A 57,671-nucleotide genomic window follows, 5' to 3' on the forward strand; every position below is an offset into this window, starting at 1 on the left:
AGTAGCCGAGCATGATCGATGGCAGTCCGGTGATGAGCCAGGGGAAGAAGGCCATCAGCACACAGGCCAGCAGGATCAGGGCGACGAACGGCACCACCGCCTTGTAGAGATCGACGATCTCGACCCCCTTGGGTGACACCCCTTTCATGTAAAAAAGCGCGTAACCGAACGGTGGCGTGAGGAAGGAGGTCTGCAGCACGACCGCCACCATCACCACGAACCACAGCACGTCGATACCCATCTGGTTGATGATCGGCAGCATGATCGGGAAGCTCAGCAGCACGATACCGGTCCAGTCGAGGAACATTCCCAGCACGAACACCAGCGCGAACATGAAAATCAGGGCGCCAATCGTGCCGCCCGGCATGGCCATGACCAGATCGTTGATCACGGTCATGCCGCCGCCACGGGAGAAGACCCCGGTGAAGGCGGTGGCGCCGACCAGTACCAGCATCACCATGGTGGTGGTCTTGCTGGCGTCGATCATCGTGCGAAAGCAGGTGCCGATCCTGCGATCACCGAAGATCATGAACAGGAGGAAGGCGATCAGCACGCCGATGGCCGAGGCCTCGGTGGCGGTGGCGATGCCGGTGAACAGTGCGCCGAGCACGCCGAGAATCAGCGACATGGGCGGCAGCACGTACTTCACCAGCATCATCATCAGTTGGCCGGTAGAGTACTCGGCGCGCTCTTCGACCGCCACCGGCGGTCCGTAGGAGGGCTTGAGGTGGCAGATCACCAGGACGTAGAGCGCATACATGGCCCCCAGCAGCAGGCCCGGCACCAACGCGCCGGCAAACAGCGCGCCCACCGACACCGGCGAGTAGCTGGCCATCAGGATCAGCATGATACTTGGCGGAATCAGGATACCCAGGCAGCCGCTGGCCATGATCACCCCGGTGCTGAGCTCCTTGTTGTAGCCATACTTGAGCATCGGCACCAGCGCGATCATGCCCATCACGGCAATGGAGGCGCCGACGATGCCGGTGGTGGCGGCCAGCAGCACCGAGACGATGACCACGGTCAGTGCCAGGCCGCCGCGCAGTTGCGCCAGCAGCAGGCGCATCACCTCGAACATCTTCTCGGTGACCCCGGAATCATTGAGGAATCTCGCCATCAACACGAAGAGCGGAATGGCCACCAGCACATAGTTGTCCATGGCGTTGCCATAGATATTGTTGATGATGGTGCCGAGCACCCGCGGGCCGGGGCCGAGGTAGGCACCCATCACCGCGACGCCGCCGAGCACGAAGGCCAGCGGATGGCCCATGAACAGGCCGACCAGCAGGCCGCCGAACATGAACAGGGTAAGCAGTTCCGGACTCAGGCTCATGCTGGTTTCTCCTCACGCAGCACCTGGATGGCGCGGATGACGATGGCGATGGCCTGTAGCAGGAGGGTCACGGCAGCGACGACGATCACGCCCTTGATGGGTGCGACCGGGATCGACACCATCCCGTAGGTGGTCTCGCCGCGGGTGAAGGCGCGCATGAAGAAGCTCCAGCCGAAGGTCAGCAGCATCCAGATGAACGGCACGAAGAAGATCAGATAGGCGAGGATTTCGATGACGGCCTGCTTCTTGCGCGACAGCAGGCGCTTGAGCACGTCGACCTCGACGTGGGCGTGGTGGCGTAGCCCGTAGGCGGCCATCAGCATGAAATGGGCACCGAAGAGCATCTTGGTGATATCGAAGGCCCAATCGCTGGGACGGCCGACGAAGAAACGCAGTGCAATATCGTACAACACCACGAGGGTGATCACGGCAATCAGGGGGGCAATGAGACGGCCGAATCCCTCGTTGAGGGCATCAATTGCCTTGGCAATGGCATTCATGGATCAGTCTCCGACGTCGGAACGAAGCCACCCCGGACAGAGCCGGGGCGGCTTGGATGTGCCTTACAGGCAGGCTTCAATCTCTTCCAACGAGGGGAGGTCATCTGTGACACGACTCATGTTATAGGGTACAGAGACATCGCGCCAAACCGCATACTCTTCGACGTACGCGATCATGGAATGGATAACCTTGGCATAGGTGGGGTCTTCACAGGCGCCACGCAAGAACACCTCATTGGCGACCTTCTGGATATTCTCGAGATCTTCATCTGAATACCGGTTAATGACTACGCCAGACTCTATGAACTTAGCGGTTGCTTCGGTGGACTCCATCTCTGAGCGAGACAGCGACCAGGCCAAGTTGGCCTCGGCAGCGATCTTCAGCTTCTCCTGGGTCTCTTCGGAGAGGGCATCCCAGGCGTCTTTGTTGATCATCACGCCCACCACGCTGGCAGACTGGTGCCAGCCCGGCACGGTCCAGTGCTCCACCACCTCGTCAAAGCCAGCGCTGTAGTTGACCCCGGGGGTAGAGAACTCAGCAGCATCGACCACGCCGCGCTCGATCGCCTGGTAAACTTCGCCACCGGCTAGCGTGACTTGCGAGCCGCCCAATTGCTCCAGTACCCGACCTTGGTCCCGCCCGGAGATGCGCAGTCGCTTGCCGTCCAGGTCTGTCAGGCTCTTGATCTCGGTACGCCCCATGAAGCCCGCCTCGTTATTGACGACGCCATGGGGCAAATACACCATGCCAAATCGTCCATAGACTTCCTGGTAGAGCTCGAACCCACCACGCTCCTGAATCCAGTTGAGGTAATCGACCGCAGTGAACAGGCTCAGGGTGGTCCCCAGTAGAGAAAATGCGGAGCTGTTGCCGGCCCAGTAGACTGGGGAGTCACCGGCAGCCTCGATGCCGCCAGTTTCAATAGCGTCGAACACCTCGGTGCTGGGCATTAACGTACCACCAGCACGGAAGTTGATTTGCAGCTCATCCTTGGTCAGCTTATTGACGGTCTCTGCCCAGCGGCGATCGATTTCGACGAGGGAGATGTTATCAGGCCAGGTAGAGGTCATGGTCCAGGTCTCTTGGGCCATGGCTGGCGAGCTGATGCCTCCCAGGGCGGCAAGAGAAATGGCGATTCCACCAGAAAGCATTTTTAAGTTGTAAGACATGGCGATGACTCCTATTGCAGCTGTTCTAGTAATTAAGCGGGTGTAATCTTTCTTGTAAGCACCCACGCACGCAGATCGGTCACTACCAGTGCGTGGGATGACGCACCATCTGGCAACGCTATATGGCACCAAATCGTTGCAGATTCTCTTCGAATCTCTCGTAGGAGATGGTCTTGTTAATCAAGCCTTCATCAAAGCAGAACTCATGTAGCTTGGTCGCGTCCTGATGCTGATAAAACTCTTCACACACCTTCTTGACCGCCTTGAAAGCAGCGAAAATAGTCAGGGGCCAATATATGGACATGTTCGCGCCTGCGGTCGCTTCATCGGCCACTGAATCCTGAAAGTCGACGCTGGTTACAATCAATGGGCCGTTAATCTTCTTCCTGAATTCAGCCAATGAAGCGACCGAGCCCTTGAAAGGAATAAAGCCCGCATCGGCACCTGCCTCTAAATAGGCATTGATGCGAGAAATCGCTTCTTCGGGATCGTTCTTGAGATAGATGGCATCAGTGCGTGCAAAGATAAGAAAGTTGGGATCTTTGCGCGCGTCGACGCACGCCTTGATGCGTTGGCACATGACGGGCGTGTCGAGGAGTACAGGCGTGTGTTCGGTATGCTTGCCAAACACGGTATCTTCGATATGTATGGCTGAAACACCGGCTGACTCAAACTCGTGCACGGTGCGCCAGATATTGGCCGCGTGATACCACCCCGTGTCGGCGTCACAAACCAGGGGAAGGTTCGTCTCCTTGGCGATCTCCCGAGCCAGACCAAGAAGATCATGCATTTGCACAAGCCCTACATCGGGAAGCCCATAAGCACTCGCGCCTGTCACGAAACTACCGGTATAGAGCACAGGGAAGCCCGTCTGCTCAATTATCTTCGCACTAAGCAGGTCATAGGCACCCATCAGCGGCGTACAGCCTGTCTCATCCAGCAGTTCGCGCAAGCGAACCCGCTTTTCGTACATATCCATACTTGTTCTCTTTGCTTTTGTGTCAGCGCATAGCTATGCCGCCATTGACATCGAGGGTGGAGCCCGTCACGTAGCGAGCATCATCGCTCGCCAGGTAAAGGGCAGCTGCAGCGATATCTGAGACATCGCCGTAACGTTCAAGGGGAATGCTTTTCTTGACCTCAGGCGAGTACTGCAAAATCTCGGTCATGTTCGTTTGAATCGCCCCTGGCGCGATCGCGTTGACCGTGACATTAAATGCCCCGAGTTGGCGTGCAACCGCCTTGGTCAAACACAAGACGCCTGCCTTGGCCACCGAATAGGTTACCTCCGAGGCAACGCCGCCTACCTGTCCCGCTACCGAGGCCATGTAAATAATGCGTCCGCTACGATTGGCTTTTGCATGGGGAATAAACGCCGTCGTGGCGTGAATACAGCTCATCAAGTTGATATCAATGACTTGTTGCCACTGGTCGGGGAAGATATCCTCAATCGGACAGGCGGGTCTGACGATTCCTGCATTGCAAACCAGAATATCGAGCCGGCCAAACGTCGCAATGGCCTCGTTGACCATGCGGGTATTATCTTCGGCTGAAGCGATATCGACGTGGGTGGGAAGTGTGGTTACACCGAAGCGTGTCGAAATGTCGGTCGCTACCCGCTTGACTCCTTCTACATCGATGTCTGCCAGGACGACATTGGCACCTTCTTTTGCAAAACGCTCAGCGATCGCAAAGCCGATGCCCTTAGCAGAGCCCGTTACGACTGCTGTTTGACCGTCCAGTTTTCGTATTGGCTTATTCATGGAACTGCCATCCTTTAATGTGCTGAAGCAAAACGCTTGGAGGTCCATCCCTCATTTTGTCTCGATACCCCGATGACTAATAACGATCGCTAGTATTTATCGCATTATTCTTATATTCATGCCTTTCACATCGCTTCATTCCTTACTATATCCGGTTAAGCGTGCTCGCAGATGGTACAATTGCGGACAATTTTTTAGATACTGTACCCGTATCGAATATGGTACGATCAAGAAAGTGCTCATCTACGACAGCCAGGCCATGCGCGACTTCATCGGTATCGACCTGGCCATCGAAAGCGTGCCGGACGCCACCACCCTGCTGGCAGTCGGGTTACCGGCTGCCAGGGGAGATAGCCGACCTGAGGTGACCAGAAAGCAACCGCTGACGCGACGAATATGCAGCGCTGTCGCTTCAGCCACTCAGAAACGAATTGATCAACGATTCCTTAATGCATGCAAAGTTCCGATTCGAAGATTGAACGTATTATTGACGGGGTGCTGGCGCGAATGAGCAACGGCACCCTGCGTGCCGGCGACCGTTTGCGCTCGATCCGTGAAGAAGCGACGGTCATGAACGTGTCCAAGAACACGGTGGTCGAAGCGTATCTTCGCCTCGTGGCTCGAGGTGTGCTAATTGCCCGTCCGGGGTCGGGGTACTACGTGTCTCGCACGTCGGCACGAAAGAAAGGTCCCGCGCTTCCTGCGATCCTTGGTGCCAGGCCCGTTGAACTGCTCACCGAGCAGCTCGAGCGACGCTTACCTATCCGACCCGGTGATGGCCGGCTACCCCCCGACTGGTTGGAGTCCCCCGAGATGCGGCGCCCCCTTTCGGTGATGCGGATGAGTGCCGATGATACGTACAACACGGCCTGGGGTTTTTTGCCGCTACGCGAGCGTCTGTGCGGCACCCTCGCCGAACGTGGCATTCAGTGCCAGCCCGGCCAGGTGCTCACAACGTACGGCGGGAACCACGGCATGGATCTGGTGATACGCTGCTATATCAGACCTGGAGACGCTGTGCTGGTTGATGATCCCGGTTATTACCCGCTTTTCTGGAAACTCGGTGGGGCGGGGGCACGTATCGTGGGTATCCGTCGCCATCATGACGGACCGGATCTTGAGGATCTTAGCGAAAAAGCGCGTCTTACCGGCGCCCGGCTTTTCTTCACTCAATCTCTTGCGCATAACCCCACCGGTGGCTCAATCACGCAGGGCACTGCGTATGGCGTCATGAAAGTTGCTGAAGAGCATGACATGCTCATCGTTGAAGACGATCCCTTTGCTGACATCCTTCCTTACACCGCACCCCGACTGGCGGCTTTGGATCAGCTCAATCGGGTCATTTATATCGGCTCCTTCTCGAAAACACTGCCGGGTAGTGTCAGAATCGGATACATCGCCGCGGCACCAGAGCTGGCGCAGGAGCTGAATGAAATGAAGGTGATCTCCATCATTTCCACATCAGCCCAAAACGAGCGTCTGGTTCACTCCCTGATTGAGGGAGCCCACTACCTAAAATACCTTCGCCGCTTGCATGACCGCATCCATGAAGCAACGGCCCAGACCGTGCACGGACTTGAAAACGTCGGCTTCAGCGTGCCGCGCCCACTGAGTGGGGGATTCTATGTCTGGATACCCCTCACCCCTACGATGCAAGAAAGGGATCTTGTCACCGAGGCCGCTCAGGAAGGTATTTTCATCGCGCCGTCTGTCGCCTTTTCCACTTCAGACTCGCCAGCATTAGGAATGCGAGTAAATATCGCACACGGTAGCGATCCTCGCTTTCTCGAATGGTTAGCAAGGATCGCTCATTGATTCTGCATGAGATGCGTCAATTTTTTCGGAGACATTTTGACCTTCCCTCTGGTTTAGGGAAACACTGCATAAGAACTCCTTTCAAAACCCTTGAAGTAGTACGTCATAACCGCCAGCCTGATGGATATGGCAAAGAAGATCGTATCCGATGAGTTCTGGGCAATCGTCGAACCGCCATTGCCACTGGAGCCCCTCAAGCCCAAGGGAGGGCACGGGTTTCCAACCGTGCTGCCTTGACCGGTATCCTGTTCGTCCTTAAGTCTGGTATCCCATGGGAGATGCTGCTCCAGGAGATGGGCTGTGGCTCCGGTGTCACCTACTGGAGACGGCTACAGAATATCCCTGATCGATCACCAGGCTCACCGCATCCGCCTTGAAGTCATCGGAAAACCGACGTCGAGTCTTCTTGGTCATGAACACCTCCATTGCCTCCATTATGAGGCTTATCGGGATGTCCGCTCCAATTGGACCACTTCATAGCATGACAATCACGGTGTGGCCCGCACCGTTTTGGCCAGTGCTCTACCGATAGTGGCTATTGCCTCATTGCGCTGTTCCATCGATGCCTCGGTCTGTGTGATGTAAATCGCAGCAATAAGTGGGGCTCGCTCCGGAGGCCAGACGATCGCAACGACTCCTCGTGAACCATGGCCCCCAGCTCCTGTCCTGTCGCCTATGTGCCAATCGTCAGGAATACCTGCTCGCAGCAGCGGCTCCCCGACCTCATTACCCACCAACCATTCCGTCAATGTCGCTTTCGCAGACGGCGACAGCGCGTCGCCCAGGAGCAGCCTCTGCAACGAATTCGCCATTGCCGCAGGCGTGGTGGTGTCACGCAGATCACCGGGTGTGGCTTCGTTGAGTTCAGTCTCCCAGCGATCCAGTCGCGTCACCTCATCGCCGATGGAGCGTAGGAACGCTGTGACCGCGTCGGGCCCGCCAAGCGCCTCCAGCACCTTGTTGGCAGCGGTGTTGTCGCTGGTCCGCATGGTAGCCGCGCAAAGCGCGTCAAGGCTTACCTCCTGGCCCAGCCATCCTTCGGTGACCGGAGAATAGGTGACAAGATCTGACTGGACGATCGGCACCAGCCGATTTCTATTCTCGTAGCCGGCATCACTCCGCGCAAGAAGCGCCCCACATGCCAGAACCTTGAACGTGCTGGCCATGGGGAACCGTTCATCGGCGTTGTATAGCCAGCTCGCACCGCTTCCAGTATCGTAGATTGCCAGACCAACACGAGCATCGAGCCGCGCCTCAGTCTGTCGAGCCGCATCAAAAATCAGATTTTCTGCGGCTCCGGCCAACTGTGATTGGGTGGCACAGAGAAGAGAAAACAGCGCCGCAAGCATATGCGCCACCCTGATTTCCTTTCGCCGCCAGGCAATGCTGCCTGGTTTTCGGATCCAGAACCATGTTGTCATCAGACACACCTTGCGCATTTCGATGAAAGTAAGGCGATTCTGCAAGCAATATAAAAGGCAAGCAACATGCGTAATTCTCACCCTCTGTTGTGCTAGTAGCTGGCCCGGCACCGGGCACTGCGATCGCCGCCTGATAAGCGCGAGCCAGACAGCCGATGCCTAGCGATCGACATCAACGCTATCGCCATGATGGCGCCTCCCACCCGGTATCCCGGTTGGCATCACGTCACAATCCCGACTACGCCTACGTTATTCCATCGCCTAGCCAGCCAGTATCTCATTGAACTCCAGCACATTCATGTCGGGATCGCGGATGAAGCAGACGTTGCGGCGTCCGTGGCCCATCATGACCGGCCCCTCGGTGATCTCGACCCCTTCGCGCGCCAGCCAATCCACCAGTTCGTCCATGCTCTCGACGATGAAGGCGGCGTGGGTGAAGCCGGGCCGCTTGATCGGCGCGTCCAGCAGCACATTGCCTTCTCTGTCAGGCACGCCGTTGTAGATCAGGTGGATGCGCAGACCGGCAGGGTGCACGAGCCCGCAGGCCTTGGCCTCGGGGGCAAACTCATCGGGGTCGCGCAAGAAGCCGAACTTGGCGTAGAAGGCTTCCGCTATGGCGAGATCGGTGACGCGGATGCCGATATGATCGAGACGCAGCGTGTCAAAGCGCATGTTGATGACTCCTGAGGGAAATAGGGCGATTCAGGCTTCGAGGCCGGCCCGGGTCCGCTGGAACGTGGTGAAACCGGGAAGGCCCTCGATCTGGCGCAGCCAGGCCCGGACTCTGGGGTAGCCGGACAGGTCCACGTTGCCCTCGGGGGCCCGTTCGATATAGCTGTAGAGCGCGATGTCGGCGATGCTGGGCTCTGCCGTTGTGGCGATCCAGCGCTGGCCTTCCAGCGTCTGCTCCATGACGGCGAGCGTGGCGTGGGCGCGCTCGATCACTTCGTCGGTGCGGAAGGGCGCGCCGAATACGGTGATGAGCCGGGCGGCGCAGGCGCCATAAGCGATCTTGCCGGCCGCGACCGAGAGCCACCGCTGTACCCGCGCCTCGTCGGCGGGATCGGTCGGCAACCAGTGGGAAGGACCGATCTTCCTTGCGACATAGACGAGTATCGCCAGCGAGTCCGCGATGATGATGCCGCCATCGTCGAGCACCGGTACCTCACCGAAGGCGTTGAGCGCGAGAAATTCCGGTTGCTTGTGGGCGCCGGCCGCCAGATCGACCTCGATCAGTTCGTGGTCTAGCCCGGTGAGGGAGAGAAACAGGGCGGCGCGATGTGCGTGTCCGGAGAGGGCGTAGTGGTAGAGCTTCATGGCGACGATCCTCTGCAGTTGATGGTGTCCTTGTCTCTTTTACATTCTGTCCCTCGGATCAAAGTGGGAGAATCCGTCAAAATCGCATTTCATCATTGCGAATTATGATAATAATGCTCAGTGACGGGCGAACGATGGGCAGGAGGCGCTATGGACAGGTTGCGAACGCTAAGGACCTTCATCTGCGTCGCGGAGCAGGCGAGCTTCGCCGAAGCGGGGCGGCGACTGGGGATGTCGCCCACCACCGTGACGCGGACCATCGCGGCGCTGGAGGCGAGCCTTGGGGTTCAGCTTCTGATGCGTACGACTCGCAGCGTCCGGCTGACCGACGAGGGCGCACTGTTTCTGGAGCGATGCCGGGCGGGGCTCGCCGAGATCGACGCGGCGGTCGATAGCGTGCGCGGTGGCCGTTCGACGCCGCGCGGCACCCTGACGGTAACGGCGCCGGTCATGTTCGGCCGGCTGCATGTCCAGCCTGTGGTCGTCGAGTTGCTGCGGCGGTATCCCGACCTTCAGGTCAGGCTGCTGCTACTGGATCGGGTGGTGAGCCTGGTCGAAGAGGGCGTTGATGTCGCCGTTCGCATCGCCGAGCTGCCGGATAGCTCGCTGCATATGCTGAATGTCGGCCAGGTGCGGCGCGTGCTGAGCGCGAGCCCGGCTTATCTCGCGGCGCGGGGCAGACCGACGTCGCTGGTCGATCTTCGCGATCATGATCTGATCTGGATCGAGGATGAGGCCGGGCCGCACCGCGGGTGGGGCCTCGATGAGGTTCGGCGTTCCGGGCGTCCTGCCAGGCTGACGGTCAACCACATGGACGCGGCCATTGCCGCTGCGGTCGCGGGGCTCGGCGTGGTGCGAACGCTCTCCTACCAGGTCACCGACGATGTCGCGGCTGGGCGGCTCGAGCACATACTTAGCGACGCTGCCGCCCCGGCGCTGCCGATTTCCTTGTTGTTCCAAAGTGGTCGTCGAGATCACCCCAACGTGCGCGCCTTTATCGACGCCGCGGAGCAACACCTGCAGGGAGTGCCGCTGTAGCGATGCGGTGGCGATGAAGCGCGGGAATGCTCATGTGGGGGCATGGTAAGTGCAGAGGATCAGCCTCAAGGTTGACGCCGACGGTGTCGGCTCAACGGCGCGACAAGGCCTTGCGAAATCCACGCCAGGCACCACCAAACAGCTTGGCAAAGAATTTGGCGCGCAACCGGGCATTGCGCTGCTCGATTTCACGCATTTTCGGATCCGGGTTATGGAAGGCCATGACTGTCACCCCACTGCTGTAGCAAGCACACTGGAGGCATATCACAGGGGCCAGCGCCTGTCGAGACACTCCGCTCACAGGATACAAAGGCAGGCCCCATCAAGCCGAACCGAGACGCACCAGGGCAACCAGCCGGATGAATGCTAGCGGCCCCCGGACGGCCACTCCCGTTCACACGGTTACCTCCCTGATCCGCTGGGTCATGCCTCGTTGGCTTGGTAGCATCTGTTCTAGACGGACTCGCTTACTCTGACCCTCGCATCCTCTTCGATGGGGCTCGACGACTTGCCCAGCAGGCGCAGTGCGTCTCGCTTCGGCGGCCTTTGGAACAGGCGGCCGTATTCGCGCGTGAACTGCGATACGCTCTCGTAGCCCACTTCGAAGGCGGCATTGCTGGCTGAGAAACCTTCGTCGAGCATCAGGCGGCGCGCTTCGATCAGACGAAGCCGCTTCTGGTATTGCCCCGGCGTCAGCGAGGTCATGTGCTTGAAGTGCTTGTGAAACGAGGTGAGGCTCATGCTGGCTTCCGCGGCAAGTCGCTCCACGGCCACGCGCGACCGGTACTCGGCTCTGAGGATGGCAATGGCGGTGGCGAGGCGGCTTGCGTGACTGTCCGGGTCTGCAAGCGACCACAGAGCCTTGCCGTGAGGCCCCGTCAGCAGCCAATAATGCAACTCCCGCATGATGCCAGGATGCAGGAGCGGTATCGCTTCGGGCTGATCCAACAGGCGCATCAGTCGCATTGCGCAATCCAATACTGCCGCTCCAGTATCTTCGGTGAATAACGTGCGCATTTCGGATGGGCGTTGCGGATGGAAATTACCGATGTGAGCGGTGAGTTCGCGCAAGATCGCCATCTCCAGCTCGACCGCGATTGCCAGATAGGGCTCGCTTCGGCTGGCTTGCACGATCCGTCCGACAACCGGCATGTCAGCGCTCACGATGACGGATTGGCCGGCAGGGAACACCGCCTCCTCCCGCCCGACGATCATACGCTTTGCGCCTTGCAGAATCAGGCATATCAGCGGCCTGTAAACCGAGTGCAGGTCGCCGGCAGGTGCCTCGACACACATCATTCGTAAGCCCGGCACCGGCGTTAGCGCCAGGCCGCTGCTGTTGGCGTGGCGGCTGGTATAAGCCCGGACAGCCTGTTTGAGCGAATCCATATGCTTCCTCCCGCATTTTGCGCTCGAACGTAGCATGACGGTGAAGAAGATATCACCAACCCTGCAGGATCAGGCAAGTTTTGCGTAGGCGTCGGCAAGCCTTGGTTTCGTCGAGTGGTTAAAAATCAATGCAACGCAGCCATGGTCTCACCGCCTTTGGCTACCACCCGATAGAGGACGAAATCGTGAAAACAGCGGGAAGCACCATTCTCATCACTGGGGGCGGCTCCGGGATTGGCCGGGAGCTCGCCCTGCGCTTCAATCAACTTGGTAACAGCGTGATCGTCGCTGGGCGGCGCAAGGAGACGCTCGAGGAAACCATCGCCGGTCGGCGCGACATGCACGCGATGGTCGTCGATATCGAGGACCCGGAGGCCATCGCTGCCTTTGCCGACCGTGTCGTCGCCGAGCATCCCGGCCTCAACGTGTTGTTCAACAACGCCGGCATCATGCGACGCGAGGACCTGTCCAGGACCCGCGACCTACGCGATGCCGAGCAGATGGTCATCACCAATCTGCTTGGGCCTATCCGGCTGACGAATGCGTTGACCGACCATCTGGTACGCCAGCCGGACGCGGCGATCGTGAACGTATCGTCCGGTTTGGCGTTTGTCCCGATGAGTGGCACGCCAACCTACAGCGCCACCAAGGCGGCCATCCATTCCTATACGATCTCCCTGCGCGAACAGCTCAAGGGCAAGGTCGAACTCATCGAGCTTGCTCCCCCCGCGGTGCAGACCGAGCTCACTCCAGGCCAGTCGACCCGCGAAGGCTATATGCCTCTCGATGACTTTATCGAGGAAGTCATGATGCTGTTTCGCGAACGGCCAACGCCTAAGGAAATCCTGGTGGAGAACGTGAACTTCCTGCGCTGGGCGGAGCGTGGCGGACGCTTCGATCAAGCGGTCGAGATACTCAGCAAATATTGAGCACCCCCATCCCATAGCGAAAAGGAGGCCTCATGACGGCATTCACGATCAACGGGCGCTCGGTAGACATCGACGCTGCACAAGATACACCGCTGCTCTGGGTGCTCCGGGAGCAGTTGAAGCTCACCGGCACCAAGTTCGGTTGCGGCGTCGCGCAGTGCGGTGCATGCACGGTCCATGTCGATGGCGAGCCGGTGCGTTCCTGCGTCTTTCCGTTAGCCGGTGCCGAGGGCAGGGCCGTCACGACCATCGAGGGATTGTCCGAGGATGGCTCGCATCCCGTCCAGCGCGCCTGGGTTGAATTGGACGTGCCACAGTGCGGTTATTGCCAGAGTGGACAGATCATGAGCGCAGTGGCGCTCCTGGGACGTAACCCGAGCCCCTCCGATGCGGAGATCGATGAGGCGATGAATGGCAATCTGTGCCGCTGCGGTACCTATGTACGCATCCGGGCGGCCATTCACCGTGCCGCCGAAGTCTGACGCGATTCGCCTCAATCCACACTTACCCAAGGCGCAGGTAGAAAAATGAAACTACAAGATTTTCCCCTCACCCGTCGATCCTTTCTGGCTGGCGCCGCAGTCGCGGCCGGCGCCGCCCTCGTCATTCCCCTTCGGCTGCCGGCCTGGGTACGGCAGAGCGAGGCAGCGGGTCTTTCGCAAGCCTTCATTCGCATCGACACGAGCGGCCAGGTGACCTTCGTGCTGCCCACCAGCGAGATGGGCCAGGGAACCCACACCGGACAGGCCCAGATACTCGCCGAGGAGTTGGGCGCCGACTGGTCGGGCATCGTCGTCGAAATGCCGAAGCAGCCGACGCCTGACTACAGGGTTCCTTTCCTCGGCCAGATGCGCTCCGTGGGCTCGCTCGGCATTCGCTTCTGGCACGATCCGCTGCGCCGCGCCGCCGCCCAGGCGCGGGAGATGCTGACGCAAGCAGCGGCCGAGCGCCTCGGGGTCGCGCCTGGAGCCTTGCATGCCGAGAATGGCTTCATCGTTCATACCGGCAGTGACCGGAGGATTCCCTTCGGTGAACTGGTGGAGGATGCCATGGCGTTGCCGGTGCCGGAGGAACCGACCCTGCGCCCCGACGGTGAGCGAACGCTGACCGGGCGCACGGTGTCGCGCCTCGATATACCGGCGAAAGTGACCGGCAGGGCCGTGTACGGGGTGGATGTCGAGCGCGAAGGCATGCTATACGGCGCCGCCCGGCTCGCCCCGGTCTTTTCCGCCGACGTCGAGTCGTTCGACGAGAGCAGTGTCGCCGGCATGCCGGGTGTGGTCGCGGTGGCTCGCGTGCCGCGCGGCGCGGTTGTGGTGGCGGAGTCCTGGTGGCAGGCCAGGCAGGCTGCTGATGCACTCGACATCACCTTCACCCGGACACCGGCGGACAACCTTTCCACGGACGAGATAGAGGGCATGCTTCGCGAGGCGCTGGACTGGTCCGATGTGCCGATTTCCACCTTGCGCGGTGACGCAGAGGCAACCTTGTCTAGCGAGGGTCAGGTCGTCGAGGCCGAGTACTCGGCACCGCTGCTCGCTCATGCGTGCATGGAGCCGATCAACTGTGTGGCTGAATCCAGCGCGGAGCGCACGGAACTGTGGATCGGTACACAGGGCCAGGACGTCGTCCGCATGACGCTGGAGAGCGCTTTGCAGTTGCCGGCTGAACGGCTATTCATCAACACCACCCATCTGGGCGGCGGCTTCGGTCGCAAGACGCATGGCGAGATCGCTCTTCAAGCGGCGCTCGCCAGCCGCGCCGTCGGCGGGCGGCCGGTCAAGGTGCTCTGGACGCGCGAGAACGACATTCAGCAGGGCCAGTACCGCCAGACGATGAGGTGCCGCTTCCGGGCGGTCCTGGACGAAGCCGGCGACATCACCGGCATGCGTATCCGCATCGCCGGGCCGCAGATGGGCCGCGAATACGGCATGGATCCCGAGCAGCGGGCGCAGGCAACGGGCAACCTGGCGAACTTCGATCCCTTCTCGCTCAACGGGCTGTCGGATATGTACTACGACATTCCGAACTTCGTCGTGGAACACGCCGTGGTCGATCTGCCGATACCGCTTTGCCCCTGGCGTGCGATTGCCCACTCCTTCAACGGCTTTTTCTTCGAAAGCTTCATGGACGAATGCGCCGCGGCGGCGGAGCGCGATCCGCTGGAGTTTCGCAGAAGCCATTGTGAGGGGCAGGAAAGGATGCTCGCCGTGCTCGACCGGGTGGCCGAGATGTCACGGTGGGACGAGCCGGCTCCGGAAGGAATCGCTCGCGGCCTGGCGGTAGCCGAGAGCTACGGCTCCTTTGTCGCACAGGTGGTCGAGGCGCGGGCCGGTGGTGGTGAGGGGATCCATGTCGAACGGGTCCATGCGGCCATCGACTGCGGGCGCGCGATCAACCCGGGCCAGGTGGAAACACAGATTCAGGGATCGGTCATCGATGCGCTTGGTGTAGCGCTGAGGCAGAAGGTCACGCTCCGCGACGGCCGTGCCGAACAGTCGAACTTTTATGACTATCCCCTTCTGCGCATCGGAGAGGCGCCAGAGGTCACGGTTGGCATTGTCGAGATTGGCTCTCCCCTGGGAGGAGCCGGTGAACCTGGCGTTCCCCCTCTCGCGCCCGCGCTGGCCAATGCGCTGTTCGCCGCCACACGACAGCGGGTTCGTAGTTTGCCGTTCTCCGATCACATCTAGATACCGTTCGGACAGGACGTCCATGAAGCCCTCGATGAGCGCTAGCGCAATGAATATAGACCTGCCGAGGTCCACGATGTATCTGGAACATGCACAAGATGTCCTTGGACAATGGCTTGCCTGGCGCAGGGTGGGGGAGGTCGCGCTCGTCGTCGTGACGGCGACGGAAGGCGGTGCCGTGCGCCAGCCGGGCGCCCTGATGGCCGTGTCCGCAGATGGCGGACGCTGCGGCTATATCTCGGGCGGATGTATCGATGCGGATGTCGCGCATCATGCCCGGCAAGCGCTGCGCATGGGGCGGATCGAACGCTTGAGATACGGCAGTGGCTCGCCTTTCATGGATCTGCCACTTCCCTGCGGTGGTGCGATTGAGGTTTGTGTACTGCCAGATGCAAAGGCCGATGTCCTGCGTGCGTGCCATGATCGGCTCGCCTCGCGCAAGACAGCGACGCTCAACCTCTCGGAAACCGGCGATCTACGGCTGGGGCGCCCGGTGGTGGCAGGCGCATTGTCCTTCCAATACACGCCCAGGCTCCGCCTGCGCATCGCGGGGCGCGGGGCCGACAGCCTGGCGCTTGCCCGGCTCGCGGCGGCGAGTGGTATCCAGACCGAGCTGCAGCTCCGCGACAGCGCCGAAATTCAAGACGCTCAGCGTCTGGGAATCGATAGCATCACGACGCTGACGGTCCCATCGACGCTTCCGGATCTGGGCGACGATCCATGGACGGCATTTCTTCTCGCTTTCCACGATATCGATTGGGAGGAAAGGTTGCTTGCCCAAGTCCTCCAAGGCCCAGCCTTTTATATCGGTGCCGTTGGCAGCAAGACGACTCATGCCCGGCGTTGTGAGAGGCTTCGTGCCGCCGGCATTGCCGAAAGCCAGATCGGACGAATCCACGGCCCCGTCGGCTTGGTCCCATCAATGCGCGAGGCATCGGCACTTGCTATCTCCGTACTCGCGGAGATCATTGAAGCCTATCAGCGCAAGGTGCGATTCCCCTTCGCCTCGACAGCGCTTGTACTGCTGGCCGCGGGGCAGTCTCGTCGCTTCGCAGGGGACGACAAGCTCCTGGCGCGGCTTCGGGGGCAGCGCGTCATCCATCATGCCGGGTCGGCACTTCGGGAACATGACCTTGCCGCCCGTATTGCGGTCGTCGGCCCCGATCAGGCCGGGCGAGCGGCGGAGCTGCGCGCCGCTGGCTGGACCATTGCGATCAATACGGATCTGGAGCAGGGCTTGTCGACCTCGCTGGCGGCAGGCATTCGCCAGGCAGGACAGTGGCAGAACGTCGATGCGGCGCTGGTGCTGCTCGCCGATATGCCTAACGTCCCGGATGCGCATCTCTTCGATCTTCGTCGCGCCCTGACACCGGAGCGCACTGCGGTCATGTCGATGGCGGGAACGGTGCCTATGCCACCCGCTCTATTCGATCGATCGGTCTTCGACAGGTTGCTTGGCCAGGAAGGCGATGCTGGCGCCGGCCGGATATTCCAGTCGTTGGAGCGTACTGCAACCGTTCCAATCCTCGCCGAGTGGGCGCTCGACATCGATACGCGCGAGGACCTGGCGCGGGCACGGGCCGAATCGGATCGGCTGGCCGAAACGACTCAAACCGGCCACTCATCATACAGGGATGTCTTCTAAGACTGGACGATACCACTGCCGGTAAGGCGTGTTGCGAACCACTAAGGCCGAGGCAGACATCCCGCGCGGGGCAGGAGTCGATTATCCATCCACATGGATAGTCATGGCCGATTTCGCGTCTTCTGCTCCCGGTTTCGGCGTTCTAGCATCGGTAGCCATCAACCACCCAAGAGGCGAATCGATGAGTAGACCTGAGTTTTTCGTGACTCCCGGCTACGGGGAGAAGGCGCTGGATCTGCTGTATTACTCGCAGGCAGTGAAGGTCGACAATCGTGTGGAGATTTCCGGCCAGGGCGGCTGGAACGACGACTTTGAAATACCGGCGTCGCTGGTGGAGGAGATCGAGCAGGCGTTTTGCAACGTGACGCGGACGCTCGAGACCGCCGCTGCCGCCTGGGAGCATGTCATCCACGTCAACTCCTATCACGTCGGCGGCTTTCCGCCGGAAGTGAACGAGACGATGACACGGCTTTACCGGCACTACATGCCGAACCATGCGCCGATCTGGACGCAGACGGGCGTCGAGGCGTTGGGCCTGCCGGCGATGCGGGTCGAGATCCGGGTGACGGCAGTCATCGCTTGAGGATCGACTGGTTAGTCCTCGAAAGCGGCCCGTAGCCACTCGATGAAGACCTTCAGCCGGGCACTCTGGTGCCGGTTGGGCGGATAGAGAATGTGAAACGGCATGCCCGGCCGGGACCAGTCGGTCAGGACCGGCACCAGTTCGCCCGAGTCGAGATACGGCTGCACGCAACGCCGAAAATGCTGCCCGACGCCAAGCCCGGCGAGCAGCATCGCCATCAGGCCGTTGCCATCGTTGGCGGCATAGTCGCTATCGGCCATCTCGAAGCGTTCGTTGCCCTTTTCGAAGTGCAGCGGAATTGGCCTGCCCGTCGCCGCGATGAAATAACCGAGTCGCGTGTGACCGGTGCCGAGCTCGTTGGAGTGCGAGGGCGCTCCCCGGCGTTCGAGATAGCCCGGGGCCGCGCAGGTCACGTAATCCAGCTCGATGAGGTGGCGTCCGACCATCGAAAGCGCGTCGAGGCGGCCGGCGCGGATCACGCAATCCACGCCTTCACCGACGAGGTTCACCGCCCGGTCGCTGACCCCCAGCGCCACGCTGATGCCGGGGTATTCGCGCTGAAAGTCCGCCAGGGCCGGTATCAACAGGCTGGTGGCGAAGGTGGCGGGGGCGTCGACGCGCAGGTGGCCGCTGGGCTTGAGCCCGTTGCCGCGCATGTCGCCGTCCAGCGCATCCACCTCGGCCACCAGCCGCGCCGCGTGTCGATAGTATTCCAGCCCGTCGGAGGTCGCCGTCACCGCGCGCGTGGTGCGGTTCAACAACTTGATGCCGAGATGGATTTCGAGATCGGAAACCAGCTTGCTCAATGATGAGCGTGGCAGCGCCAGATGATTCGCCGTTTGGCTGAAGGAGCCCGTTTCGACGACGCGAACGAAGGCCCGCATGGCGAGTAGTTGGTTCAATGTGTCGATCCTGTCGAGGTCTATATCCTCACGGCGAGAGTGCCGCTTCGGCATATCGTACCGCCGGCGGCCCGGTATCGCGATTGAACGCCATGCTGAACCTGCCCGTCGAGCCATGGTCGTCACCGTTCGGCGGCTTTTCAGACAAGACTAGAAGGAGTAAGTCAGCGCCGCCGTGGCATTGAGCGGTTCGCCGTAGACACCGTAGCCGTCGAAGTGGCTGTAGTACTTCTCGTCGAACAGGTTGTTGATGTTGATCTGCAAGGCAAGCTGCTGCGTGAACCGGTAACGGCCGAACAGGTGCGCCAGCGTGTAGCTGCCCTGCTCGAATCGTCGAGGGCCGTTCGGGCCGGCGATATCATTCACGAAGGTGTGGCTCTGCCAGTTGAGGCCGCCGCCTACCGTCAGTTTCTGCCATTGCGGGATGCGATAGCTGGAAAACAGGTTGACCTGCGTTCGCGGTCGGTCGGTATTGTGGGGGCCCTCGGCATCGGTCGCCGTATAGTGCGTTGCGCCGAACGCCAGGTCCAGATTGTCGGTGAGCGCGCCGCTCACCTCGAAGTCGATGCCCTTGCTGACCACGCCCTTCGCCGCGTGATAGGTGGTCTCGGTCGCCCCGGGAGCGAGCGGGTCGGCCTGGGCGACATTGTCCTGCTCGATGCGGAACACCGAGAGCGAGGCGTTCAGCAGGCCGTCGAACCATGCCGCCTTGAGACCCGTCTCGTAGTTCTTGCCGACGATGGGGTCGAGGAAACGGCCATCGGCGTCTCGATAGTTCTGCGGCTGGAATATCTCGGTGTAGCTGGCGAAGACCGACCAGGTATCGTCGATGTCGTAGATCAGTCCGCCGTAGGGGGTGAGCTCATTCTGCCCCTGGGAGTCGGTGCCTCCCGCGGTGCTCCAGTTTCGGCCACTCCAGTCGGTGTATCGCGCGCCGACGATCAGCGTCAGCGGGCCGGCCGGGGAGAAGCGCGCGGCGCCGTAGAAAGCCTTCTGGCGCACGCTCGCGCTTTCCGATGGTGCGAAACCCGGCCATTCCTGATCGGGTGTCGAGCCGTCCCAGCGGTTGAAGTCCCCCGCGTCGAACCCCGCCGTGAAGGCGTTTTCGTAGTCGTTGGACTGCTCGCTGTAGCTGCCTCCGACGACCAGTTCGTGGCGACGGCCGAAGAGGGCGAAGGGGCCGCTGGCATAGGCGTCAACCGAGTCCACCGCCCGCTCGCCGCGATTCCAGCCGGTATAGTAGTACACGCCCTGGCCGGTCTCCCGGTCGGGGAACCCGTAGGGATACGCCAGCTTGCCATCCAGGGCGGTCTCTTCGTGGGTGCCCACGACGCGAATGCGCCAATCGTCGGCCAGGCGGTGATCGATTTCGGCGAAGATCTTCTCCGATTCGAAGTCGTAGTAGGACCACTCCGGCGCCACGCTGAACGAGCGCGAGTAGTCGGTGCGCGTGCCATCGCCGTACCACAGCGGCAAGCCGCCCCAGGTCGGGGCGGAGGCGTGGGTATCCTGATAATCGTAACCGATGGAGAGCGTCGTATTGTCGGTGACGTTCGCATCGACCACGCCGTAACCGAACTTCTTGCGTTGGCCGTAACGGTCGAGGAAACCGTCGCCTTCGTCGTAACCGCCGATGAAACGCGCGCGCACGTCGCCGGATTGGGTCAGCGGCATGGTGACGTCGACAAGCGTGCCGCGTTGATCCCAACTGCCCAGCGAGCCCGACACCGAGCCAGTGAGCTCCCGGCTGTCGGCGTGCTTGCGGACGAAATTCACCGACGCGCCGGGATTCCCGGCTCCGGTCAGCAGGCCGTTGGCCCCGCGAACCACTTCGACGCGATCGTAAATCGCCGTATTCAATGCGCCTTCCCCGAAATACCAGCGGTCGTCGGTATTGAGCGTGGGAATGCCGTCGTACTGATAGCTGTCGATCATGAACCCACGGGAGAAGAACGTGACGCGGTTGCTGTCCAGGCGACGAGCAGAGATGCCCGTCGTGTTGGACAGCACCTCCTCGACGGTCCGCAAGTTGTGATCCCGGATGCGCTGTTCGGTGACGATGCTGACCGCTTGCGGGATATCCTTCGGGCTCAGTTCCAGCCGGGTGCCGGCGCCAGTGCTGCGGCGGGTGTAGCCCACGTTTTCGTAAAGATTCTGGGCGGTGATAGACACGGGCTCCAGGGCGATGGCGTCATCGGCTTGGGCCAGCGCAGCGTTCGAGGCGAGGAGCGTGGCCGAGACAAGGGCGCCGAGCGAGGCATTTCGCCAGCAGAGGAGCGGGTCCGCCATCGGAGGGCAGGGCACCCGCGACGGGCTCATGATCCAGACATGGCGCAATGGCGTTTTCATTGGAAATCCCTTAAGTCACGCCTTTGGAGGCGTCTGCTTGGCGCCGATTCGAGTGTCGCAAGGTTCGGGAATATGGAGAAATGCTTCTATTTTGTCAATGTGTTTGATAATCGTTTTCAATTGAGAGTGCTGTCACGCTGTGTCTTGCATCGCAGGGCGGTCGAGCATGTCTCGGTCCGTTTAAAGGTCATGATGCCCAGGTAGAACTGGGAAACGAGAAGGCCGGTGTTGCCGAGTGTTCGATATTGCTGCGGTGCTCCTGTGCTTGCGTGACGGTGTGGGCGGGGGGCGCTAGGAGGGGGCAACGGTCCGCTCGTATGGCCACTCGTTGAGGAGGAGTCCTGGTACCGCCGGTGACGTTGTCATCGACGAACTGGCTGGTAATGAAGTCGTGTGGAAAGCCCAGCTCGACTTGGCTGAGTCGGTCGAGGCGCGCCAATTGCTCGTGGACTGGGAGGTGCATGCCCGGGACTGTGTCGCCAAGTTGCGTCTGACCCAGGCCAACTATCTCGACGATCCCTGGTTCAATGAACTCGTCGAATGGTTGCTGTCACGCAGCCCTGAGTTCACCAAGTGGTGGGACGAACACGATGTTCGTTTGCCACATAGAGGATGTGAAGGTTTACACGAGCACCCTGGAGTGGGCCGGTTGTCCTTCGACTACGCCATCCTTCAAGTAGCAGGTAGCAGGTAGCAGGTAGCAGGTAGCATGTGGCAGGCGGCAATGGCGTCCAACTGCATCTGATCACCTATGTGCCTACCGACGAGACGGATACCCAAGAAAAAATGGAGGCTTTGATGGATCGTCCCGAGGTGGCGTTTCGGATGTGATTCGAAGTTTATAACGCGGCGTCTTCCGCTACCTCCTCCTTACCGGTATCCACGACCACCGCTTGGCGGCGTCCATTCCTCCCGCACGTGAACGAGGCGACGGCCTCGATGTCGGCGAGCGCGTCCTGTTCCATGAAGTGGCCGAGCCCTACCCTCGATGACCGCACCTCTAGCCAGGGTCGCTTCGTCGAGCGCGATCGGGCCATGTATCTCGACCTGCGCGGCCTCGCCAGCGATGGAGAACACGGCACCTGAATCAGCCCACCGTTCTACAGGGTGGACCTCAATTATCGTTGACCAGGTGAACGCCTTGACTTGGTCTAAAGTCGATATTGACGACCATCTGGGCAACTAGTTAACTAGTTTTGTGCTTTCGCTTTATAGAGATGAAATGTGAAAAAGAATTTCGATACCTACACCGAAATCAAGGAGAGGATACTGTCGCTGGATTACCGCCCCGGAAGCCGCCTTTCTGAAGCACGGCTAGCCGTGGAGCTGGGAGTCGGGAGATCGCCAATCCGTACCGCATTGAAGCGGCTAGAAGTGGAGGGGTGGGTCAACGTCCTACCCCAAAGCGGCACAATCGTTGCCGAATTTGGCGTTGATGATGTGGTGGAGCTCTGCGAACTCCGAATGCTGCTCGAGGCGCACGTGGCCAGGATTGCCACTGAGCGGCTGGACAACCCGACACTGCAAAGCCTTCGCGCCATGTTTGATGCATTGGCTGGCGAGGAAACTAAAAATATTACATCGATAGAAGTCTTTGATGACATTTTTCACAAAACACTCTATGAGCATGCCGAGAATGGTTTGATCCAAACGACCTTAATGAATCTCAGGGATCAGATACGCTGGATTCGGCGTGCGAATTCGCTACGAAGCTGTCGTGTAGCCGAGTCACTGGCCGAGATGGGAGCGGTGTTGGCTGCCCTTGAAGCACGCGACAGTACCGCTGCCGCCAACCTGATGGAGACACACATACGCAACATCGGCGTTGCTTATCGCCAAGAACACGAAAAGGAGAAAAATCCTTGAAGATAAAAAAGATAGAGGCGTTTCCCGTATCGTTCCGTCTTCCCGAGGAAAATGGTGTCACGCTAGGTATTGGCCGTGCTGTAAAACGTGATGCCGTACTGGTAAAGATCACGACTGACGAGGGCCTTGTAGGTTGGGGGGAGGCGCATCATGGACGCGCTCCCGGGGCTGTTGCTCACTTGGTCAACTCCACCCTCAGCGAGCTTGTTGAAGGAATGGATGCACTTGCCACCGTACAGGTTTGGGACCGCATTTATGCTCTGCAGCTTGCCAGCCACGGCATGGGAGCGGCAGCGGCCATTGCGCTCAGTGGCATCGATATGGCGCTTTGGGATTTACGTGGTAAAGCCGCAGGATTGCCACTTTATCGGCTTCTTGGCGGTGGGCAGGTGTCCGTAAAAGCATACGCGGGGGGGATTGCACTCGGCTACCAGACTCCCGAATCGTTGGCGAGTGAATCATTGGGAATGATCGAGAAAGGGTACCGTGCCATCAAATTGCGCATTGGTGATACGGCTGCCAATGACCGTGCACGGATTGAGGCGGTACGGGAAGCTGTCGGTGAGGAGATCGATATACTGACCGACGCCAATGCCAATGCGGATTTTGATCATGTCCGTCGGCTAATGCCGTGTCTTGATGAGATGCGCGTCGGTTGGCTTGAGGAGCCCTTCTCACCCCATGACCAGGATCTGTACGCACGTGCGGCACGCCTGGGCCACACCCCTCTGGCAGCGGGTGAGAACCACTATACCCGCTTTGAATTTCGCGACGCGATATTGGCTGGGTCGATTCGGATTCTCCAACCGGATCTTTCCAAAGTCGGCGGTATAACAGAAGGCTTGCGTGTTGCTGCACTTGGATCCGCATGGAAGCTGGGAATAAATCCCCACACCTCAGCCACTGGGCTGAACATGGCGGCAAGTATCCATTTTCTCGCTTCAATAGATAATCCAGGCTACTTCGAGGCCGATACGGCGAAGATCAATCCGTTTCGCGACGAGCTCTGCTCGTCCCCCATTGTGCTTCGGCCCGATGGCACAGTGCACCCACCTGAAGGGCCCGGTTTAGGGGTCGAGGTGGATGAATCATTCATTATAAAAAACCCACTGATCGATGGGCCGGGCTACGTTAAGTAGTCGCTGGTCGATCTTTAAATAAAAATTAGGAGTATTGGCATGCCGCGCACATTCTTTAAAACTATTGTGACTGTAAGTTTTGCTGTTCTTTTTACTTCCTCAATCGCTCTTGCCCAGGACGATTTTCCGAGCCAGGAAATACGAATTATCGTGCCATGGAACCCGGGTGGGTCAACCGATATCATGGCGCGCAAGATTCTACCGAGTTTGGAAGAACAAGGGGTCAGGGCTGTGGTCGAGAACATGCCTGGTGGAGGTAGCGCTGTAGGCATGGCACAGGTGGCTTCTGCCGCACCCGACGGCTACACGGTCGGACTCGGCTCCAGTTCGATCCTGTCGTTGATTGCACAAGGAAATGTGCCATTCACTTATGACTCTTTTACGGATATTGCGCTTTTTTCAGAGGATCCCTTGGTTCTTCTGGTTTCCCCTAATAGTGAATGGGACTCGCTGAATGCCTTCATGGAGTATATGAAGGAGAATCCTGGCAGCGTTACCATTGGTACACCAGGTACCAATAATGTGAACCACGCGATGGCAGGTCTGACTGGCCAGGCGGCGGGGGTAGAGTTTCGCCATATTCCCTACCCCGGTGGGTCGCGTGTAATTGCCGAGATCATGGGCGGGCAAATCGACGCAGGGGTGCTGAAGCCCAGTGAGACGCTACCGCAGATTGAGGCCGATGATCTGCAGGCTATTGGAGTCTATAGGCAAGAGCGTATAGAAGCTCTTCCTGAAACAGAAACTTTCCAAGAGGCGGGATACGATGTCTTCAGCAGTGGTGAGTTGGCGCAGATTACTTATCTGACTGCACCTGCAGGGCTGGATGCGGAGATTCGTGAAAGGCTGGTGGAAATCTTCAATACGGCAATTCTTAGCGAAGCATTTCAGGAATTTGCGGAAGAGAACGGATTTATCGCAGGTGGCCTCAGTGGTGAAGAATTGCAGGAATACAATGCCGGGCTAATTGATACGTTGGAGTCCGCAGCACAAGAGATATTCACCGGAGACTAATGTATGTCAGACAGGCAACCCTCATCGCACAATTACGGCTGGGTGTTGGGAGCTACCTTGGTCTTCTTGGTCGGCAGTATTGGCGCCGCACTTTTCCTATTGCCTCCGACGCTTGAGATGAGTTTTGGAGGGATGGGCAGGCCGGTCGGACCAGGCACCGTTCCTATTATCGTGCTGACACTAACGATTTTGATGGTTTTGATCGTTGCGTTGCAGGAGGTATTGTATTTCTGCAAAAGGCGCGGGGGGAAGCTTGTCCCGATTGAAACAACATCGGACGAGAGTTCCGAGCTTGAGGCAAGTGCGTTGCGTAAGGTGATTTATGCGGTGGCTACGCTGGCGTTACTGGTCGCCTTCCTGTTGCTCTGGCGCAACACCGCTTTTCCCGTCGCAGCATCCGCCTTCTCCGTGATTCTGTCATTCTGCCTGCTCCCAGCGGGGTGGCGCCGACCCAAGCATAGCCTATCGGCGGCAGTGATAGCGATAATTGGTGTTCTGGTCATATGGCTTCTCTTCGAATTTATTCTCAATATCCGTCTGCACTGATGATGGAATAGCAATGGAAACGATAAGTCTTCTTGCCGGTGGTTTTCAGACCCTAGCTGCGAATCCAGTAGGAATTTTGTGGATTGCATTAGGCGTTTTTGTTGGAATCACCTGCGGGGCGATTCCAGGGTTGACAGCAACAATGGGAGTTGCTGTCTTTATTCCGATTACTTTCTCGTTAGAGCCAGAAATTGCTCTGGCAACGTTGATAGGCGTCTATTGTGGCGGACTGAGTGGCGGTGCCGTACCTGCAATTCTACTCAATATTCCTGGCACACCCTCGGCGATGGTTACCACACTTGATGGCCATCCAATGGCAAGACAGGGCCTGGCGACGCGCGCGCTCGGTTGGGCCTTGGTCGCTTCCGTGGTGGGTAGCTTCGTGGGTTGGGTCGCACTTGTCACGATGGCTCCGGTCCTTGCGAGACTGGCGCTCAACCTTGGTTCTGCTGAATACGCGGCACTGGCACTGTTTGGGTTGACGATCGTGGTTAGCCTGTCGGGAAGTGCGCTTGCCAAAGGACTCCTCTGCGCATTGATCGGCATCGCACTTTCGATGGTTGGACTAGACCCCACCACAGGCGAGGATCGCTGGACTTTTGGAACGATCAATCTCTTCCAAGGGATTAGCATTATGCCAGCGTTGATCGGGCTCTTCGCGATTCCCGAAATTCTCATGGCCATTGCCGCTCCTGGTGTGCAAAAGCGACTCAATCTGGAAAGGAGCAGGATGATTCCGACACTGGGGGAAATGATGATGCAGAAGTGGAACTTACTTCGCTCATCCATAATAGGTGTCGGTGCGGGGATCATTCCAGCGCTCGGTGGCAATATTGGCTCCATTCTAGCGTACGATCAGAGCCGCCGCTTTGAAAAGGATGGGGCGAAGTATGGCACTGGACGTCCCGGCGGTATCGTCGCGTCTGAAGCCGCAAACAATGGTGTAACTGGTGGAGCACTCATTCCGTTGCTTACCGTAGGCATCCCTGGCGATAGCGTTACTGCAATGCTGATAGGTGGTCTGATGATACATGGACTACAGCCAGGCCCACGTCTCTTCGAGGCGAACGGCGACATTGTTTATGCCATATTGGCGGCGTTTCTGTTGGCTACCATAATGATGTATTTGCTGTCAGTCGTGGGTTATCGCTATGTGGTGCGTGTGCTGAACTTGCCACGCCACGTACTCTATCCTGCATTGTTGTTGCTGACTGTGGTGGGCACTTATGCTCTCAATCGTCAGATTTTTGATGTAGGGCTCATGTTGGCACTTGGCGCCCTGGGTTTCATTGCCACCTTGGCGCGTTTCCCGGTTTACCCGATTGTGCTGGGGTTGGTGCTGGGTCCGATCTTGGAAAGCGAGATGCGGCGTGCATTGCTTGTCAGTGGAGGAGAGTGGAGCATATTTTTGACACGGCCGGTATCGGCAGTGCTTTTGCTGTTGTCTGTAATGGCAATAGTTGGTCCTATCGTGGTGCGCTATATGCAAAAATCTCGTGCAAGTCGAAATGCTTCATCTTGAAAATAAACGATACTCACCATGCTTGAAAAATCTGAAGTGTTAATTATGCAGAACATCGTAGAGCCGGAAATGGTCTTGCTTGAAAAGCATTGCGGGACTGGCGCCGGCGTGGGATTGACCGCGAGCGTCCTGCCCGGACGACATCGGACCGCTCGGGCAGGACTCTCGACGCAGGAGCCTACAGCGAACGCTGGATGGCCCGCTCCAGCAGCTCAAGGCCCAGGCCGATCTCCTCCTCGCTGACGGTCAGCGGCGGCGCGAGGCGGAAGACGCCGCCCATGCCGGGCAACTGCACGATGTTCATGCTCAGTCCCAGGTTCATGCACTCGCGGGTGATGCGGGCGCCCAGTTCGTCCGCCGGCTCCTTGGTGCGGCGATCCTTGACGATCTCCATGCCCAGCAGCAGGCCTCGGCCGCGCACGTCGCCGACGCACTCGAAGCGCTCCATCAGCCCTAGCAGACCATGCCTGAGCCGCTTTCCCATCAGGTTGGCGCGCTCGACCAGTCCCTCGCGCCGGACCACGTCGAGTACCCGCAGGCCGACCGCGGCGGGCAGCGGGTCGGAGACATGGGTGGTGTAGAACAGGTAGCCCAGTTCGTGGGCGCGCTCCTCGATCCGCGCGGAGGTGACCACCGCCGCGAGCGGCAGGCCGGCGCCCAGCGTCTTCGACAGAGTGAGGATGTCCGGCGTGACGCCGTCGCGCTGGCAGGCGAACAGCGTGCCGGTGCGTCCGACCCCGGTCTGCGCCTCGTCGAGGATCAGCAGCATGCCGCGCTCCTCGCACTTGCGCTTGAGGGCGGCCATGTAGCCATCGGGGAGTTCGATGATCCCGCCGGAACTGAGGATCGGCTCGGCGATGAAGGCGGCGAGATTGCCGCTGGACTGGCGGTCGACGAGGTCGAAGGCATAGTCCAGTTCGGCCAGGCAGTCGTATGCGCCGTTGCGCTCGAAGCGCGGTCGATAGGGAAAGGGCGCGGGGATCGCGAAGGAGCCGACGGCGGCGGGCCCGATGCCGCGGCGTCCGGCACTGTAGGTGGCGGAGGCCGCCGCTCCCGTCATGCCGTGCCAGGACTGCGCAAAGCCGACGATCTCGTACTTGCCGGTGACCAGCTTGGCCATGCGAATGGCCGCCTCGTTCGACTCCGCGCCGGTGCTGAGCAGCAGCGCCCGGTCGAGGCCGTCTGGGGTGACCTCGGCCAGCCGGCTCGCCAGATCGACCACCGGCCGCGACAGCATCCCGCTGAAGAGATGATCCAACCTGCCGGCGTATTCGGTGATGACCGACACGATCTCCGGGTGACAGTGACCGAGTACCGCGCTCATCTGTCCCGAGGTGAAGTCGAGGATCGCGCGGCCGTCCGCGTCGTAGACGAAGCTGCCCTGGGCGCGCTCGACGATCATCGGCGTGAAGGTGCCGCCATAGCGGATCAGGTGGCGCTCGGCGTTGCGCCAAAAGGCGGTGTCGTTGTTGTTGGACATGTGACGTTTCCTGACTGGTGGGGAGCGACTTGCAGACTAGAGTGTCGCCTGGCCTCGGCAGAAGCGAAAGCGCCTTGTCCCTGCCGCGTTCGACTCATCCGGTGGCCGCTCGACGTGGCGATAGGCGAGCACGCTGACGAAAGCCGCTTCCATATCGCCTTCTTTCGATCTATGCTTCGATGTATCGCGATATACCGCAATACGGTCATTCCCATGTCTTGCGATCTGGACGCCATCATCAAGGCCCTTGCCCATCCCGTGCGCCGGCAGATCCTGCTGTGGCTGAAGGCGCCGCGGGAGCACTTTCCCGATCAGGAGCATTCGCTGGATCTCGGCGTCTGCGCCGGGCAGATCGACCAGCGCTGCGGTCTGTCGCAGTCCACCGTTTCCGCCCATCTGGCGACCCTGCAACGCGCGGGACTGATCACCAGCCAGCGGGTCGGACAATGGCATTTCTTCAAACGCAACGAAGCCGTGATCCAGGATTTCCTGCGCCGCATCGACGCGGAGCTGTGATCCGTTCGTGACAACCAGGGAGAACATCCGTGCCTACACTGCTCGATCCCATCAAGCTCGGCGAACTGGAACTGTCCAATCGAGTCGTCATGGCGCCGCTCACCCGCTGCCGTGCCGAGACGGGGCGCGTCCCCGGCGAGTTGATGGTGGAGTATTACCGTCAGCGCGCCTCGGCGGGCATGATCATCAGCGAGGCCACCTCGGTGACGCCCATGGGTATCGGTTATCCGAACACGCCGGGCATCTGGTCGGAGGAGCAGGTCGCCGGCTGGAAGAAGGTGACCGACGCCGTGCATGCCGCAGGAGGATGCATCCTGCTGCAGCTCTGGCATGTCGGGCGCATCTCCGATCCGCTCTACCTCGACGGGCAATTGCCGGTGGCGCCCAGCGCCATCCAGCCCGAGGGGCATGTCAGTCTGGTTCGGCCGAAGAAGCCTTACGTCACGCCCCGGGCGTTGGAAACCGAGGAGATATCCGGGATCGTCGAGGCGTATCGCAAGGGCGCCGAGAACGCCCGTGAAGCGGGCTTCGACGGCGTCGAGCTCCACGGCGCCAACGGCTACCTGCTCGACCAGTTCCTGCAGGATTCCACCAACCGGCGCAGCGACCGCTACGGCGGCTCGCGGGAGAATCGCGCCCGGCTGATGCTCGAGGTCACCGATGCCGTGCTCGGCGTCTGGTCGCCCGGCCGCGTCGGCATGCACCTCGCGCCGCGCTGCGACTCCCACGACATGGGCGACAGCGACCCGGCGGGCACCTTCGGCTATGTAGCCGAGGCGCTCGGCAAGCGCGGCATCGCCTTCATCTGCACCCGCGAGCATGCCGGCGAGGACAGCCTCGGGCCGCAGCTCAAGCGGCGTTTCGGCGGCGCCTACATCGCCAATGAAGCGTTCACCCGCGACCAGGCCAACGCATGGCTCGAAGAGGACAAGGCGGATGCGGTGGCCTTCGGAAAGGCGTTCATCGCCAACCCCGACCTGCCGAAGCGCTTCGCCGACAACGCTCCGCTCAACGAGCCGCAACCGGAGACCTTCTACACTTCCGGGCCCCAGGGCTACACCGACTACCCGGCGTTGGGCGAGTCGGGATGCCCATTCGGTATGGCTCTCAAGCTAGGGCAGAGGGGCCAGCGAGGGCCTTTCGCGGCCGGTCGTTCCTAGCTTGGCCCGAGCCTTTCCAACTCTTCGGCGAGGCTCGCCGGGTCGACCTTGGGAGGGGCTTCAAGTAGTGCCTCCACGCTGGCCGCAAACGCCAGCAGGCGGTCGTCGTCGCCAATCTGAGCGCAGAGTTCGAGCCCCACGGGTAGGCCGGCATCGGTGGTGCCCGCAGGTAGCGACAGGGCGGGAAGCCCGGCACTGCTCAGCGGCGTGGTGTTGCGAATATAGGCCTCGAAGCGGCTCGTTTGGCAACCGTCGATCATCAGCCGTTCGCCGTCCGGAGTCACCAGCGGGCGTGCCGCCAGCAGGGTGGTCGGCAGGCATAGGGCATCCAGCCGGTGCGACGCGATGCAGTGTTGAAGGTAGGCCGTCAGTGTCTCCCCATGGCGCAAGGCGGCGGGGTAGGAATCGGTTCGTTCGCGAGCCAGGGTTCTCTCGAATAATGCTCTGATATCGTCGCAGGCGACCTGAGCGACGATCTCCTCGAGGCGCATCCGTCGCTGCTCCTCGTGTGCACCATACGCTTGCAGGAAGCGTGGAATGGCCGTCAGTGGTTCATGCAGATTGATGACCGGTGAAACGCGGATATTCAACTCACCGAGCCGATGAAGATCGATGTCGACCAGTTCGACGCCGGCATCGGCCAGCCGCGCCAGTGCCCGGTGCAGTGGCGGGCGGGCTTCGTCGAGCAGCGCGGACCAGAACCAGTCGGCGATGCCTAGTCGTACCTCACGTAACGGCGGCGGAGCGTGGCGCGGCGTACCGCCGAGTACGCCGTCCAGCAGGCGGATGTCGGCGACTGTCCTGGCCATAGGGCCGACGGTATCGTGGCGGAGGCTAATCGGCAGGACATCGCGGCTGTCGTAGCGGCAGTTGCGGCTGGGCGGATGGTGCGAAGGGCGGAATCCGACGATACCGGTCAAGGTGGCAGGAATGCGCAGTGAACCGCCGGTGTCCGTACCCAGGCCGCAGGCGACGATGCCCGCGGCGATCGCTGCAGCATTGCCGCCGGATGAGCCGCTGGCGATGTGTGTCGGGGCGTGCGGATTGTGCACGCTGCCAGGAGGCGCAAGCGAATGCACGCAGGTGGCGCCCGAGGCCAGCTCGTGCAAGTTGGCTTTGCCGAGCGGGATGGCGCCGGCGTCAATGAGGCGCTGTAGCGACGGGGCATTGCCGAAACCCTGGGCCGAATCGGCACGCCTCAGGATATTGCGGACGTTGCGGTGTGGCTCTGCACGGACGAGGCGAGATTCATCACCGGACAATCGATCCTGGTCGATGGCGGTTTCACGATACTCGGCCCGCGTTAACGTCCGGAGGCGCGGGCAAGGTCCTGCCCCCGATAAACCTGGTGACCCATTGTACGCCGTCGTCTTTCAGAATCCTTACCGGTGAACCGGAACGATCAAGGGCATCCGGTAAGTTTTCAGTAAGAAGGCGGCTGCGAAAGTATAGCGATTACCGCTCTTTCAACACCAGGTGAGAAACTCACATGTTACTATCGCCCCCGCTTGCCTTGATTCGCCATGGTTCCGCCCCGCGTATGGCGGCTGTTTCAGTACTTGCCGTTGTCCTCTGCGCCTCGGTAACGTCCATGGCCGGAGAGCCAACCGACGCCAGGTCGTCCTCCACCTCCTGGGGGCTGGGCCTCGGCGTAATGAGTAGACAGGAGCCTTACACCGGTATCGGCCGGGATAACACGCCAGTACCGTTGCTTCAGTTCGAGAACCAGTACATTCACCTCTTTGGCCCCCAGATCGAATTCAAGCTGCCGAGTCTCGATATCAGCAACTCTCAACAGTTCAACTTCGGTATCGTCGGCAAGTACGACGGAAGGGGCTACGAGGAAGACGACGCACCGATTCTCAACGGCATGAGCAAGCGCAAGGGTGGCTTCTGGGCAGGCGGCAAGCTGGAATGGAGCAGCGACCTGGTTGACGTCAGCGCCGAATGGCTTGCCGACGCCTCAGGTAACAGCAATGGCCAAGTCGTCAATCTTGGCTTGGAGAGAACGTGGCGCTTCGGCAATCATGTTCTGCTCACCCCGCATGTGGGGGCGAGCTGGCAGGACGAGAAGACCGTCGATTACTATTTCGGCGTTCGCGACAGCGAGGCGCGCATGGACCGTCCCGCCTATACAGGGGAATCCGCTACCAACATCGAGGCGGGGGTGCGTGGCGTCTACATGTTCAACAAGCACCATTCCGTACTCATGGGTGTCGAAGTGACGAGCCTGGCGGACGAGATCAAGGATAGCCCTCTGGTGGATCGCTCGACCGCCAATAGTGTGTTCCTTGGCTACATCTACCGCTTCTGATGAGCCGAATACTCCTGGTCGAGGACCACGACCGGCTGGCCCGGCTGATGTGCAAGGGGCTCGAAGCCGCCGGCATCGCCGTCGATGTGGCCGGCCGCATCGACGGCGCATGGGCTGCCGTCCAGCAGATGCCCTACCAGGCCCTGGTTCTCGATAGGGGGCTGCCGGACGGAGATGGCCTCACCCTGCTGCAGAAGCTGCGCAGCGCGGGCCTCGGTGTGCCTTGCCTCGTGCTGACGGCACGCGATGCGCTGCATGACCGGGTGCAGGGGCTCGAAGCCGGCGCCGACGACTACCTGCCCAAGCCCTTCGCCATGGACGAGATGGTGGCGCGTGTCCGAGCACTGCTGCGCCGCCCCGTGGCGTTCCACCCGCTCGACCCCAACCATGGTGATCTCACCCTGCGCCCCCAAGCCGGGGTGCTGTGCAGCGGCGACGAAAGCGTCACTCTGGCCCCGGCGGAGCTGCACATCATGCAGCTGCTCTTGCACAAGCCCAAAGAGGTCGTGCGCCGCAGCGCGCTGGAAGCGGCGGCCTGGGGGCTGAGCGAGGCGGTCACGCCGAATGCCCTGGATGTGGCCCTGCACCGTCTGCGTCGCAAGCTGCTCACCATCGGTTCGCGCCAGCGGATCGTCAATGTCAGGGGGCTGGGCTATGCGCTTCGCGAAGCTGATGCCGCTGAATAGCATTAGCCTGAAGGTTCTGCTGGCCTATGTGGCGGGGATGGTGCTCAGCATCACGCTGCTCGTAATCGCTGCGGTGGTGGTGGTTAAGAGCGATGTACTGGCCCGGATGGAACTGGCCAACGCCGCGGAGGGACTGTCGGACAACGTCGCATTCGACAGCAGTGGCAGACCCGTCGGCTTCGACTCGAGCCTGGACGACCGCGCCTGGCTGTACGAAGGTCCTCAGCGCGAAACGGCCTATCGGATCCTGGATGATGCCGGGAACGTGGTCGCCTTCTCGAGTGCTGGAGAGGCGTTCTGGCCGGCCGACGGCGACCTCCTTCGATTGGCGCGCGGCAATTTCACCTTCGAGCACGAGGGAAACACCTTTTACGGCGCCACCGAGCCCCTCGTTCACGATGGGCGAACGTGGTACCTGCAGTTCGCCGCCAGCGCGAGATTCATGGATATCCTCCATAAAGTTGCCTTGCCGCGTATGGTTGCTGGCATCATGGTGTTCGGCATCGTTCTGTTCTTCGCCTTCGGCTTGTGTGCCTACGTCACCTTGCGCTATACCCTCAAGCCGCTGCGCGATGTGTCGGAGTCCGCGGCGGCCATCTCGCTGCGCTCCATTGACGCCCGGCTGCAGACGGAAGCGGTTCCCGCGGAAATAGCCCCTCTCGTGGATAGTTTCAATCGTGCACTGGAGCGCCTCGAGCGGGGCTATCGCGTGCAACAGGAGTTTCTCGGCAACGCGGCGCACGAGTTGAAGACACCACTGGCGCTGATCCGTGCCCAGATCGAGTTGATAGAAGATGGCCAAAGTGACCGCGCCTCGCTATTGAGCGACGTCGAATACATGACGCGCCAGGTGCAGCAGCTTCTGCTCCTGGCGGAAGCCAGCGAGGCGCACAACTACCACTTCACTACCGTCCGGGTGCAAGAGATCGCCCACGATGCCGCTTCCTACTTGCAGCGCATGGCGGAATCCGCCGACGTGCACTTGGCGGTGCGTGCTATCGGTGACGTGAAGTGGAAGGCCGACCGCGCGGCCTGTTTCACCTTGCTGAAAAACTTGCTGGAGAACGCCATCCAGCATGCGCCCGCACAAACCTCCGTCAGCGTGGAAATCCAGGGCGATACGGTAACCGTGCGGGACAGAGGCCCCGGCGTCGATACAGCGCAACTGTCCCTGTTGTTCGAACGCTTCTGGCGTGCCGCGCATCGGCGAGACCACGGAGCAGGCCTCGGCCTGGCAATCTGCCAGGAGATCGCCCTGGCGCACGGCTGGCGCCTCACGGCCGAGCAGGCCGAACCGGGGCTGCGGTTCCGGCTGTCGAATGGGGAGGGGGAGTGAGAGCGGTCCGGCCATGCCTGGCCGGACCGCCCCCCGGAAGAGCTTCGCTCTGACTACCGGTGCCCGAGAGGCACCGATCTCTATGCACGATCTGGTCACGCGCCTATGCTGTGCGTAGCAGTGCTGCTGAGGATAGCGAAATGCAGAAAGAAGTGATCGACGTCATCCGGGAGAAAGAACAGCTGCCGGACAGCATGACTGACAGCGAGATAGCTGAGCAGTACAAGGGCACCTATACCGCCGCCCGGGCCGCGCTGAGCTTGGAGCACAAGCCCCTCGATCAGGTGCTGGCCGATACAATGGCCAAGGTCTTTCCGTGGATGAGGAAAAAGTGAGTGCTAGCCCATGCTGTGCCACTGCAGGATTTGATGCAGGAGGATCCCGTCGACGAAGCCTCCCATGCCGACCCCCGGAATCACGCCGCCGATTCGAGCGCGGCGCAGCTCATCCGCATCGTTCATGCGCCAACCTCATCATGATCGCCCTGTGTCGAACAAAAAGCCCGGCCCTCTCGGGCCGGGCTGATCCTTGCTTCCCATCATGCTCTCCACGAACATCCTGTTCGTGCATCCTTGGCATATAGAGCCGTCCATGCTCGGTCTTCCCTGATATCGCTTCCTTGCTCTACTCCCACAGTGACAGCAATCGCACGAGATTCAACTAACTTGGGCTATGAACTCGTGTAGGTGATTGACGTTAGATTTTGTAGGCAATTTCCTACAAGACTGTCAGGGAACCGTTGCATCGCAGCGCCTGCGCGGCGGGTTCGAAATGGGCCACTGACATTATTGGCGCATCAATCAACACCGCCGCTTCGCAGAACGCCGATATGGCTTCATTGGGGGTGCTTCAGAGATGCTATCGTTCTGAAAGAGGTACCACGCGCCTGGGGGAAGCACGAGTCATCGCCAAGAGGGTGTTTACAAACTACTGCGCTAGGCCATACTGCGTTGAAATCAGCCTAAAAATGCTCATTTACAGCGCGTAAACACCGCTTTTTCGACGGATTTCGCCTTGTCCGACCTTCGCTCGCTACTTTTGTAAACACCCTCTAACGAAAAGGAGCAATATGGAGCATCTGCTATTTGTCTATGGAACGCTCAAGCGAGGTTTTTCCCACCATGAGAAATACCTCGGCCGAAGCGTCCTGATCTCCAGGGCGGAGACCTCCGATGCCTATCCCATGGTGCTGTGTAGCGAGCGGTACTACCCGGTCATGATCGATGCCATGGGGAGCGGTCAGCGCGTCCAGGGGGAGCTGTACCGCGTCGACGCTGCCTTGATCGACAACCTCGATGTATTAGAGCGCGTGAACGAACGAGATGGCTATCAGCGGCGCAGGCTCTCCACAACTCTGCCAGATGGAGCGATCAAGAACGCCTGGTGTTATATCAAGGCCCCAGCCTGGGTAGAGGATGTGCGTTCGGATAGTCTCAGCCATTATGACGACGCTCGTTATGTTCCGCGTGATGATGGCCTGGACTGAAGTGTCGGCCCAGGTCAAACGCACGAAGCCGACACCGTGCCGATCGTGCTTGTCGTCACACCGTCTTCGCCAATGCAGATGTCTGACGGTGGAATCTGCCGACGAGGAGGAACTCAGTAGAAGCGCACGCCCACCTTGACGACCTTGTCACCCTGCACTTCGCTGACGACCCAGTGAATGCCGTGCCAGCTCACGTCATCGCCGACCACGGGGTGGCCGCCGACCCGTGTGGCAATGAAGTCTCCCAGTGTCATTTCCCCCTCGCCAGGCGTGACCGATAGGCCATAGGCCTTGGCAACGTCGGACATCTTGGACCGCGCTTCGATAGTGAAGGGGCCAAAGAATTCCTGTGTCTTCTTGAGACGCTGTTCTCCGCTGAACAGCCGGTTCAATGCGGGCAGATCCCCTGGGCGACCAATGACACAGACCACATCTCCCAACTGGAGGCGGGTACTGCCCTTGGGGTGCAACATGGTGTGTTCCCGGAAGAGCGCAGAGATCAAGGCACCTGACGGGAAGCGCAGCATGCGAATGGGTGCGTCGTCCAGGGTCTGGTTCTCGACCTGGTAAACATACATTTCATAATCGTTCTCCGGCAGGATGCCGAGGGGGCCTCGGTGGTTGGGTTCGACGCCGGGGGGCACCTCCACCTTCATCCAGCGCGCCATCAGGGAGATGGTGCCGCCCTGGATCAGCAAGGACATCAGCACGACCGCGAAGGTGACATTGAAGTAGAGCGAGGCATCCTCGACACCACCGATCACGGGGAAAATCGCGAGTACGACGGGTACCGCCCCTCTCAGGCCCACCCAGGAAATGAAGCCGATTTCGTTCCAGCGGAACTTGAAGAACGGCTTGACCGATATGAGTACCGCCAAAGGCCGTGCCACGAAGATCAGGGCCAGGCCGACGATCGAGGCCGGCAGTGCATACTCGAGCAGGTCAACGGGATTGACCAGCAACCCCAGTATCAGAAACAGGCCGATCTGGCTCAGCCAAGCCAGGCCGTCATTGACCGGCAAGATGAAATTGAGATGCTTGCCCGGCTGATTGCCTATCATCAAGCCGGTAAGGTAGATGGCCAGGAAGCCGCTGCCCCCCAGGAAGCTGGTCAGACCGAATACGAAGAAGCCGAGGGCCAAGGCCAGCAATGCGTAGAGCCCAGGCTCCAGGTCCACCCAGCGCATCAGGCGGGCGATAAGCATGCCGCCGCCCAGCCCAGCCACTATGCCGACCCCGAACTGCTGCACCAGGAACAGCAGGGTTTCCACGATGCCCCCAATATCGCCTACCAGTAGCTCAATGAGCATGATGGTCAGGAAGATCGCCATGGGGTCGTTGGTGCCGGATTCGATCTCCAGCGTGGCGCTGACGCGCTCGTTGATGTTAACGCCCCGGCCATTGAGCATCGAGAAGACGGCGGCCGCGTCGGTCGAGCCGACGATCGCCCCTATCAGCAGCCCTTCGATGAGGCTGAGATTGAAGACCCACATGGCGATCAGCCCGGTGAAGCCGGCGGTCAGGAAGACCCCGACGCTGGCCAGGGACATGGCGGGCTTGAAGGCGGAGCGAAAGGTGGAAAGTCGTGTACGCAGCCCACCATCCAGAAGGATGAGGGCCAGGGCCAGGTGACCGATGATGAAGGCCAGCGAATAGTCGTCGAAGCGAATACCCAGGATGCCCTGCTCACCGGCCAGCATGCCCAGGGCAAGGAATATCACCAGCAGAGGCAGCCCGAACAGCGATGAGAGGCGGCTAGCCAGAATACTTAGTGCGAGAAGAAAACCACTGAGCAGAAACAGGGTGTTGACGGAGTCCATAGGCCTGACCTTGGTCGGTAATGGCCGCTAGTATGACACACCCACATGACCCTCAAATGATGGCAGGCGGAACGGAATGACATGAGGTGTCGCGTAATGCTATGGCGATGCCCTGACGCGGCCGTAATATTAACTGGTTGTTTTTATGATAATAAATCATAAGCCTATTTGGCAAGAGCTGCCAGGGCGCCATGCTTGAACGGTCAGGCAAACACAAAGACGCCCGGCATTTGACCGGGCGTCCTGCGTCAGGTGCAAGGGCGTATCAGCCGAAGACGCTGAAGCTTGCCGCGTTGAGCCACAGGTGTACGGCGACGCTGGCGGCATAGCCAATGGCGATGACCGGCGCCCAGCGCAGATGCCCCAGGAAAGTATAGTTGCCGCGGGCCTGACCCATCAGGGCCACCCCGGCAGCCGAGCCGACCGAGAGGAGGCTGCCACCAACGCCAGCGGTCAGGGTGATCAACAGCCAGTGGCCGTGCGACATCTCGGGTTGCATGGTCAGTACGGCGAACATCACCGGGATGTTGTCGATCACGGCCGAGATCACCCCCAGGGCAATGTTGGCCCAGGTGGCGCCCAGCCCGCCATACAACGCTTCGGAGAGCAGCCCCAGGTAGCCCATGAAACCGAGGCCGCCCACGCACATCACCACACCATAGAAGAACAGCAGGGTATCCCACTCGGCCCGTGCGACACGATTGAAGATATCGAAAGGCACTACGCTGCCCAACTGCGCGAGTTTCTTCTGATCGCCGCGCTCGGTGTAGCGGATGCGTTTGCGCTCCAGTGATCGCGGTAGGGTACGACGCAGGAAATAGCCGAAGAACTGCAGATACCCCAGGCCTGTCATCATGCCCAGAACTGGAGGCAGGTGCAGCAGACTGTGGCAGGCCACGGCCGTTGCCACCGTGAGCAGGAACAGGGCGATGATGCGCCGCGCTCCGCGCTTGAGCCACACATCCTCATAGACACCTTCCGGTTTGCGGTCATTGATGAAGAAGCTCATGATCACTGCGGGTATCAGGAAATTGACCAGTGATGGCACCAGAAGCGCGGAGAATTCATAGAACTGTATCATGCCGGCTTGCCACACCATCAGCGTGGTGATGTCGCCGAAGGGGCTGAAGGCACCGCCGGCGTTGGCGGCCACCACGATGTTGATGCAACAGAGATTGATGAAGCGCTTGTCGCCCTCGGCGACCTTGAGCACCACCGCACACATCAGCATGGCGGTGGTCAGGTTGTCCGCAATGGGTGAAATGACGAAAGCAAGCCCGCCGGTAAGCCAGAACAGCTGCTTGTAACTGAAGCCCTTGCGGACCATCCAGGAGCGCAGGGCGTCGAATACGCGGCGTTCGTCCATGGCGTTGATGTAGGTCATCGCCACCAGCAGGAACAGCATCAGTTCGGTGAACTCGAGCAGAGTCATGCGGAAGGCGTGCTCGGCCTCATCAGGCATGCCGGACTGGACGTACACCCAGCCGATCATCGCCCAGATGAGGCCGGCGGCCACCAACACAGGCTTGGATTTGCGCATATGCAGCTTTTCCTCGCCCATCACCAGGGCGTAGGCGACCACGAACAAGGCAACGGCCATGAACCCGACCAGCGAGCTTGTCATGTCCAGGCTGCCCGTGGCGGCATTGGCCGCTGAGGGAATCAGGAAAAGTGCAGAGGCAAGGGCGAGTGCAATTGGCCAACGGTGGAGACACCGTGGCCGGAAAGGGAGAGGAAGGCCTGACGGCATGACGATATATCCTGCAAGGTAGAGGAGGGGACGGGTAAAAAAGCGCTATTCATATAGCATATTATGCTGCGCTGCGGAATAGACACCCTGTCGGCCATGCCTGTCTGGCATGGCCCACTCACCTGGGGCTGTGGCTCCTGATGTCGTGTCGTATCTGCCATGGCAACGCGGATATTGGTCAGTGTCCCGTCAGCTGGGCTGAATTACCGCGTCACGCGGCGGGGCAGTCATACCGCATGACAAGTGCCAGACGATGCCGTGCGCCATCGAGCGGCACATGGACTCTCCTCTCGTTGCAAGGTATCTCTTCCCCATCCAGGTGGGCTTGCATGGAAATGAGGCTGCGTTGAGTCACATGTCCCGGCTGGAGGTTTTCCAGATTGTCCACCTGAATGGCGTAATGGGAGGAGCCCACTTCTATCATCGCCTCGAAGCCCGGCCAGGCAGCTGGCAGACAGGGGGAGACGACCAGGAAGGCCCCCTCGCGGCGGATGCCCAGAATGCCTTCGAGACCAGCTCGATACATCCAGCCGGCGGCACCCGTGTACCAGGTCCAGCCACCACGCCCGACATGGGGGGCGACGGAATAGACATCGGCGGCGACCACATAGGGCTCGACTCTGTAGCGTGCGGCTTCTTCTGGCGTGCGTGCGTGATTGATCGGGTTGAGTAGGGCGAACAGGTCACAAGCCTTGTCGCCTTCGCCCAACTCTGCAAACGCCAGGATTGCCCACATCGATGCATGGCTGTACTGGCCGCCGTTTTCTCGCAGTCCGGGAGGATAACCGCTGATGTAGCCAGGGTCGCGTGACGGCTTGTCGAAGGGTGGCCAGAACAGCAAGGCCAGCCCGGGGTCGTGGAGGATGAGCTTGCGCTCTAGCGAGCGCATGGCGAGTTCGGCGCGTTGTGGTTCCGCGGCGCCGGATAATACCGCCCAGGACTGGGCAATCGAGTCGATACGGCACTCGTCGCCATCCTGAGCGCCGAGCCAGCTGCCGTCGTCGTAAGTCGCCCGCCGGTACCACTGGCCATCCCAGGCTTCGCGCTCGAGTGCCTCGCGCAGCGAGGCCGCATGAGCTCGCCAACGACTGGCTCGCGCTTCTTCATGATCGCGTTGTTCGGCGAACGGCACGAACAGGGCAAGGGTTCGCGCCAGCAGCCAGCCTAGCCACACGCTTTCGCCTTTGCCGGCTTCGCCGACCCGGTTCATGCCATCGTTCCAGTCGCCTCCTCCGATCAGCGGCAGGCCACGCTCGCCGGTGAGCGCCAGGGATTGGTCGAGACCGCGGGCGCAGTGTTCGTATAGCGAGGCGGACTCGCAAGCAATCATCGGCTGGAAAAAGGCGTCGTGCTCGTCGGGCCCCAGCAATGCACCCTCGAGAAAGCCTACCGACTCATCCAGCACGGCGGTGTCACCCGAAGTGGCGACATAGGTGGCACTGGCATAGGCCAGCCAGACCCGGTCGTCGGATATGCGAGTCCGCACGCCCTGGCCGGAATGGGGGAGCCACCAGTGCTGCACGTCACCTTCGACGAATTGTCGTGAAGCGGCACGCAGCAGGTGACGTCGTGTCGTCTCGGGACTGGCGAAGGTCAGGGCCATGCCATCCTGCAACTGATCTCGGAACCCGTAAGCGCCGCTGGCCTGGTAGAAGGCGGAACGTGCCATGATGCGACAGGCAAGGGTCTGGTATAGCAGCCAACCATTGAGCATGATATCCATGGCCCGATCGGGCGTGGAAACCTGCACTGCGCCGAGTTGCGCCTGCCAGTGTGCCGTGACCGCCGTGAACTCGGTGTCGATATCGGCCCCGCGATAGCGGGCGATCAGCTCTCTGGCTTCGGCGTCTGATCGGCACTGGCCAAGGAGCGCGACGACCTCTAGCGTCTCGCCGACAGCCAGCTCGACGGTACACTGCAGAGCCGCGCAGGGATCCCGGCCGGCGCCGCTGGCTCCCGATAGTGGGGCTCGGGTGCCCAGGCAAGCGGGCGATGCATGGCTGCCGCCGTGACCGAGAAATTCGACACGATCCGCTGTCCAGGCCGTTTGCAGGCCGCTCAGGTCAACGAAGGCAACTCGCCCGGGAAACGCAATGCTCCATGGATTGTGTACCAGCATCGCACCACAGGTTTCATCCATTCTGGAAATGAGGAAAGGGCCCTCGGTGCCGCGTGCCGTGCCCAGCACCCATTCCACGTAAGCGGTGACTGACAGTCGACGGGGTCGCCCCGATCGATTTTCGAGAGTCAGCCGGGAGATCCTGACAGGGTCATGGAGAGGCACGAAGTGCAATAGCTCAAGGCCAATGCCATGCGCTTCGTGTTCGAACCGGCTATAGCCGAATCCATGTCGGGCCAGGTATCGGCCTTCATCGCGAACAGGGAGTGCAGTTGCCGTCCACACTTCCATGGTTTCCTCATCGCGAATATAGATCGCTTCACCGCTGGGGTCTCCCACCGGGTCGTTCGACCATGGCGTCAACTGATTTTCACGACTGTTTTCGGCCCACAGGTAACCCGTTCCTTCCGCCGAGACCTGGAAACCGAAGCCGGAGTTGGCAATGACATTGATCCAGGGGGCCGGCGTGGAGCGTCCGGCTTCGAGAATCGTCACGTATTCCCGGCCCTGCTTGTCGAAGCCCCCCAGCCCGTTGAAGAACTCGAGATCCGGTACCGCCTTGGAGCCAGGTTCGTCTGCTGTCGTCTTGTGTGGCTTCGTGCTCCATTGTTCTTTCTTCGTCAATGTGTGATGAAGAGACGGTGGGATCAGAGCGAGTTGATCGGCGATCGGCCCACGGTTTGCCATCAGCGCCACCCTGGCAACGGACTGCAGCAAGGTGCGCGCCTCAAGGCTCATCAGGTCGGCGCGTAGTGGGATGACCGAGCCTTGGGCATGGCCCTCATGATAGCGAGGCCGCGACTGGCTACTGAATACCGCGGTCTCGATCGCCTGCTGCAGGTCCTGTACATAGGATGAGGCACGCTCATTGACGATCACCAGGTCAACGCCGAGGCGCTTCATGCGCCAGTACTCATGCGCGCGCAGTAGCTGACGTACCTGGGCCAGGTCATCGGTGGAATCGATGCGCAGGAGTACGATCGGCAGATCGCCGGAAACCGCATGCGGCCACAGGCCGGATTGAGGGCCCGCGCCGCGCTCGATGGCGTCGGGTGGCGCCCTGAACCGTGGATCGGCATAGAGGATGGGCGCGGCCAGACGCTGGAAGTCCGCTGCTTCCTCGGGCTTGATCGACAAGTGGCGAAGCTGCACCTGGGCCTGTGTCCAGGCCAGCGTCCTGGCCCGCTCGTATGCGCTGCGGTCGTGGTGCTGGTCGATCAGGTCCACAAGGGTCTCGCGTGACGATGCCACCAGGGTCCAGAAGGCAATGCGAACGACCTTGCCGGGTGCTACCTTGACGCGCTGCCTCAGTGAAAAGATCGGATCGAGTACCGTGCCGACCGTGTTCGACAACGCCTTGCCACCGACGAGAGCCGCTGCACTTGCAACCGTCCGTCCGCGGCCGATGAATCGGGCCCGGTCGGTCTCGTATTGCACGTCGCCCATGGCCTCGCCTTCCACCACGGCGAAATGGGCGGCCCAGACTTGCGCCTCGCCTGGTTCCCTCAAGCGGCGGGTGGCGATCAGCGCATTGAAAGGCTCGAGATATTCAGTCACCACGAACATCTTCGCGAATGCCGGATGGGCATTGTCGGTAGCCGGCGTGGTCAGCACCAGCTCCGAGTAGGAGGTGATATCGATATCCCGCGTCCGGCGCCCTCTGTTGGTCAACGAGACCCGCCGCACTTCGCTGTCGTCTTCGCCCGAGACAAGAACATCCAGGTGGGAGGTGAGATCGCCGTTGTAGTGACAGAATTGTGCGTAATCCTCGGCAAAAATCACATAGTGACCGTCATCCTGATGAGTGGTCTCTCGGCCTGGCATGTGGCCGCTGGCCGACCAGACGCCATCGTTTTCCCTATCGCGAAGAAGAATGAAGCTCCCCCAGTGATCCCGTGTCGCATCCTCCTGCCAGCGGCTGATGGCGATATGACGCCAACGACTGTATCCGCCTCCCGACGCCGTCAGCATCACCGAGTAGCGCCCGTTCGATAGCAGGTGTGTCACCGGAGCGCCTTTGGCGGCCGTCGAGACGCGTCGAATGGTCTGCGCCTCGCTGTCGCTTTCGCTCGGTGCCGATCTCACTTCCTCGGCGCGGGGATGAGCGACCGCCGCATCGCGTGGCATGCGTTCCTGCAGCAGCAGTTCGCTGGCCTTGATGATCGGCTCACGATGGAAACGGTCGCGCATGAGGCCGTGATGCAGAGTGTTGGCGATTGACACGATGGTCATGCCTTGGTGATGCGCCATGAAACTCCGCACGATGGCGACATCTGCCCCCGCGGGTAGCCGAGAGCGGGTGAAGTCGAGCGCCTCGTAGAACCCATAGCGCCCAACCGCACCCAAGTCAGCGAGGCGGGTGAAGTTACGACACGCCCCCTCGGGGTCGACCATCGTCGCCAGGCCGGTTGCGTAAGGGGCAATCACCAGATCCGCAGAAAGGCCGCGTTTCAGCCCCAGCCCGGGCACGCCGAAGTTGGAATATTGATAGGTGAACTCCATGTCGCGGGCATTGTAGGCGGATTCGGAGAGACCCCAGGGAACACCCAGCGATGTCGCATACGCCTCTTGGCGCTTGACCACCAGGCGGTTGCTCTGCTCGAGCAGACTGCCCGCAGGAGCACGCATCACCAGTGACGGCATCAGGTATTCGAACATGGAGCCGGACCAGGAAATCAGCGCCGAGCCGTGGTCCAATGGCGTGGCCGCACGTCCGAGCCTGAACCAGTGGCGTGTTGGTACGTCGCCCTTGGCGATGGCCAACAGGCTGGCCAGTCGCGCCTCGGAAGCGAGCAGGTCATAGCAACTGGTGTCGAGAGTGTTCTCGTCCAGCGAATAGCCGATCGACAGCAACTGACGCTCGGGGTCGAGCAGGAAGGCGAAATCCATCGACAATGCCATGCTTCGCGCTGTGTCGGCGAGTTGCCTGAATCGCGCCTGGAGCCGGGCGCGCTGCCTTGCCTTGCCGGTCTGTTTTTGGTCACGGGAATGGTCGGCTACCGACTTGCGCAAGGCCCCGATCCAAAACAATAGTTCCTCGACCGGCGTGCCTGGATCGGCCTGCAGGGTATCGTGGGCCATGCGGGTCGCTTCGTCGGTGAGCCGTTTCAGTGTCGGTAACCACGCGTCGAACCGCGGATCGCCTTTCAATTGGGCCTCGATCCTGTCAAGGCGTGCCGCGAGCAACGCTGCACTCTCGCCATGAACGGAGGGAAGCGTCTCGAGCGTATCGCGTGCTAGCTGCAGGTTATCCGTCATGCCGGAGCGAGGGTCAGGCAACTGCTCGGTCTCCAGCCACGTTTCACAGGCATTGGCAACGACGATCAGGTGTCCCGCGAGGTTTCCGCTATCGACGGAAGAGATGTACCTCGGGTCCAGCGGACGCAGGTCCTGGGTGGCGTACCAGTTGAAGAAATGTCCCCGGTGACGCGGTAGCGTCTGCATGGTGCCCAGCGTGGCCTCAAGGCGGCCGACGGCAGTCAGGGCTCCTATCCAGCCAAAATCGCGGGCGGCCAGGGTGGACAGAAGATACAACCCCATGTTGGTAGGGGAGGTGCGCTGGGCGACAGCTGGCTGGGGCTCTTCCTGAAAATTGTCCGGTGGCAGCATGTTGTCGGCGGGAGTGACAAAGGTTTCGAAGTACCGCCAGGTGCGTCGCGCGATCAGCCGTAACTCACGCGCTTCAGGCGGCGACGGGACATTCTGCGGCGCGATGTTTTGTGGGCGGCTGCTCCAGGCGGCGACACCCGGTGCGAGCAACCAGAGCAGTGCGAAGGGGAACGCCAGGAGGCGTGCTTCAGGTGCAAGGGCCATCGTGCCTAGTGCGATTGCCAGCCCCAGTGCCGTGCCCGGCGCCATGCCCCGATAAAAACCAGTCAGCGTCAGCCGGGGGCTTCCCGTGGCCTGGGCGGCTGTCGTCCACTCGAGCAGATGACGGCGCGTCACCAGAAGCCGAACCAGTGTCCTGATGATGGCATCCAGCATGCGCCAGGCCTGGTCGGGCAGGAAGGTGGCCAACAGTAGAGTCTGGATGGCCGCAAGCCTCAGTTCGATGAGCAACGCACCGGCATGCTGACGTAGGGACACCCCCGCTCGAGGCGGCCTCAGGAATGTCATCAGGGAGAGGATCATGGGGGCGGCGATGACCGTGAGCACGAATAGCGTACCTGCCATGGCGGCAGGTAACGGCAGCAGCCAACTCACGGCGAGGATGGCCAGCAGTAAAGGCGCCAGCAGCGAGCGGCGCAGATTGTCCATCATTTTCAAGCGCCCGGTCATGGGCATCTCTGGCCCGATGATCCAGGGCAGCAACTGCCAGTCGCCTCGCGTCCAGCGATGTTGGCGCTTGGCTGCGACGTCATAGCGGGAAGGGAAATCCTCGATGACTTCGATATCCGAGGCCAGGCCCGCACGTGCAAAAACCCCTTCGAAAAGGTCATGGCTGAGAACGCTGTTCTCTGGGACCCTAGCGCTCAGCGAAGCCTCGAACGCATCGATATCGTAGATGCCCTTGCCTGCGAAGGAGCCCTCGCCGAGTAGATCCTGATAGAGATCCGATACAGCCGCTGCATAGGGGTCGATACCGCCCGGTGCGGAAAATAGCCGCTGATAGAGTGAACCTTCACGGCCAAGCGGTAACGAGGGTGTCAGGCGTGGCTGGAGAATGGCATAACCGTCGACGACCCTCTGCCGGCTTTCATCGAAGCGTGGTTGATTCAGCGGGTGCGCCATCTTGCCGATCAGCCGGCTGGTCGCCCCCCTGGGCAGTCGTGTGTCGGCATCAAGCGTGATGACATAACGCACATCGCTTGGCAGGGCAGGCGCGTCCAGGAAAGAGGTATCGCTGGCCCCTCTGAGTAAACGGTTGAGCTCATGCAGCTTGCCACGCTTGCGTTCCCACCCCATCCAGCAGTTTTCGCCGCTGTTGAAGACCCGGCGCCGATGCAACAGAAAGAAACGCCCACCGGTGTCGCTCGAGATCGAGCCATAGCGGCGATTGAGCTGGCTGATTGCCTCACTGGCTGCAGCCAGTATGGGTGCGTCACCGGGTAGGTCGGCGCGGTCGGAGTCAACCCCATCGGTCAATAAGACGTAAACGAGATCGCCACCACCGCTGGACAAGTGGTGGACTTCCAGACGTTCGATTTGCTCACGCAGCTCGGCTTCGCTGGTGAGCAGTGTCGGTACGGCAATCAGGGTGCGTAGTGTGGGGGGGACACCCGCCGAGAGGTCGATACCCGGCAAGGGCTGCGCACCGATGCTGCGAATAATGATGCGATTGACCAGCAAGGTGGCCACCTCGGTTGCTGGCAACAGCCCCAGGAACCCCAGCAGCGCCAGCCCACCCACGGATAATTCGCCGGAGGAAAGCGACCATAACGACCAGGACGCCAGAGACAGTACGCCCGCGGTGGCTATTGCGATCATTCCAATATAACCGCCCATGCCGTAATGCAGGAAGACCCGGCGCAGCCGATCACTCGGTGAAGGACGATAACCAATGACTTGCTCCAGCGCACGCCGCCCTGCCGCGATGAGAAAATAGCCGGGGTCGCCCACGCGTGCGGCTTCGACGGGATCGTCGGCGCTAGCCACCGCTGTGCGTGAAGCGGTAAGCGCCTGCTCGACCACCTCGAGCTCCTCGTGCGCGGAGCCCCTCGCCAATCGTTCGACGGCGCTGCGGTAAAGATTGCGGGTAGGGAAATCCATGTCGTCAAAGGCGCTGGCCTGTCGCAGCCGAGCATCCACCAGGCTGACGCTTTCAAAAAGTTCTGCCCAATCGATACTCGATATGTACCGCATGCTAGTGATGATGTTGCGTACGGTGACGTTGGCGGCACCCTGGCGCTGCTGTGCATGCTGAACCACCTCATCGATGGAGTCACCCTGCGAACTGAGCTGCCTTTCCAGCCAACCCACCATCGGGTTGGCTCGTGGATCGAGACCTCGCAAGCGCTTGGCCAACTGGGCGGCAAAAGGCTCCGACAGGGGCGTGAGGCTGCTGACGGGGTGGGGCCCCAGTGGGATGTGCTTGCCCTCCGGGGTGAGCCATCGGGTCGCCACGGCATCGGCATCGTTACGTGCCGATTGTTCGTTGATGATCTGATCCGCAAGTCGGCGCAGGTTTTCAACGAGGACGATACGAAGGGTGATCGCCACCGCCCATAGCTCGCCGATGGTCAGTGGTTGAACGCGTTGGTAGGCGGTAATGAAGCTGCGCAGGATATCTGGGTCGAAATGGCTGTCGGTATGAGCGACGAACGCCCAGGCCAGCTCGAAGACACGGGGGTAACCGGCAAAAGGACCATCGGCCAGCTTCGGTAACTGTCGATAGTAGCCAGGAGGAAGATCGTTGCGGATCTCGCGGATTTGCGCCTCGACGAGATGGTAGTTGTCGAGTAGCCAAGCCGCAGCCGGCACGACATCGCGGCCGTCGGCCAGCTCCGCGGCACTCGCCCGATAGGCAGCCAACAGGACATCGGCGTTGTCATCGAGCCGTCGCCGCAATGGCATCATCCTGGGCGGGGTTCTCGCGATGCGTTGTGCCGATGCCAGGCTGCCGGCATGCTGCTCTAGCCGTTCCAGGCTGAACAGTTCCTCCCGCACGGGCGCCGTGGAATCCCAGGGTGGCGACGATGAACGATAACGGCGCACATAACGGAGCAGTCGATTCACAAGCGCTATCCTGGTCGATGCGCTACACCCGCTGGGGCTAGCGATGTTTCGTACCCCCGCATAGTGAGCCAAGCTGGAAGTGTCGCTCGGTTCGCTACCGCACAATACGGGCCATTGTCGAGGTTTCCGAGGAGAATACGAGGATCCAAGCGCACCAGCTCACCGACGTCACAGGCACTGCCTGGCACAAACCGGTCGCTCTCGGCACGCTCAAACACCCTTGTGTTCTGCCTACGGTAACCGGGGTCATTCCCTGACAAGTGACCCGGGGGACGATGCACTCACGCACACCGTGCCCAACCAGTTCATCTCGTCTTGTATTGAAGTGTAGTTAATCAGGCCTGACTTGGCGTCATCGTACCGTAGGCAACCAGCCGCTTTATGGGCTACCGCCCTTGACGCTCACCACCGACACATAGGGAAGGCAACATGGACGCGACCTACCGCACTGGGCCGATCATTACCTCACTGCTGGATACCGACTGGTACAAGCTGACCATGATGCAGGGGGTGCATCACCAGTATCCCAACGCCAGCGTGACCTGGGAATTCCGCTGTCGCAATGCCGAGAACCTGGCGCCCTACATCGCCGAGGTCCGTGCGCAGATCGACCAGTTGGCTGCGCTTCGGCTGACGCGGGAGGAGTCGGCTTATCTCAGCAGCTTCCCCTACATGTCACCCGACTTCATTCGCTTTCTGGAGCTCTATCGCTTCAGGCCGGAGTACGTGGAGGTGGGCATGCAGGGTGACGAGCTGTGCATCGTCATCGACGGGCCCTGGTCGCACAGCATCCTGTTCGAGATCGTGATCCTGGCGATCATCAGCGAAGTGCGCAATCATGTCCTCTACCCCGATGTCGAGATCGACCAGGCCGTGGCGCAGTTGCGTCGCAAGCTCACGGCGCTGAGCGACGCCTATACACCCGAGCAACTGGCGGGGCTCAACCTGGCCGACTTCGGCACCCGCCGTCGCCTCTCCCAACGGGTGCAGGAGGCGATCGTCGAGGTCATGATCGAGGAGTTTCCTGGCAACTTCGTCGGTACGAGCAACGTCGACATTGCACGTCACCACGATATCAGTCCGATGGGGACCATGGCACATGAATGGATCATGGCGCACCAGCAGCTTGGCAGCCGCCTGGTGGACAGCCAGCGTGCCGCGCTGGAGGCCTGGGTGCAGGAGTACCGAGGCTGCCTGGGGATCGCGCTGACCGACACGGTCACCCTGGATGCCTTCCTGCACGACCTCGATCTCTATTTCGCCAAGCTCTTCGACGGGTTGCGCCATGATAGCGGCGACCCGCTGTGGTTCGCCGAAAAGTGCATCCGTCACTATGAATCCCTGGGCATCGACCCGATGTCCAAGACGCTGATCTTCAGCGACGGGCTGACCTTCGATTCGGCCATGCGAATCAAGACGGCACTGGAAGGGCGGATCAGGACCAGCTTCGGTATCGGTACCAGCCTGACCTGCGACGTGCCGGGCGTGAAGCCAATGAACATCGTGATCAAGATGGTGTCATGCAACGGGCAACCGGTCGCCAAGATCTCCGATTCTCCAGGCAAGACCATGTGCCGGGATGAGCGATACATCAGCTATCTCAAGAGCGTCTTCGGCGTGAAGGGCTAGTCCACCGTCAGGTTCGCGCTGTCACTTCCCGGATGAAACGCACGACAGGCGCCACGAAGGACATCGAGATGGGCATTCGCATCCTCTGCCGATGGCTTCTATAACTGTGATCAGGAATGGAAGCTGAATGATTGGATAGAGGGAGTCGTTATGGAAGCCATCTGGACGCTAGGCAGCAAGGATGCTGCGCAGTACTCGCCCCTGCGGCAGGACACCGAAGCCGATGTGGTGGTGATCGGGGCCGGTATTACCGGGTTGATGACGGCACTGCGACTGGCCGAGGCCGGACAGCGTGTCATCGTGCTAGAAGCGCTGACGGTTGGCGCGGGGGGAACCGGGGGAGCTACCGGCAACCTGTACAGCACGCTGGCCTCGGGCCACGCTCCCTTGCAAAGGAAGTGGGGCGAGGAAGTGGCAGGCGATGTGGCCAAGGCACGCAGCGAGGCGATCGATCATATTGAGGCACTTATCGGGCGTTTTGCCATCGATTGCGACTTTCATCGGCAACCGGCCTACCGGGTCATGGCAGACAACGATGACAAGACGAGCCTCGACCTGAATGACGAATATGATGCCCTGGTCGGTGCCGGGCTTGACGTGCGGATAGCGGATGATCCCGGCTTGCCGTTCGAGACCCAGGGACTCAAGATCCACGGCCAGGCCCAATTCAACCCGTTGCAATTCACCCAGGGGCTGGGCAGGGCGGCCTGCGAGCGGGGTGTCGTGATCCACGAGCATAGTCCCGTACGCGAGGTGAATGCCAAGGAGAGCGTCGTGCTGACCGATACGGCACGAGTCTCGGCCCCGCATATCGTACACGCGACCCACACTCCGAAAGGCATCAACCTGCTGCAGGGGGGCATGTTGGTCTTCCGGGAGTACGCCGTCAGCGCCAGACTGAAGAGTGGTCGCTACCCGGAAGGCATCATCTGGGTGCTGGACCCCTTTCACTCCCTGCGCAGCTACCGCCATGCCGGTGAACGGCATCTAATGGTGATCGGGGAGAAGCACAAGACCGGCGAGCACAGGGGGGACTATTACCAACTGCTGCGCGACTACCTGAATGCCCACTTCGATGTAGAGGCATTCACCTTCCAATGGTCCGCCCAGCAGTACAGCTCACCCGACGGCCTGCCATATATCGGCAGGATGCATGGGCATGACAACCTGTACATGGCGACCGGCTTCGCTGCCGATGGTCTGGTATGGGGAACGCTGGCCGGTATGCTGATCGCCGACCAGATAATGGGCCGGGCCAACCCCTGGCAGGCCCGCTTTGACTCCCGGCGCCTCACCCTCGGTAAATCGGCGGCGCAGTATGCCAAGGAGAACGCCACGGTCACCAAGCACATGGTCAAGGATTATCTGGGCACCGAAAAGCTCAAGGAATTCGACGAGGTGCGTGCGGGCCAGGCCAGGGTCGCGAGCGTCGATGGCGAGAAGCTGGCGATACACCGTACCGCAGCCGGTGAGCTCAAGGTCCTGTCGGCGGTGTGCCCCCATATGAAGTGCATCGTGCACTGGAACGCCGCCGAGTCGACATGGGACTGCCCCTGTCACGGCAGCCGCTTCGACCATGGCGGTGGCGTCATCGAAGGGCCCGCCTATCAGCCGCTGGAGCGACGTGACCGTCCGGACTAGTGGGGGCCTCGGGCCCATCCTGGCGGAAAGCATGCCGAGAGTATGGGGAGCGCCTGATGCGGGTTGGCGCCAGCGCCCTGACTCCGTGGTCATCGGGACGGCACGACAGCCGGTGCTTTCAAGCGCAATGTACATGCAGTCCTTGGTGTAGCGAAGCGGGGTGGTTAAGCTGTGCCTTGATAAGAAGCCACCGCAGGGGAAGTTCCACCATGACCGTGATGATTCTCGGGCTATTGATATTTCTTGGTATCCACTCCGTCCGCATCTTTGCCGAAGACTGGCGCACCGCACAGATCCAGCACATGGGCGGGATGCGCTGGAAAGCGATCTTTTCAGTGGTATCGATCATTGGTCTGGCCATCGCCATCTGGGGCTACGGCCAGACGCGTCTCGACCCCACCTGGGTGTGGTTTCCGCCGGTTGGCCTGCGCCACGCCGTTGCGTTGCTGATGATTCCGGCTTTCATCCTGCTGGTAGCGGCCTATGTGCCCGGTAACCATATCAAGGCCAAGCTGGGTCATCCCATGGTGCTGGCGGTGAAGGTATGGGCCTTGGCGCACCTGTTGGCCAATGGTCGCTTGGGGGACATCGTCTTCTTCGGCGCCTTCCTGGCCTGGGCCGTGCTGGACTTTCGCTCCGCCCGCCGTCGTCAGCCGGTTCCGCCGACGACACCCCGCGTGACGGGTACGGCCATTACCGTGGTCGGCGGCTTGATCGCCTACTATCTCTTCGCTTTCCACCTGCATGTCTGGATCACCGGTGTGCCGGTGATGTGAGCCTCCGCCGCTTCTGCATCGCAACCGCGCCGGCTTTTGCCGGCGTGTCTCGTTGTCGGGATGGTTCATCTTTGCGTGTTCTCTGCGATCTTGATATACGTCAAGGTGAATTCCAGGGCGTTGTGCCACAGCTACTAGGGTGCCATTTTTTGGGTCTGGACTGTCCACAGAGGAATGATCATGCCAGCCATGATGAAAGCGGCCATCTTCGTCGAGCCGGGACGTATCGAGATCGATGACAAACCGATTCCGGAGATCGGGCCCAACGATGCCCTGCTTCGTGTCACCACGACCACGATCTGCGGCACCGATGTGCATATCCTCAAGGGCGAGTACCCGGTGGAGCGGGGATTGACCATTGGCCATGAGCCGGTGGGGGTGATCGAGAAGCTGGGGGCCAACGTGCAGGGCTATGCCGAGGGCCAGCGAGTCATTGCCGGTGCCATCTGCCCGAGCTTTACCTCCTACGCCTGCCAGGATGGCTGTAGCGCACAGGATGGCGGCCACCATGCCCACGGCTACAAGCCCATGGGTGGCTGGCGCTTCGGTAATACGATCGACGGTGCCCAGGCGGAATTCCTGCTCGTGCCGGACGCCCAGGCCAACCTTTCACCGGTTCCGGACGGCCTCACCGACGAGCAGGTGCTGATGTGCCCCGACATCATGTCGACCGGCTTCGCCGGGGCGGAGTCGGCCGGCATCAAGATTGGCGACACGGTGGCCATCTTTGCCCAGGGGCCCATCGGCCTGTGCGCCACCGCCGGAGCCCGGCTGCGTGGAGCCGGATTGATCATCGCCGTGGATGGTGTCGACGAGCGGCTCGAGATGGCACGCCAGATGGGCGCCGACATGACGCTGGATTTCCGCAAGGTCGACGTGGTATCGGAAATCCTCAAGCTCACCGGTGGCCGTGGGGTGGACGCCTCCATCGAGGCGCTCGGGCTGCAGTCCACCTTCGAGTCGGCGCTGAAGGTACTCAAGCCTGGCGGCACGTTGTCGAGCCTCGGTGTCTATTCGGGCGATCTCACCATTCCCCTCGGTGCGTTCTGTGCCGGGCTTGGCGACCACAAGATCGTCACATCGCTCTGCCCCGGCGGCAAGGAGCGTATGCGTCGACTCATGCAGGTGATCGAAACAGGCCGGGTGGACCTTGGCCCGATGGTCACGCATCGCTACCCGCTGGAGCGGATCGCCGATGCCTACGATCTCTTTTCTCTCCAGCGCGACGGTGTGCTCAAGGTGGCCATCCAGGCGAGTTGAGCGAGTTCGGGACTAGCGTTGAAACGACGTGCGGAGCCTTCCTCACGGAGTGCTAATCTATTTCGACGGTATTGAACGGTCATTCAATGTTCATTCCGCCGTCATGAAGTAGCGCGATAAGGATTGGGCGGTATTGGCCGCCTGACCCCAGCACCCTGTGTCTGACTCTACATGGAGAGACCGTCATGTCGTTCACCCGTCGCCGTTTCCTGCAGGGCACATTGGCTGTCGGCGCGGCCGCTACCGTACCGTCGTTCTATATCAATAAGGTGCTGGCCCAGGAGCAGACCCTGCGCATCTATGCCTGGGCGGGCTACTTCACCGACGAGATGCTGGCCGACTTCACCGAGAAGACCGGTATTCGCGCTACCTTCACCCCTTATGGCACCAACGACGAGTTGATGAATTCGCTGCGGGCGGCGGACGGCAGCGGCTTCGATGTCATCATGCCCACCGTCGATCGCGTGCCGGGGTATCTGGACTATGACCTCGTGCAGCCGCTGGACGAGTCGCGGATCGACTGGGGCGGTGCCCTGGACAGTGCCATCGAGGGTTCCGAGGTGGGTGGGGTAGTGGACGGCAAGCGTTACTTCGCGCCCAGCGACTGGGGCACCGAGGCGATTGCCTGGCATCGCCGCTATGTCGAGCTGGATCGTGCCAACCTCAGCTATGCCGACCTATGGAATCCTGAGCACGGCCAGGGCATAACGGTGCGCGGCCATTCGGCCCTGGTGGGTATCGGCCTGTGGCTGGAGCGCGAGGGCATGTTGCCGTTTCCCATGCTCGATTCCTACAAGAGCGAAGAGGCGATGCGCGCCAACTTCGACGTGATCCTCGAGGAAGCGGTCAAGCACAAGCACATGCTGGTGCAGTTCTGGGACACCGAAAACGAGGCTCAGGCCGCCTTCCGCACCAATGGGGCGATTATCGGACAGACCTGGGATTCCACCGCCTTCCGTCTCCAGCAGGAGGGCGAGGATATCGCCTACGGTGCACCGAAGGAGGGGGCCATGGCGTGGATGGAAGGCTTCGTGATTCCCAAGAATGCGCAGAACCCGGATGCCGTCTACGAACTGATCAACTGGTATTACACCCCCGAGGCCGGCGCCATGTTCGTCAGGGCCACCGGTTACAACTCCACGTCCAAGGGAGCCACTGAACTGCTCCCCGACGAGACACGCCAGTTCTTCACCGATTCCTACACCGAGCAGGACCTGGCCAACCTCTGGTGGTGGCCGATCCAGGAACCCTGGTACGTGGCGCTGCGCAACGAGTACCAAGATCGCTATCTCTCGGCATGAGGACGACGTGAGCATGGAGGGAAGCGTCCGGCTGGACGAGGTGGTGATGCGCTTCGGCGACTTCACCGCCATCGAGACGACGTCGTTGACGATCGAGTCGGGGGAATTCTTCAGCTTTCTCGGCCCATCGGGCTGCGGCAAGACCACGCTCCTCAATATCGTCAGCGGCTTTCTCGTGCCCAGCCAGGGGCAGGTGCACATCGGTGGGGAGCCCATGGCCGGGGTGCCGGTCAACCGGCGCCCCACGGCGATGATCTTTCAGAACCTCGCGCTCTTCCCTCTGATGACGGTGTTCGAGAACATCGAATTCGGCCTGGAAGTGCGCGGTGTCGACAAGAAGGCGCGCCGCGAGGTCTCTGAACGGTTGCTGGCCCTGGTGGCCCTGGAGGGCAGCGGTCCCAAACGGGTCACCGAGCTTTCCGGTGGACAGAAGCAGCGGGTGGCCATTGCCCGGGCGCTGGCGGTGGAACCCCGCGTGCTGCTGCTCGACGAACCGCTCTCGGCCCTCGACCTGAAGCTGCGCCAGCACATGCGCGCCGAGCTCAAGACTATCCAGCGCAAGACCGGTATTACTTTCATCTATATCACCCACGACCAGGGCGAGGCACTCACCATGTCCGACCGGGTGGCGGTGATGTCGGCGGGACGGATTCAACAGGTCGCCGATCCCATGACGCTCTACCGCAGCCCGGCGACGGGCTTCGTGGCCGCCTTCGTCGGGGAGACCAATCGGCTGGAAGCCAGGCTGATCGACCGCGAAGGCAAGCGGATACGGCTCGACGGCGGGGTCCTGGGCGAGCTGGCTGGGTGTGCCGGGGAGGGCGTTGAACTGGGCAACGGCGAACGGGTCGCGCTCTACGTGCGTCCCGAACACCTCAAGCCGGTGTCGGCGGATGCTGCCGGACCGCGGCTGGAAGGGGACGTCGAAGCGGTGCACTTCGAAGGCGCCTCGGTAATGCTGGAAACCCGGCTATCGGCCTCCGGCGAGACGCTGCGGGTACAACTCGGCCATGAGGTCTCGCGGCAATACGCGGATTCCCTCACCGTCGGCCAGAGGATGACGTTCGGCTATGACCCGGCGGATGCGGTGGTGCTTCCCGATGATAGGCCGGTGGTCGACGAGACCACCGGCGAGATGGTGGAGGAGCGTACGGTGACGGGAGGCGCCCATGTTCCGTCAGCTTAGGGCGCGCTTCGGCGGGCCACTGGCGGCGGCGATCCTCACCCTGCTCGGCATCTGGCTGATTGTGATGGTGACTCTGCCGCAGCTGCAGATGATCGACTATTCGCTGCGCCCCAACCTCCTGCCGGCGCAGGTAGGAGGGCCGGACGATCGCCTGACCCTGGGCAACTACGCCACTCTCTTCAGCAACGACATCCATCGTTCCATCTTCCTCAAGACCCTCTGGTCGAGCGTGCTGGTCACGGTGCTGACGCTGGTGGTGAGCTACCCGCTGGCCTGGTACCTGGCCAAGGTGGCGACTCCGCGGCAGGCGGCGCTCTGCATCCTGCTGTTGATCATTCCATTCTGGATCAACGAGATCCTGCGCACCTATTCCTGGTTCATCATCCTCTCTTTCCGGGGGCCGCTCAACGAGGTCCTGATGATGACGGGGCTCATCGATCGGCCGATACGCTTCCTCAGCGGAGATGGCGGGGTGATGGTGGGGATGGTCTACGCCTACATCCTGTTCATGGTCTTTCCCGTCTACAACGCCATCGAAAGCCTCGACGACAACCAGGTGAGGGCGGCACGCGATCTGGGGGCGGGCACCGTGCGTACCCATCGGCGCATCGTCATTCCCCATGCCAAGCCGGGTATCGCCACCGGCTGCATCATGACGTTCATGCTGGCGGCCGGCAGCTACGCGGTGCCGGCCCTGTTGGGCTCGCCCGGCAGCCGCTGGTTCACCCAGATCATCTACAACTGGTTCTTCGAGGGCGGCAACTGGAACCAGGGGGCGGCCTATGCCTTCCTGCTGCTGGTGCTGTGTATCGGCTTCATGTCGCTTGTCATGAAACTTTTCAAGGTTGGGCTGGGGGATATCGCCAAGTGAGCTCGCAACGCCTGCTGGCCTTTGGCCTGCGTTTCTATGTGGTGGTGTTCTTCCTCTATCTCTTTCTGCCGCTGCTCATCATGGCGGCGGCCACCTTCAACGACAGCCGTTTTCCCACGGTGACCCCCTGGGATGGCACCACCTTGCGGTGGTTCGGGGAGCTCGCGGCCGACGGCGGCATGTGGCAGGCGTTGGGCAACAGTGTGATCGTCGCCTTCGGGGTGCTCTGCCTGGCCGTGCCCATCGGCATCTCCACGGCGCTGTTTCTCAACACCGTATCGAGCCGCGCCAAGCCGTTCCTCTATGCCTTGATTCTCTCGCCGCTGTTGACGCCGGGGGTGATCATCGGCATCTCGACGCTGATCTTCTGGCGCCAGTTCGGGGTGAGCGGCGGCATCTTTCTCACCGTGCTGGGCCAGGCGACCTTCATTGCCGCCTACGTCATGCTGATGGTCACGGCGCGCCTGCAGCGCTTCGATCGCACCATGGAGCGTGCCGCGCTGGACCTGGGCGCGAGCCAGTGGCAGATGTTCCGGCGCATCCTGCTGCCCTATCTCAAGCCGGCGATCCTCTCGGCAGCGGTGATCGCCTTCCTGCAGTCCTTCGAGAACTACAACACCACCCTGTTCGTGGTGGGCTACGACACCACCCTGACCGTCTACATCGCCTCCAAGGTGCGTACCGGCCTGACGCCGGCGGTCAATGCGCTGGGGCTGATCCTGATCCTCGTC

49 protein-coding genes and 1 pseudogene (1 of these 50 running past the window's edge) are annotated in these 57,671 nt (G+C 60.9%); 31 read left to right on the forward strand and 19 right to left on the reverse strand.

Features of this window, described 5'->3' with window-relative positions; translation table 11 throughout:
* The 5 genes from C1H69_RS00720 to C1H69_RS00740 form a co-directional block, all read right to left on the reverse strand.
* Positions 1–1,333, reverse strand: a 1,333-nt coding sequence (locus C1H69_RS00720) for a TRAP transporter large permease (protein ID WP_102651509.1), incomplete at its 3' end; no start/stop codon positions are given.
* Positions 1,330–1,833, reverse strand: a complete 504-nt coding sequence (locus C1H69_RS00725) for a TRAP transporter small permease subunit (RefSeq protein ID WP_102651510.1) — start codon at positions 1,831–1,833, stop codon at positions 1,330–1,332. The genes C1H69_RS00725 and C1H69_RS00720, both read right to left, overlap by 4 nt.
* 63 nt (positions 1,834–1,896) lie before the next feature.
* Positions 1,897–2,985, reverse strand: a complete 1,089-nt coding sequence (gene dctP, locus C1H69_RS00730) for a TRAP transporter substrate-binding protein DctP (RefSeq protein ID WP_102651511.1) — start codon at positions 2,983–2,985, stop codon at positions 1,897–1,899.
* A gap of 136 nt (positions 2,986–3,121) precedes the next feature.
* The gene (locus tag C1H69_RS00735) at positions 3,122–3,982 is read right to left on the reverse strand and encodes an isocitrate lyase/PEP mutase family protein (protein ID WP_102651512.1); all 861 of its coding nucleotides are present in this window, start codon (positions 3,980–3,982) and stop codon (positions 3,122–3,124) included.
* A gap of 22 nt (positions 3,983–4,004) precedes the next feature.
* Positions 4,005–4,766 (reverse strand): SDR family NAD(P)-dependent oxidoreductase, encoded by a 762-nt coding sequence (locus tag C1H69_RS00740; RefSeq protein ID WP_165789391.1) that lies wholly within the window; start codon positions 4,764–4,766, stop codon positions 4,005–4,007.
* Positions 4,767–5,219: 453 nt separating this feature from the next.
* On the opposite strand from C1H69_RS00740, the gene C1H69_RS00750 reads away from it, so the two are divergent.
* Complete coding sequence (locus tag C1H69_RS00750) at positions 5,220–6,581, forward strand: aminotransferase-like domain-containing protein (RefSeq protein ID WP_102651515.1); 1,362 nt, start codon at positions 5,220–5,222, stop codon at positions 6,579–6,581.
* 126 nt (positions 6,582–6,707) lie between these two features.
* Positions 6,708–6,919 (forward strand): annotated as a pseudogene (locus C1H69_RS24005) (transposase); the annotation flags it as partial.
* On the opposite strand, the gene C1H69_RS24010 reads toward C1H69_RS24005, so the two are convergent.
* The 4 genes from C1H69_RS24010 to C1H69_RS00770 all read right to left on the reverse strand — a co-directional run bounded on the left by C1H69_RS24010 (position 6,894) and on the right by C1H69_RS00770 (position 9,319).
* Positions 6,894–7,016 (reverse strand): transposase, encoded by a 123-nt coding sequence (locus C1H69_RS24010; protein WP_338066157.1) that lies wholly within the window; start codon positions 7,014–7,016, stop codon positions 6,894–6,896. The pseudogene C1H69_RS24005 and the gene C1H69_RS24010 sit on opposite strands and share 26 nt — an antisense overlap.
* Before the next feature lie 53 nt (positions 7,017–7,069).
* Positions 7,070–7,930 carry a class A beta-lactamase gene (bla, locus tag C1H69_RS00760; protein ID WP_102651583.1) on the reverse strand — a complete coding sequence of 287 codons (861 nt, stop codon included), beginning with the start codon at positions 7,928–7,930 and terminating at the stop codon, positions 7,070–7,072.
* 333 nt (positions 7,931–8,263) lie between these two features.
* The gene (locus C1H69_RS00765; RefSeq protein WP_102651517.1) at positions 8,264–8,674 is read right to left on the reverse strand and encodes a VOC family protein; all 411 of its coding nucleotides are present in this window, start codon (positions 8,672–8,674) and stop codon (positions 8,264–8,266) included.
* 30 nt (positions 8,675–8,704) lie between these two features.
* Positions 8,705–9,319, reverse strand: coding sequence for a glutathione S-transferase family protein (locus tag C1H69_RS00770; RefSeq protein ID WP_102651518.1), 615 nt, complete (start codon positions 9,317–9,319; stop codon positions 8,705–8,707).
* 150 nt (positions 9,320–9,469) lie between these two features.
* Between C1H69_RS00770 and C1H69_RS00775 the strand changes: the two genes are divergently transcribed.
* A complete protein-coding gene (locus C1H69_RS00775; protein WP_102651519.1) occupies positions 9,470–10,357 on the forward strand; it encodes a LysR family transcriptional regulator in 888 nt (295 codons plus the stop codon).
* 91 nt (positions 10,358–10,448) lie between these two features.
* Here C1H69_RS00775 and C1H69_RS24330 read toward each other — a convergent pair whose 3' ends face one another.
* Together C1H69_RS24330 and C1H69_RS00780 are read right to left on the reverse strand one after the other, a co-directional pair.
* A complete protein-coding gene (locus C1H69_RS24330; RefSeq protein ID WP_276308735.1) occupies positions 10,449–10,580 on the reverse strand; it encodes a hypothetical protein in 132 nt (43 codons plus the stop codon).
* A gap of 230 nt (positions 10,581–10,810) precedes the next feature.
* Positions 10,811–11,746 carry an AraC family transcriptional regulator gene (locus C1H69_RS00780; RefSeq protein ID WP_102651520.1) on the reverse strand — a complete coding sequence of 312 codons (936 nt, stop codon included), beginning with the start codon at positions 11,744–11,746 and terminating at the stop codon, positions 10,811–10,813.
* 128 nt (positions 11,747–11,874) lie between these two features.
* Between C1H69_RS00780 and C1H69_RS00785 the strand changes: the two genes are divergently transcribed.
* The 5 genes from C1H69_RS00785 (at position 11,875) to C1H69_RS00805 (ending at position 17,596) form a co-directional block, all read left to right on the forward strand.
* Positions 11,875–12,675 carry an SDR family oxidoreductase gene (locus tag C1H69_RS00785; RefSeq protein WP_240609754.1) on the forward strand — a complete coding sequence of 267 codons (801 nt, stop codon included), beginning with the start codon at positions 11,875–11,877 and terminating at the stop codon, positions 12,673–12,675.
* A 32-nt stretch (positions 12,676–12,707) separates the two neighbouring features.
* Complete coding sequence (locus C1H69_RS00790) at positions 12,708–13,157, forward strand: (2Fe-2S)-binding protein (RefSeq protein WP_102651521.1); 450 nt, start codon at positions 12,708–12,710, stop codon at positions 13,155–13,157.
* A gap of 45 nt (positions 13,158–13,202) precedes the next feature.
* Positions 13,203–15,368 carry a xanthine dehydrogenase family protein molybdopterin-binding subunit gene (locus C1H69_RS00795; protein WP_102651522.1) on the forward strand — a complete coding sequence of 722 codons (2,166 nt, stop codon included), beginning with the start codon at positions 13,203–13,205 and terminating at the stop codon, positions 15,366–15,368.
* 22 nt (positions 15,369–15,390) lie between these two features.
* Entirely contained in the window at positions 15,391–17,013 is a 1,623-nt protein-coding gene (locus tag C1H69_RS00800) for an NTP transferase domain-containing protein (RefSeq protein WP_240609756.1), read from the forward strand.
* A gap of 181 nt (positions 17,014–17,194) precedes the next feature.
* A complete protein-coding gene (locus C1H69_RS00805; RefSeq protein ID WP_102651524.1) occupies positions 17,195–17,596 on the forward strand; it encodes a RidA family protein in 402 nt (133 codons plus the stop codon).
* A gap of 11 nt (positions 17,597–17,607) precedes the next feature.
* Here the strand turns inward: C1H69_RS00805 and C1H69_RS00810 are convergent, their stop codons facing one another.
* Positions 17,608–18,498: a LysR family transcriptional regulator gene (locus tag C1H69_RS00810; protein ID WP_102651525.1), complete on the reverse strand. Its 891-nt coding sequence runs from the start codon at positions 18,496–18,498 to the stop codon at positions 17,608–17,610.
* Positions 18,499–18,648: 150 nt separating this feature from the next.
* On the reverse strand, positions 18,649–20,847 hold the full coding sequence (gene fhuE / locus C1H69_RS00815; protein WP_102651526.1) for a ferric-rhodotorulic acid/ferric-coprogen receptor FhuE: 2,199 nt from the start codon (positions 20,845–20,847) through the stop codon (positions 18,649–18,651).
* Positions 20,848–21,175: 328 nt separating this feature from the next.
* On the opposite strand from fhuE, the gene C1H69_RS00820 reads away from it, so the two are divergent.
* The 7 genes from C1H69_RS00820 to C1H69_RS00845 all read left to right on the forward strand — a co-directional run bounded on the left by C1H69_RS00820 (position 21,176) and on the right by C1H69_RS00845 (position 26,934).
* The gene (locus C1H69_RS00820; RefSeq protein WP_102651527.1) at positions 21,176–21,541 is read left to right on the forward strand and encodes an MmyB family transcriptional regulator; all 366 of its coding nucleotides are present in this window, start codon (positions 21,176–21,178) and stop codon (positions 21,539–21,541) included.
* 269 nt (positions 21,542–21,810) lie between these two features.
* Entirely contained in the window at positions 21,811–21,933 is a 123-nt protein-coding gene (locus C1H69_RS24335) for a hypothetical protein (RefSeq protein ID WP_276308736.1), read from the forward strand.
* A gap of 138 nt (positions 21,934–22,071) precedes the next feature.
* On the forward strand, positions 22,072–22,713 hold the full coding sequence (locus C1H69_RS00825) for a GntR family transcriptional regulator (protein ID WP_102651528.1): 642 nt from the start codon (positions 22,072–22,074) through the stop codon (positions 22,711–22,713).
* On the forward strand, positions 22,710–23,852 hold the full coding sequence (locus tag C1H69_RS00830) for a mandelate racemase/muconate lactonizing enzyme family protein (protein ID WP_102651529.1): 1,143 nt from the start codon (positions 22,710–22,712) through the stop codon (positions 23,850–23,852). Before C1H69_RS00825 ends, C1H69_RS00830 begins: the two co-directional genes overlap by 4 nt.
* A 39-nt stretch (positions 23,853–23,891) precedes the next feature.
* Positions 23,892–24,866 carry a Bug family tripartite tricarboxylate transporter substrate binding protein gene (locus tag C1H69_RS00835; RefSeq protein ID WP_102651530.1) on the forward strand — a complete coding sequence of 325 codons (975 nt, stop codon included), beginning with the start codon at positions 23,892–23,894 and terminating at the stop codon, positions 24,864–24,866.
* Positions 24,867–24,869: 3 nt separating this feature from the next.
* Complete coding sequence (locus C1H69_RS00840) at positions 24,870–25,412, forward strand: tripartite tricarboxylate transporter TctB family protein (protein WP_102651531.1); 543 nt, start codon at positions 24,870–24,872, stop codon at positions 25,410–25,412.
* A gap of 13 nt (positions 25,413–25,425) precedes the next feature.
* Positions 25,426–26,934: a tripartite tricarboxylate transporter permease gene (locus C1H69_RS00845; protein ID WP_102651532.1), complete on the forward strand. Its 1,509-nt coding sequence runs from the start codon at positions 25,426–25,428 to the stop codon at positions 26,932–26,934.
* 178 nt (positions 26,935–27,112) lie between these two features.
* Here the strand turns inward: C1H69_RS00845 and C1H69_RS00850 are convergent, their stop codons facing one another.
* The gene (locus tag C1H69_RS00850; RefSeq protein WP_102651533.1) at positions 27,113–28,414 is read right to left on the reverse strand and encodes an aspartate aminotransferase family protein; all 1,302 of its coding nucleotides are present in this window, start codon (positions 28,412–28,414) and stop codon (positions 27,113–27,115) included.
* 213 nt (positions 28,415–28,627) lie between these two features.
* Between C1H69_RS00850 and C1H69_RS00855 the strand changes: the two genes are divergently transcribed.
* Positions 28,628–28,930, forward strand: coding sequence for an ArsR/SmtB family transcription factor (locus C1H69_RS00855; RefSeq protein ID WP_102651585.1), 303 nt, complete (start codon positions 28,628–28,630; stop codon positions 28,928–28,930).
* A gap of 29 nt (positions 28,931–28,959) precedes the next feature.
* Positions 28,960–30,090: an alkene reductase gene (locus tag C1H69_RS00860; RefSeq protein ID WP_102651534.1), complete on the forward strand. Its 1,131-nt coding sequence runs from the start codon at positions 28,960–28,962 to the stop codon at positions 30,088–30,090.
* Here the strand turns inward: C1H69_RS00860 and C1H69_RS24015 are convergent.
* Positions 30,087–31,295 carry an amidase family protein gene (locus C1H69_RS24015; RefSeq protein ID WP_276308739.1) on the reverse strand — a complete coding sequence of 403 codons (1,209 nt, stop codon included), beginning with the start codon at positions 31,293–31,295 and terminating at the stop codon, positions 30,087–30,089. The two genes, C1H69_RS00860 and C1H69_RS24015, sit on opposite strands and share 4 nt — an antisense overlap.
* 15 nt (positions 31,296–31,310) lie before the next feature.
* Between C1H69_RS24015 and C1H69_RS24020 the strand changes: the two genes are divergently transcribed.
* The 5 genes from C1H69_RS24020 to C1H69_RS00885 all read left to right on the forward strand — a co-directional run bounded on the left by C1H69_RS24020 (position 31,311) and on the right by C1H69_RS00885 (position 34,761).
* Entirely contained in the window at positions 31,311–31,397 is an 87-nt protein-coding gene (locus C1H69_RS24020; protein WP_240609765.1) for a hypothetical protein, read from the forward strand.
* A gap of 233 nt (positions 31,398–31,630) precedes the next feature.
* The gene (locus tag C1H69_RS00870; protein ID WP_276308740.1) at positions 31,631–32,404 is read left to right on the forward strand and encodes a MipA/OmpV family protein; all 774 of its coding nucleotides are present in this window, start codon (positions 31,631–31,633) and stop codon (positions 32,402–32,404) included.
* Positions 32,404–33,090 (forward strand): response regulator transcription factor, encoded by a 687-nt coding sequence (locus C1H69_RS00875; protein WP_102651586.1) that lies wholly within the window; start codon positions 32,404–32,406, stop codon positions 33,088–33,090. Before C1H69_RS00870 ends, C1H69_RS00875 begins: the two co-directional genes overlap by 1 nt.
* Positions 33,059–34,426, forward strand: coding sequence for a sensor histidine kinase (locus C1H69_RS00880; RefSeq protein WP_102651537.1), 1,368 nt, complete (start codon positions 33,059–33,061; stop codon positions 34,424–34,426). The genes C1H69_RS00875 and C1H69_RS00880 overlap by 32 nt, the downstream gene beginning before the upstream one ends.
* Positions 34,427–34,566: 140 nt before the next feature.
* A complete protein-coding gene (locus tag C1H69_RS00885; protein ID WP_102651538.1) occupies positions 34,567–34,761 on the forward strand; it encodes a hypothetical protein in 195 nt (64 codons plus the stop codon).
* Positions 34,762–34,764: 3 nt separating this feature from the next.
* On the opposite strand, the gene C1H69_RS00890 is transcribed toward C1H69_RS00885, so the two are convergent.
* On the reverse strand, positions 34,765–34,887 hold the full coding sequence (locus C1H69_RS00890; protein ID WP_102651539.1) for a DUF2243 domain-containing protein: 123 nt from the start codon (positions 34,885–34,887) through the stop codon (positions 34,765–34,767).
* 608 nt (positions 34,888–35,495) lie between these two features.
* On the opposite strand from C1H69_RS00890, the gene C1H69_RS00895 reads away from it, so the two are divergent.
* Positions 35,496–35,912 (forward strand): gamma-glutamylcyclotransferase family protein, encoded by a 417-nt coding sequence (locus tag C1H69_RS00895; RefSeq protein ID WP_102651540.1) that lies wholly within the window; start codon positions 35,496–35,498, stop codon positions 35,910–35,912.
* Between the two features lie 113 nt (positions 35,913–36,025).
* On the opposite strand, the gene C1H69_RS00900 is transcribed toward C1H69_RS00895, so the two are convergent.
* From C1H69_RS00900 to C1H69_RS00910, 3 genes are all read right to left on the reverse strand, one after another.
* Positions 36,026–37,732 carry a potassium/proton antiporter gene (locus tag C1H69_RS00900; RefSeq protein WP_102651541.1) on the reverse strand — a complete coding sequence of 569 codons (1,707 nt, stop codon included), beginning with the start codon at positions 37,730–37,732 and terminating at the stop codon, positions 36,026–36,028.
* A gap of 265 nt (positions 37,733–37,997) precedes the next feature.
* The gene (gene nhaD, locus C1H69_RS00905; protein WP_102651542.1) at positions 37,998–39,482 is read right to left on the reverse strand and encodes a sodium:proton antiporter NhaD; all 1,485 of its coding nucleotides are present in this window, start codon (positions 39,480–39,482) and stop codon (positions 37,998–38,000) included.
* 211 nt (positions 39,483–39,693) lie between these two features.
* Positions 39,694–48,276 carry a glycoside hydrolase family 94 protein gene (locus C1H69_RS00910; RefSeq protein ID WP_102651543.1) on the reverse strand — a complete coding sequence of 2,861 codons (8,583 nt, stop codon included), beginning with the start codon at positions 48,274–48,276 and terminating at the stop codon, positions 39,694–39,696.
* Between the two features lie 429 nt (positions 48,277–48,705).
* Here C1H69_RS00910 and pncB point away from each other — a divergent pair, with 429 nt between their 5' ends.
* The 8 genes from pncB to C1H69_RS00950 all read left to right on the forward strand — a co-directional run.
* The gene (pncB, locus tag C1H69_RS00915; RefSeq protein ID WP_102651544.1) at positions 48,706–49,905 is read left to right on the forward strand and encodes a nicotinate phosphoribosyltransferase; all 1,200 of its coding nucleotides are present in this window, start codon (positions 48,706–48,708) and stop codon (positions 49,903–49,905) included.
* 150 nt (positions 49,906–50,055) lie between these two features.
* Positions 50,056–51,546: an FAD-dependent oxidoreductase gene (locus tag C1H69_RS00920; RefSeq protein WP_102651545.1), complete on the forward strand. Its 1,491-nt coding sequence runs from the start codon at positions 50,056–50,058 to the stop codon at positions 51,544–51,546.
* Positions 51,547–51,755: 209 nt separating this feature from the next.
* Positions 51,756–52,322, forward strand: a complete 567-nt coding sequence (locus C1H69_RS00925) for an NnrU family protein (RefSeq protein ID WP_102651546.1) — start codon at positions 51,756–51,758, stop codon at positions 52,320–52,322.
* Between the two features lie 180 nt (positions 52,323–52,502).
* On the forward strand, positions 52,503–53,582 hold the full coding sequence (locus C1H69_RS00930; protein ID WP_102651547.1) for an NAD(P)-dependent alcohol dehydrogenase: 1,080 nt from the start codon (positions 52,503–52,505) through the stop codon (positions 53,580–53,582).
* 185 nt (positions 53,583–53,767) lie between these two features.
* A complete protein-coding gene (locus tag C1H69_RS00935; protein ID WP_102651548.1) occupies positions 53,768–54,883 on the forward strand; it encodes a substrate-binding domain-containing protein in 1,116 nt (371 codons plus the stop codon).
* Positions 54,884–54,896: 13 nt separating this feature from the next.
* A complete protein-coding gene (locus C1H69_RS00940; protein ID WP_102651549.1) occupies positions 54,897–56,069 on the forward strand; it encodes an ABC transporter ATP-binding protein in 1,173 nt (390 codons plus the stop codon).
* Positions 56,053–56,940, forward strand: coding sequence for an ABC transporter permease (locus tag C1H69_RS00945; RefSeq protein WP_102651550.1), 888 nt, complete (start codon positions 56,053–56,055; stop codon positions 56,938–56,940). The genes C1H69_RS00940 and C1H69_RS00945 overlap by 17 nt, the downstream gene beginning before the upstream one ends.
* On the forward strand, positions 56,937–57,671 hold the 5' portion of the coding sequence (locus tag C1H69_RS00950; protein ID WP_102651551.1) for an ABC transporter permease. The gene runs 69 nt beyond the window's last position; the window shows 735 of its 804 coding nt (coding positions 1–735); its start codon is at positions 56,937–56,939; its stop codon lies beyond the right edge, outside the window. Before C1H69_RS00945 ends, C1H69_RS00950 begins: the two co-directional genes overlap by 4 nt.

Source organism: Billgrantia endophytica, assembly GCF_002879615.1.
Classification (GTDB): domain Bacteria; phylum Pseudomonadota; class Gammaproteobacteria; order Pseudomonadales; family Halomonadaceae; genus Halomonas; species Halomonas endophytica.

Coding starts and splice junctions, on each gene's coding strand:
- C1H69_RS00725 (WP_102651510.1), bottom strand. CDS start 1,833: ATGAATGCCATTGCCAAGGCAATTGATGCCCTCAACGAGGGATTCGGC.
- dctP (WP_102651511.1), bottom strand. CDS start 2,985: ATGCTTTCTGGTGGAATCGCCATTTCTCTTGCCGCCCTGGGAGGCATC.
- C1H69_RS00735 (WP_102651512.1), bottom strand. CDS start 3,982: ATGGATATGTACGAAAAGCGGGTTCGCTTGCGCGAACTGCTGGATGAG.
- C1H69_RS00740 (WP_165789391.1), bottom strand. CDS start 4,766: ATGAATAAGCCAATACGAAAACTGGACGGTCAAACAGCAGTCGTAACG.
- C1H69_RS00750 (WP_102651515.1), top strand. CDS start 5,220: ATGCAAAGTTCCGATTCGAAGATTGAACGTATTATTGACGGGGTGCTG.
- C1H69_RS24010 (WP_338066157.1), bottom strand. CDS start 7,016: ATGGAGGCAATGGAGGTGTTCATGACCAAGAAGACTCGACGTCGGTTT.
- bla (WP_102651583.1), bottom strand. CDS start 7,930: ATGCTTGCGGCGCTGTTTTCTCTTCTCTGTGCCACCCAATCACAGTTG.
- C1H69_RS00765 (WP_102651517.1), bottom strand. CDS start 8,674: ATGCGCTTTGACACGCTGCGTCTCGATCATATCGGCATCCGCGTCACC.
- C1H69_RS00770 (WP_102651518.1), bottom strand. CDS start 9,319: ATGAAGCTCTACCACTACGCCCTCTCCGGACACGCACATCGCGCCGCC.
- C1H69_RS00775 (WP_102651519.1), top strand. CDS start 9,470: ATGGACAGGTTGCGAACGCTAAGGACCTTCATCTGCGTCGCGGAGCAG.
- C1H69_RS24330 (WP_276308735.1), bottom strand. CDS start 10,580: ATGGCCTTCCATAACCCGGATCCGAAAATGCGTGAAATCGAGCAGCGC.
- C1H69_RS00780 (WP_102651520.1), bottom strand. CDS start 11,746: ATGGATTCGCTCAAACAGGCTGTCCGGGCTTATACCAGCCGCCACGCC.
- C1H69_RS00785 (WP_240609754.1), top strand. CDS start 11,875: ATGCAACGCAGCCATGGTCTCACCGCCTTTGGCTACCACCCGATAGAG.
- C1H69_RS00790 (WP_102651521.1), top strand. CDS start 12,708: ATGACGGCATTCACGATCAACGGGCGCTCGGTAGACATCGACGCTGCA.
- C1H69_RS00795 (WP_102651522.1), top strand. CDS start 13,203: ATGAAACTACAAGATTTTCCCCTCACCCGTCGATCCTTTCTGGCTGGC.
- C1H69_RS00800 (WP_240609756.1), top strand. CDS start 15,391: ATGAAGCCCTCGATGAGCGCTAGCGCAATGAATATAGACCTGCCGAGG.
- C1H69_RS00805 (WP_102651524.1), top strand. CDS start 17,195: ATGAGTAGACCTGAGTTTTTCGTGACTCCCGGCTACGGGGAGAAGGCG.
- fhuE (WP_102651526.1), bottom strand. CDS start 20,847: ATGAAAACGCCATTGCGCCATGTCTGGATCATGAGCCCGTCGCGGGTG.
- C1H69_RS24335 (WP_276308736.1), top strand. CDS start 21,811: ATGAAGTGGCCGAGCCCTACCCTCGATGACCGCACCTCTAGCCAGGGT.
- C1H69_RS00835 (WP_102651530.1), top strand. CDS start 23,892: ATGCCGCGCACATTCTTTAAAACTATTGTGACTGTAAGTTTTGCTGTT.
- C1H69_RS00840 (WP_102651531.1), top strand. CDS start 24,870: ATGTCAGACAGGCAACCCTCATCGCACAATTACGGCTGGGTGTTGGGA.
- C1H69_RS00845 (WP_102651532.1), top strand. CDS start 25,426: ATGGAAACGATAAGTCTTCTTGCCGGTGGTTTTCAGACCCTAGCTGCG.
- C1H69_RS00850 (WP_102651533.1), bottom strand. CDS start 28,414: ATGTCCAACAACAACGACACCGCCTTTTGGCGCAACGCCGAGCGCCAC.
- C1H69_RS00855 (WP_102651585.1), top strand. CDS start 28,628: ATGTCTTGCGATCTGGACGCCATCATCAAGGCCCTTGCCCATCCCGTG.
- C1H69_RS00870 (WP_276308740.1), top strand. CDS start 31,631: ATGGCGGCTGTTTCAGTACTTGCCGTTGTCCTCTGCGCCTCGGTAACG.
- C1H69_RS00875 (WP_102651586.1), top strand. CDS start 32,404: ATGAGCCGAATACTCCTGGTCGAGGACCACGACCGGCTGGCCCGGCTG.
- C1H69_RS00880 (WP_102651537.1), top strand. CDS start 33,059: ATGCGCTTCGCGAAGCTGATGCCGCTGAATAGCATTAGCCTGAAGGTT.
- C1H69_RS00885 (WP_102651538.1), top strand. CDS start 34,567: ATGCAGAAAGAAGTGATCGACGTCATCCGGGAGAAAGAACAGCTGCCG.
- C1H69_RS00890 (WP_102651539.1), bottom strand. CDS start 34,887: ATGAACGATGCGGATGAGCTGCGCCGCGCTCGAATCGGCGGCGTGATT.
- C1H69_RS00895 (WP_102651540.1), top strand. CDS start 35,496: ATGGAGCATCTGCTATTTGTCTATGGAACGCTCAAGCGAGGTTTTTCC.
- C1H69_RS00900 (WP_102651541.1), bottom strand. CDS start 37,732: ATGGACTCCGTCAACACCCTGTTTCTGCTCAGTGGTTTTCTTCTCGCA.
- nhaD (WP_102651542.1), bottom strand. CDS start 39,482: ATGCCGTCAGGCCTTCCTCTCCCTTTCCGGCCACGGTGTCTCCACCGT.
- pncB (WP_102651544.1), top strand. CDS start 48,706: ATGGACGCGACCTACCGCACTGGGCCGATCATTACCTCACTGCTGGAT.
- C1H69_RS00920 (WP_102651545.1), top strand. CDS start 50,056: ATGGAAGCCATCTGGACGCTAGGCAGCAAGGATGCTGCGCAGTACTCG.
- C1H69_RS00925 (WP_102651546.1), top strand. CDS start 51,756: ATGACCGTGATGATTCTCGGGCTATTGATATTTCTTGGTATCCACTCC.
- C1H69_RS00930 (WP_102651547.1), top strand. CDS start 52,503: ATGCCAGCCATGATGAAAGCGGCCATCTTCGTCGAGCCGGGACGTATC.
- C1H69_RS00935 (WP_102651548.1), top strand. CDS start 53,768: ATGTCGTTCACCCGTCGCCGTTTCCTGCAGGGCACATTGGCTGTCGGC.
- C1H69_RS00940 (WP_102651549.1), top strand. CDS start 54,897: ATGGAGGGAAGCGTCCGGCTGGACGAGGTGGTGATGCGCTTCGGCGAC.
- C1H69_RS00945 (WP_102651550.1), top strand. CDS start 56,053: ATGTTCCGTCAGCTTAGGGCGCGCTTCGGCGGGCCACTGGCGGCGGCG.